The organism is Hyphomonas atlantica corrig. (assembly GCF_000682715.1).
In the GTDB taxonomy this organism is placed as follows: domain Bacteria; phylum Pseudomonadota; class Alphaproteobacteria; order Caulobacterales; family Hyphomonadaceae; genus Hyphomonas; species Hyphomonas atlantica.
In genome coordinates this window covers 1-56,538 of record NZ_AWFH01000005.1, presented here as the reverse complement: position 1 = coordinate 56,538, position 56,538 = coordinate 1, and the positions used below count along the sequence as shown (strand labels likewise).

The 56,538-nt window shown below is 58.5% G+C and carries 56 protein-coding genes and 1 tRNA gene (1 of these 57 only partly in view); 34 read left to right on the top strand and 23 right to left on the bottom strand.

Annotation, left to right across the window (positions count from 1 at the left end):
* Both metC and HY36_RS05210 read left to right on the top strand, forming a co-directional pair.
* Positions 1–678, top strand: partial view of a cystathionine beta-lyase gene (gene metC / locus HY36_RS05215; protein ID WP_035549519.1) — the 3' portion only. It extends 480 nt beyond the left edge of the window; 678 of the gene's 1,158 nt are visible here — the last part of the coding sequence; its start codon lies off the left edge, out of view; the stop codon is at positions 676–678.
* A gap of 28 nt (positions 679–706) precedes the next feature.
* The gene (locus HY36_RS05210) at positions 707–2,125 is read left to right on the top strand and encodes an SLC13 family permease (protein ID WP_155841720.1); all 1,419 of its coding nucleotides are present in this window, start codon (positions 707–709) and stop codon (positions 2,123–2,125) included.
* Between the two features lie 125 nt (positions 2,126–2,250).
* Here the strand turns inward: HY36_RS05210 and HY36_RS05205 are convergent, their stop codons facing one another.
* Positions 2,251–3,276, bottom strand: coding sequence for an NADP-dependent oxidoreductase (locus HY36_RS05205; RefSeq protein ID WP_035549513.1), 1,026 nt, complete (start codon positions 3,274–3,276; stop codon positions 2,251–2,253).
* A gap of 44 nt (positions 3,277–3,320) precedes the next feature.
* Positions 3,321–3,761 (bottom strand): hypothetical protein, encoded by a 441-nt coding sequence (locus HY36_RS05200; protein ID WP_035549511.1) that lies wholly within the window; start codon positions 3,759–3,761, stop codon positions 3,321–3,323.
* 149 nt (positions 3,762–3,910) lie between these two features.
* Here HY36_RS05200 and polA point away from each other — a divergent pair, with 149 nt between their 5' ends.
* Positions 3,911–6,700: a DNA polymerase I gene (gene polA / locus HY36_RS05195; RefSeq protein WP_035549509.1), complete on the top strand. Its 2,790-nt coding sequence runs from the start codon at positions 3,911–3,913 to the stop codon at positions 6,698–6,700.
* A gap of 72 nt (positions 6,701–6,772) precedes the next feature.
* Positions 6,773–7,675 (top strand): hypothetical protein, encoded by a 903-nt coding sequence (locus HY36_RS05190; protein WP_155841718.1) that lies wholly within the window; start codon positions 6,773–6,775, stop codon positions 7,673–7,675.
* A 49-nt stretch (positions 7,676–7,724) separates the two neighbouring features.
* Here HY36_RS05190 and HY36_RS05185 read toward each other — a convergent pair whose 3' ends face one another.
* The gene (locus HY36_RS05185) at positions 7,725–8,390 is read right to left on the bottom strand and encodes an oxygen-insensitive NAD(P)H-dependent nitroreductase NfsB (protein ID WP_035549505.1); all 666 of its coding nucleotides are present in this window, start codon (positions 8,388–8,390) and stop codon (positions 7,725–7,727) included.
* Positions 8,391–8,441: 51 nt separating this feature from the next.
* Complete coding sequence (locus HY36_RS05180; RefSeq protein ID WP_051602524.1) at positions 8,442–9,326, bottom strand: DUF4437 domain-containing protein; 885 nt, start codon at positions 9,324–9,326, stop codon at positions 8,442–8,444.
* Positions 9,327–9,475: 149 nt separating this feature from the next.
* Here HY36_RS05180 and HY36_RS05175 point away from each other — a divergent pair, with 149 nt between their 5' ends.
* The 3 genes from HY36_RS05175 (at position 9,476) to HY36_RS05165 (ending at position 11,279) form a co-directional block, all read left to right on the top strand.
* Positions 9,476–9,832, top strand: coding sequence for a winged helix-turn-helix transcriptional regulator (locus HY36_RS05175; RefSeq protein WP_035549502.1), 357 nt, complete (start codon positions 9,476–9,478; stop codon positions 9,830–9,832).
* Between the two features lie 159 nt (positions 9,833–9,991).
* Positions 9,992–10,684 (top strand): response regulator transcription factor, encoded by a 693-nt coding sequence (locus tag HY36_RS05170; RefSeq protein WP_035549500.1) that lies wholly within the window; start codon positions 9,992–9,994, stop codon positions 10,682–10,684.
* Positions 10,656–11,279 carry a hypothetical protein gene (locus HY36_RS05165; RefSeq protein WP_035549497.1) on the top strand — a complete coding sequence of 208 codons (624 nt, stop codon included), beginning with the start codon at positions 10,656–10,658 and terminating at the stop codon, positions 11,277–11,279. The genes HY36_RS05170 and HY36_RS05165 overlap by 29 nt, the downstream gene beginning before the upstream one ends.
* On the opposite strand, the gene HY36_RS05160 is transcribed toward HY36_RS05165, so the two are convergent.
* The gene (locus HY36_RS05160) at positions 11,239–11,718 is read right to left on the bottom strand and encodes a DUF3995 domain-containing protein (protein WP_035549494.1); all 480 of its coding nucleotides are present in this window, start codon (positions 11,716–11,718) and stop codon (positions 11,239–11,241) included. The two genes, HY36_RS05165 and HY36_RS05160, sit on opposite strands and share 41 nt — an antisense overlap.
* A gap of 110 nt (positions 11,719–11,828) precedes the next feature.
* Between HY36_RS05160 and HY36_RS05155 the strand changes: the two genes are divergently transcribed.
* Positions 11,829–12,293: a peptidylprolyl isomerase gene (locus HY36_RS05155; RefSeq protein ID WP_035549491.1), complete on the top strand. Its 465-nt coding sequence runs from the start codon at positions 11,829–11,831 to the stop codon at positions 12,291–12,293.
* Between the two features lie 28 nt (positions 12,294–12,321).
* Positions 12,322–13,926: a stimulus-sensing domain-containing protein gene (locus HY36_RS05150; protein WP_035549488.1), complete on the top strand. Its 1,605-nt coding sequence runs from the start codon at positions 12,322–12,324 to the stop codon at positions 13,924–13,926.
* A gap of 3 nt (positions 13,927–13,929) precedes the next feature.
* On the opposite strand, the gene acs is transcribed toward HY36_RS05150, so the two are convergent.
* The 3 genes from acs to HY36_RS05135 form a co-directional block, all read right to left on the bottom strand.
* Positions 13,930–15,876, bottom strand: coding sequence for an acetate--CoA ligase (acs, locus tag HY36_RS05145; RefSeq protein WP_035549584.1), 1,947 nt, complete (start codon positions 15,874–15,876; stop codon positions 13,930–13,932).
* A gap of 120 nt (positions 15,877–15,996) precedes the next feature.
* Complete coding sequence (locus HY36_RS05140; protein ID WP_035549485.1) at positions 15,997–17,763, bottom strand: sodium:solute symporter family protein; 1,767 nt, start codon at positions 17,761–17,763, stop codon at positions 15,997–15,999.
* Between the two features lie 3 nt (positions 17,764–17,766).
* Entirely contained in the window at positions 17,767–18,033 is a 267-nt protein-coding gene (locus tag HY36_RS05135; protein WP_035549482.1) for a DUF4212 domain-containing protein, read from the bottom strand.
* Positions 18,034–18,298: 265 nt separating this feature from the next.
* Between HY36_RS05135 and HY36_RS05130 the strand changes: the two genes are divergently transcribed.
* Together HY36_RS05130 and pth are read left to right on the top strand one after the other, a co-directional pair.
* Positions 18,299–18,946 carry a 50S ribosomal protein L25/general stress protein Ctc gene (locus HY36_RS05130; protein WP_035549480.1) on the top strand — a complete coding sequence of 216 codons (648 nt, stop codon included), beginning with the start codon at positions 18,299–18,301 and terminating at the stop codon, positions 18,944–18,946.
* 86 nt (positions 18,947–19,032) lie between these two features.
* Entirely contained in the window at positions 19,033–19,635 is a 603-nt protein-coding gene (gene pth, locus HY36_RS05125; RefSeq protein ID WP_035549583.1) for an aminoacyl-tRNA hydrolase, read from the top strand.
* A gap of 8 nt (positions 19,636–19,643) precedes the next feature.
* On the opposite strand, the gene HY36_RS05120 is transcribed toward pth, so the two are convergent.
* Positions 19,644–20,567: a Gfo/Idh/MocA family protein gene (locus tag HY36_RS05120; protein ID WP_035549476.1), complete on the bottom strand. Its 924-nt coding sequence runs from the start codon at positions 20,565–20,567 to the stop codon at positions 19,644–19,646.
* A 171-nt stretch (positions 20,568–20,738) separates the two neighbouring features.
* Between HY36_RS05120 and HY36_RS05115 the strand changes: the two genes are divergently transcribed.
* The 3 genes from HY36_RS05115 (at position 20,739) to HY36_RS05105 (ending at position 23,042) form a co-directional block, all read left to right on the top strand.
* Positions 20,739–21,761: an NADP-dependent oxidoreductase gene (locus tag HY36_RS05115; protein ID WP_035549474.1), complete on the top strand. Its 1,023-nt coding sequence runs from the start codon at positions 20,739–20,741 to the stop codon at positions 21,759–21,761.
* A gap of 2 nt (positions 21,762–21,763) precedes the next feature.
* Positions 21,764–22,675, top strand: a complete 912-nt coding sequence (locus HY36_RS05110; RefSeq protein WP_035549471.1) for a hypothetical protein — start codon at positions 21,764–21,766, stop codon at positions 22,673–22,675.
* Between the two features lie 100 nt (positions 22,676–22,775).
* On the top strand, positions 22,776–23,042 hold the full coding sequence (locus HY36_RS05105; protein WP_027836466.1) for an HU family DNA-binding protein: 267 nt from the start codon (positions 22,776–22,778) through the stop codon (positions 23,040–23,042).
* 37 nt (positions 23,043–23,079) lie between these two features.
* Here HY36_RS05105 and HY36_RS05100 read toward each other — a convergent pair whose 3' ends face one another.
* Both HY36_RS05100 and HY36_RS05095 read right to left on the bottom strand, forming a co-directional pair.
* Positions 23,080–24,498, bottom strand: coding sequence for an MATE family efflux transporter (locus tag HY36_RS05100; RefSeq protein WP_035549468.1), 1,419 nt, complete (start codon positions 24,496–24,498; stop codon positions 23,080–23,082).
* 12 nt (positions 24,499–24,510) lie between these two features.
* Positions 24,511–25,887, bottom strand: coding sequence for a class II 3-deoxy-7-phosphoheptulonate synthase (locus HY36_RS05095; RefSeq protein WP_035549582.1), 1,377 nt, complete (start codon positions 25,885–25,887; stop codon positions 24,511–24,513).
* A 152-nt stretch (positions 25,888–26,039) separates the two neighbouring features.
* Here HY36_RS05095 and HY36_RS05090 point away from each other — a divergent pair, with 152 nt between their 5' ends.
* Both HY36_RS05090 and HY36_RS05085 read left to right on the top strand, forming a co-directional pair.
* Positions 26,040–27,341, top strand: a complete 1,302-nt coding sequence (locus HY36_RS05090; protein ID WP_035549465.1) for an AAA family ATPase — start codon at positions 26,040–26,042, stop codon at positions 27,339–27,341.
* A 62-nt stretch (positions 27,342–27,403) separates the two neighbouring features.
* Positions 27,404–28,975 (top strand): caspase family protein, encoded by a 1,572-nt coding sequence (locus tag HY36_RS05085; RefSeq protein WP_035549462.1) that lies wholly within the window; start codon positions 27,404–27,406, stop codon positions 28,973–28,975.
* Positions 28,976–28,998: 23 nt separating this feature from the next.
* Here HY36_RS05085 and gor read toward each other — a convergent pair whose 3' ends face one another.
* Genes gor through glmU form a run of 3 tightly spaced genes read right to left on the bottom strand, consistent with a single transcriptional unit; the run spans position 28,999 to position 32,526 of the window.
* The gene (gene gor / locus HY36_RS05080; RefSeq protein WP_035549460.1) at positions 28,999–30,399 is read right to left on the bottom strand and encodes a glutathione-disulfide reductase; all 1,401 of its coding nucleotides are present in this window, start codon (positions 30,397–30,399) and stop codon (positions 28,999–29,001) included.
* Between the two features lie 49 nt (positions 30,400–30,448).
* A complete protein-coding gene (gene rpiA / locus HY36_RS05075) occupies positions 30,449–31,150 on the bottom strand; it encodes a ribose-5-phosphate isomerase RpiA (protein WP_035549457.1) in 702 nt (233 codons plus the stop codon).
* Positions 31,151–31,155: 5 nt separating this feature from the next.
* Entirely contained in the window at positions 31,156–32,526 is a 1,371-nt protein-coding gene (gene glmU, locus HY36_RS05070) for a bifunctional UDP-N-acetylglucosamine diphosphorylase/glucosamine-1-phosphate N-acetyltransferase GlmU (RefSeq protein WP_035549581.1), read from the bottom strand.
* 85 nt (positions 32,527–32,611) lie between these two features.
* Here glmU and HY36_RS05065 point away from each other — a divergent pair, with 85 nt between their 5' ends.
* Complete coding sequence (locus HY36_RS05065; protein WP_035549455.1) at positions 32,612–33,292, top strand: HAD-IA family hydrolase; 681 nt, start codon at positions 32,612–32,614, stop codon at positions 33,290–33,292.
* Here the strand turns inward: HY36_RS05065 and HY36_RS05060 are convergent.
* A complete protein-coding gene (locus tag HY36_RS05060; protein ID WP_027836475.1) occupies positions 33,289–33,537 on the bottom strand; it encodes a hypothetical protein in 249 nt (82 codons plus the stop codon). The two genes, HY36_RS05065 and HY36_RS05060, sit on opposite strands and share 4 nt — an antisense overlap.
* Positions 33,538–34,013: 476 nt before the next feature.
* Here HY36_RS05060 and HY36_RS05055 point away from each other — a divergent pair.
* From HY36_RS05055 to HY36_RS05035, 5 genes are all read left to right on the top strand, one after another.
* Positions 34,014–34,088: transfer RNA gene (locus tag HY36_RS05055), tRNA-Val, on the top strand.
* Between the two features lie 94 nt (positions 34,089–34,182).
* Entirely contained in the window at positions 34,183–34,920 is a 738-nt protein-coding gene (locus HY36_RS05050; protein WP_051602521.1) for a lysophospholipid acyltransferase family protein, read from the top strand.
* Complete coding sequence (locus tag HY36_RS05045; protein ID WP_035549450.1) at positions 34,917–36,179, top strand: 3-deoxy-D-manno-octulosonic acid transferase; 1,263 nt, start codon at positions 34,917–34,919, stop codon at positions 36,177–36,179. Before HY36_RS05050 ends, HY36_RS05045 begins: the two co-directional genes overlap by 4 nt.
* Positions 36,176–37,171 carry a tetraacyldisaccharide 4'-kinase gene (gene lpxK / locus HY36_RS05040; protein WP_035549448.1) on the top strand — a complete coding sequence of 332 codons (996 nt, stop codon included), beginning with the start codon at positions 36,176–36,178 and terminating at the stop codon, positions 37,169–37,171. The genes HY36_RS05045 and lpxK overlap by 4 nt, the downstream gene beginning before the upstream one ends.
* Entirely contained in the window at positions 37,168–38,127 is a 960-nt protein-coding gene (locus HY36_RS05035; RefSeq protein WP_051602520.1) for a lysophospholipid acyltransferase family protein, read from the top strand. The genes lpxK and HY36_RS05035 overlap by 4 nt, the downstream gene beginning before the upstream one ends.
* Before the next feature lie 6 nt (positions 38,128–38,133).
* On the opposite strand, the gene HY36_RS05030 is transcribed toward HY36_RS05035, so the two are convergent.
* Complete coding sequence (locus HY36_RS05030; RefSeq protein ID WP_035549445.1) at positions 38,134–39,396, bottom strand: SulP family inorganic anion transporter; 1,263 nt, start codon at positions 39,394–39,396, stop codon at positions 38,134–38,136.
* Positions 39,397–39,663: 267 nt separating this feature from the next.
* On the opposite strand from HY36_RS05030, the gene HY36_RS05025 reads away from it, so the two are divergent.
* The 6 genes from HY36_RS05025 to HY36_RS05000 all read left to right on the top strand — a co-directional run bounded on the left by HY36_RS05025 (position 39,664) and on the right by HY36_RS05000 (position 45,557).
* Positions 39,664–40,893, top strand: a complete 1,230-nt coding sequence (locus tag HY36_RS05025; protein ID WP_035549442.1) for a sensor domain-containing phosphodiesterase — start codon at positions 39,664–39,666, stop codon at positions 40,891–40,893.
* A gap of 69 nt (positions 40,894–40,962) precedes the next feature.
* Complete coding sequence (locus tag HY36_RS05020) at positions 40,963–41,382, top strand: DUF4345 family protein (RefSeq protein ID WP_035549440.1); 420 nt, start codon at positions 40,963–40,965, stop codon at positions 41,380–41,382.
* Between the two features lie 21 nt (positions 41,383–41,403).
* On the top strand, positions 41,404–42,354 hold the full coding sequence (locus tag HY36_RS05015; RefSeq protein WP_035549438.1) for a pseudouridine synthase: 951 nt from the start codon (positions 41,404–41,406) through the stop codon (positions 42,352–42,354).
* Positions 42,355–42,403: 49 nt separating this feature from the next.
* Entirely contained in the window at positions 42,404–43,735 is a 1,332-nt protein-coding gene (locus HY36_RS05010) for a cytochrome P450 (RefSeq protein WP_035549578.1), read from the top strand.
* Positions 43,732–44,490 carry an enoyl-CoA hydratase/isomerase family protein gene (locus HY36_RS05005; protein ID WP_035549436.1) on the top strand — a complete coding sequence of 253 codons (759 nt, stop codon included), beginning with the start codon at positions 43,732–43,734 and terminating at the stop codon, positions 44,488–44,490. Before HY36_RS05010 ends, HY36_RS05005 begins: the two co-directional genes overlap by 4 nt.
* Positions 44,487–45,557: a DUF2855 family protein gene (locus HY36_RS05000; protein WP_035549433.1), complete on the top strand. Its 1,071-nt coding sequence runs from the start codon at positions 44,487–44,489 to the stop codon at positions 45,555–45,557. The genes HY36_RS05005 and HY36_RS05000 overlap by 4 nt, the downstream gene beginning before the upstream one ends.
* Positions 45,558–45,621: 64 nt before the next feature.
* Here HY36_RS05000 and HY36_RS17665 read toward each other — a convergent pair whose 3' ends face one another.
* The 7 genes from HY36_RS17665 to HY36_RS04965 all read right to left on the bottom strand — a co-directional run bounded on the left by HY36_RS17665 (position 45,622) and on the right by HY36_RS04965 (position 53,051).
* Positions 45,622–46,503 (bottom strand): OmpA family protein, encoded by an 882-nt coding sequence (locus HY36_RS17665; protein ID WP_051602519.1) that lies wholly within the window; start codon positions 46,501–46,503, stop codon positions 45,622–45,624.
* Between the two features lie 116 nt (positions 46,504–46,619).
* The gene (locus HY36_RS04990) at positions 46,620–47,912 is read right to left on the bottom strand and encodes a metal-dependent hydrolase family protein (RefSeq protein WP_276325150.1); all 1,293 of its coding nucleotides are present in this window, start codon (positions 47,910–47,912) and stop codon (positions 46,620–46,622) included.
* 14 nt (positions 47,913–47,926) lie between these two features.
* Entirely contained in the window at positions 47,927–48,964 is a 1,038-nt protein-coding gene (locus HY36_RS04985) for an alcohol dehydrogenase catalytic domain-containing protein (protein WP_035549430.1), read from the bottom strand.
* A gap of 11 nt (positions 48,965–48,975) precedes the next feature.
* A complete protein-coding gene (locus HY36_RS04980) occupies positions 48,976–49,887 on the bottom strand; it encodes a hypothetical protein (RefSeq protein WP_051602518.1) in 912 nt (303 codons plus the stop codon).
* A gap of 23 nt (positions 49,888–49,910) precedes the next feature.
* The gene (locus HY36_RS04975) at positions 49,911–50,720 is read right to left on the bottom strand and encodes an acyl-CoA thioesterase (RefSeq protein WP_035549425.1); all 810 of its coding nucleotides are present in this window, start codon (positions 50,718–50,720) and stop codon (positions 49,911–49,913) included.
* A complete protein-coding gene (locus HY36_RS04970) occupies positions 50,713–51,966 on the bottom strand; it encodes an MFS transporter (protein WP_241764148.1) in 1,254 nt (417 codons plus the stop codon). The genes HY36_RS04975 and HY36_RS04970 overlap by 8 nt, the downstream gene beginning before the upstream one ends.
* Complete coding sequence (locus HY36_RS04965; RefSeq protein WP_035549422.1) at positions 51,963–53,051, bottom strand: phosphotransferase family protein; 1,089 nt, start codon at positions 53,049–53,051, stop codon at positions 51,963–51,965. The genes HY36_RS04970 and HY36_RS04965 overlap by 4 nt, the downstream gene beginning before the upstream one ends.
* Positions 53,052–53,162: 111 nt before the next feature.
* Between HY36_RS04965 and HY36_RS18505 the strand changes: the two genes are divergently transcribed.
* The 6 genes from HY36_RS18505 to HY36_RS04935 all read left to right on the top strand — a co-directional run bounded on the left by HY36_RS18505 (position 53,163) and on the right by HY36_RS04935 (position 56,499).
* Positions 53,163–53,423, top strand: coding sequence for a hypothetical protein (locus HY36_RS18505; protein WP_162175949.1), 261 nt, complete (start codon positions 53,163–53,165; stop codon positions 53,421–53,423).
* A complete protein-coding gene (locus tag HY36_RS04955) occupies positions 53,356–53,937 on the top strand; it encodes a murein L,D-transpeptidase catalytic domain family protein (protein WP_051602517.1) in 582 nt (193 codons plus the stop codon). Before HY36_RS18505 ends, HY36_RS04955 begins: the two co-directional genes overlap by 68 nt.
* Before the next feature lie 124 nt (positions 53,938–54,061).
* Positions 54,062–54,727 (top strand): hypothetical protein, encoded by a 666-nt coding sequence (locus HY36_RS04950; protein ID WP_155841716.1) that lies wholly within the window; start codon positions 54,062–54,064, stop codon positions 54,725–54,727.
* Complete coding sequence (locus tag HY36_RS04945; protein ID WP_035549414.1) at positions 54,724–55,215, top strand: hypothetical protein; 492 nt, start codon at positions 54,724–54,726, stop codon at positions 55,213–55,215. Before HY36_RS04950 ends, HY36_RS04945 begins: the two co-directional genes overlap by 4 nt.
* Positions 55,212–55,700, top strand: a complete 489-nt coding sequence (locus HY36_RS04940) for a hypothetical protein (RefSeq protein ID WP_035549412.1) — start codon at positions 55,212–55,214, stop codon at positions 55,698–55,700. Before HY36_RS04945 ends, HY36_RS04940 begins: the two co-directional genes overlap by 4 nt.
* Positions 55,701–55,707: 7 nt before the next feature.
* Entirely contained in the window at positions 55,708–56,499 is a 792-nt protein-coding gene (locus HY36_RS04935) for a hypothetical protein (protein ID WP_035549409.1), read from the top strand.
* Positions 56,500–56,538 lie beyond the last annotated feature (39 nt).

Here is a 56,538-nt window from a genome sequence, read left to right as displayed (position 1 = left end):
GTCGAGATTGCAAAAAAGCACAATATCCGGACCATTCTGGACAATACGTGGGGTGCCGGGCTGCTACACAGGCCGCTGGATCTTGGCGTCGACCTTTCCGTTCAGGCGCTGACAAAATATGTGGTCGGGCATGCAGATGTATTCGGCGGCGCCGTCATGAGCCGCGACAAGCGTATCGCGCAGGATGTTCTCGATTGCGCAGACGATTGGGGCATCAGCCTTGCCCCGGACGACGCCTATACCGCGCTTCGTGGCTTGCGCAGTTTGAAAACCCGTCTTGATGCCCACGAAGCGGCTGGGCTCAAACTGGCTCATTGGCTGTCTCAACGGAATGAAGTTTCGCAAGTGCTACATCCGGCCCTCGAAGACCATCCGGATCACGCTCTTTGGAAACGGGACTTTTCGGGTTCCAACGGCCTCTTCTCATTCGTTCTGAATGCCACAGGATCAAATGCGCTCAAGCGCTTCTTTGACAGTCTGGAACTCTTCTCCATGGGCTTTTCCTGGGGCGGCTTTGAAAGCCTGATCATCCCTTGCGATCCGCAGCTCAACCGGTCTGCGGATCACTGGATCCACGACAAGGCCGGCCCTTTGTTACGCATCCATGTCGGCCTGGAATCACCGGACGATCTGATTGCCGACCTCGACGCCGGGTTTACTGCGATGCAGGGAGACTAGGGTGCAATTGGGGGCACGGAAAATTGGGTTGCTACTCGGTCCAGCCCTCGCCGGTCTGATGTGGCTGGCCGGTGCACCGGAGGGCTTGAGCGATGCGGCGTGGGGCACAGGCGCCCTCATGGTGTGGATGGCCGTCTGGTGGGCAACCGAGGCTATTCCGATCCCCGCAACATCCCTGCTTCCACTCGTCGTATTGCCTTTGGTCGGTGCAGGGTCTCCAGCCCAGACAGGCAGCGACTACGCGAACCATATCGTTATCCTGCTACTCGGCGGCTTCATCGTCGCTCTGGGTATTGAGCGATGGGGGCTCCACAAGCGGATTGCCCTGAATGTGATCGCGCGGGTCGGCGCGTCTCCGGGGGCGATTGTGTTCGGCTTCATGTTGGCCACTGCCGTATTGTCGATGTGGATATCGAACACGGCATCAACGCTCATGATGGTGCCCATTGCCATTTCAGCCAGCGCGGTGCTGGGCAACATATCGCGACATTTCACGACAGCCCTGATGCTGGGGATTTGCTACGCTGCTTCCATTGGCGGTGTGGCGACACCAATTGGCACGCCGACAAACCTGATCGCGATCAGTTGGCTACAGACCGAGGCGGGCGCGCATATCGGGTTCGCGCAATGGATGGCCTTCGGACTACCCGCCATGGCGCTGTTGCTGCCAGTCGCCTGGTGGAACGTGACACGCGGCATGCCGGCACGTTCAGACAACGCAGATGCCGTCCAGGCGCACGTAAGGACACAGCTCAACGAACTCGGCGGCATGACGAAGCAGGAAATGCGCGTCGCGATTGTGTTCGGCATAACGGCGACACTCTGGTTGCTGAGGCTTCCGATACAGATCTTCCTCGAATCTGCGGGCATCGACCTGCTGGCGAATTTTGGCGGCGCGGAAGTCGACATGATGATCGCAATCTTTGGCGGTGTGCTCATGTTCCTGGTCCCGGCAGGCGGCGAGGAAGATCGCGGCCTGCTCGACTGGAAGGAAGCGGAGCAAATTCCCTGGGGCGTATTGCTGTTGTTTGGTGGCGGCATCGCAATGGGCAAGGCGATTTCACGAACTGGTCTCTCGGAGTGGATTGGCGAAAATTTGCGCATATTGGACGTGCTGCCGCCGCTCGTTTTCATCGTGATCGTCGTTGCCCTGGTAATCTTCCTGACAGAGGTGACGTCGAACGTGGCAACGATGACGACGCTCGCGCCCGTGCTCGGATCTCTTGCAGTCGCGCTTGGGACCGCGCCAGAAAGCTTGCTCGCGCCAGCCGCAGTCGCCGCCTCATGCGCCTTCATGCTGCCCGTTGCCACGGCTCCGAATGCGATCATCTATGGGTCTGGGCATGTCACGATACAGCAAATGATCCGCAAGGGATTTTACATCAATCTCGCGGGCATCGTGATCATCGCCGCTGTCGGGTACTGGATTGCACCGCTCGTATTGTAGCGAAGCCCGATGCCTGCCAGCACCGGGCTTCTTTTTGAGCCGACAAGTTCGCGTCCCGCGATCCCAGCTTGTCCGACACCAGACATAGCCAGCACAGCTGAACGCGACCTGAACTCCTTGGTCGGTTAGACTTCAGGTGGCTCGCTGACCTGCACTATCAGCTTGCCCAAATTCTTGCCTTCAAACAGGCGCGACAGACTGCCGGGAGCATTCTCCAGCCCGTGGACGATATCCGTTTCGAACTTGATCTTTCCCTCCATCAGCCATTGAGCCATCTGCTGAATGCCCTCGGGGAAGCGTGGGAAATAGTCGATCACGATGAAGCCCTTCAACAAGGTGCGCCGCATAAGCAAATTCGAAAAGCTGTACGGTCCGGGCACCGGTTCGGTCGCGTTGTACGTGCTGATCAGGCCGCACAGAGGCATACGCGAGAAATCGTTCAGGCGGGCAATCACCTGATCCATGATCTTGCCGCCTACATTCTCGAAATTGATATCGATGCCATCCGGGCAATGCTCGTCCAGCGCTGCGCCGACATTTTCGGATTTATAGTTGATCGCTGCATCAAAGCCGGCGGTCTCGGTCAGCCATCTACACTTCTCATCGCTGCCCGCAATCCCCACGACCCGGCAGCCCTGGATCTTGGCAATCTGACCGACCATCGAGCCGACGGCACCCGCAGCGGCGGACACCACAACCGTTTCACCTGCCTTCGGTTTGGCAATATCCATAAGGCCAAAATAGGCCGTCATGCCCGTTGCGCCGAGCGGCCCCATATAAGCCGTCAGCGGCACGCCCGGCAGGCGCGGCAGCGCATTCAGGGCCTCGCCCGGCAAGTTCGAATATAGCGACCAGGTGGCAAGTCCCGTGTTCACAATGTCTCCGGGCTTAAGCCCGTCAAACTTGCTTTCCACCACTTCCGCAAGGCCACCGCCTCGCATGGCATCGCCAATACCCACAGGTGGCAGATAGCCATCAACATCACTCATCCAGATGCGGTTGGTGGGGTCCAGCGACAGGTAAATCAACCGCGTGCGCACCTCCCCGTCTTTCAGGGGCTCGAGCGGTGCCTCGACCAATTCGAGATCACCTTCCTTGAGATCGCCCACCGGACGCTGTCGCAGAATCCAGCTTTTGTTCAATTCGGCCATTCATTCCTCCCATGCTTTGAAATGGAGGCTAGGCCAAAACCGCGCTAGCGCAAGACGCCCCGCCGCGTCATCCGCCACGCATAGAACAATAGCAAGGCGGCTATCAGGATGATTATGGCTGCAAATGCGGGGTTTGACGCGCCTTCGGGTACGTCTTTCAAAGACAGGCTGTAGATCATTGATATCGTGGCCCCGGCCAGCGAGACAGCAAATGCCCAAACCGCGTACCGGCTGCGCATCAGCAGAAGTATCGACCCAATCAGAGCGCCCCAGACTCCAAGCGCCCAGATGACGTATTGCCAAGCTGGGAAGGAATAGAAAAAAGCTTGCTGTTCTTCGGTATAGTTCGACATATAAGGCGCCCAGCGTGTCACCGTTGCGGTGAAATCAAACGCGCCAAAACCATTCCATATGGTGGCCAGCACTCCCACCAACCAAAGGTGCCAGGGCGTACCGACTGATTGCGTTTTCGGTGTCTCGTTCATGTTTCCCTCCCAGGATTATGGAGAGAGTTTACGCTGCGTAGCCCCATTGGGCAATTCCACGCCCATGCGCCTGCAATCCTGCGCGCTCAATGGGTGACGCCGTCCTGAAGGCGGGCTAAACAATTCGCCAGAACAAGGAATCCCGACTCATGGCCACTGCCCCCGTCGACAAGGACAGTCACCTCTATCTGGTAGACGCCAGCGCCTACATCTTTCGCGCCTTTCACGCTCTGCCACCGCTGACGCGGGCGAGTGACGATCTTCCCATCGGGGCGGTCAGCGGGTTCTGCAACATGCTGTTCAAACTGCTGGAAGACTTGAAAGGCGACGAGCGGCCAACGCATTTCGCCTGCATATTCGACAAGTCCTCGATCACCTTCCGCAATGATCTGTACGACCAGTACAAGGCAAACCGGTCAGAGCCACCGGAAGAATTGCGTCCACAATTCCCCCTGGTCCGCCGCGCTGCCGAAGCGTTTGCTGCCCACGCCATTGAGAAAGAAGGATTCGAGGCCGACGATCTGATCGCCACTTATGCCAGACAGGCCGAGGCCAAGGGCGCCCGCGTGACCATCGTCTCGTCCGACAAGGATCTGATGCAATTGGTATCTGACCAGGTCGTCATGCTGGACACGATGAAGAACAAGACGCTCGGCCGGGATGCCGTGTTTGAGAAGTTCGGCGTTGGCCCGGAAAAGGTTGTCGACATTCAGTCGCTGGCCGGCGACAGCGTCGACAATGTCCCCGGCGCGCCCGGAATTGGTGTGAAGACTGCGGCGCAATTGCTGGACACTTATGGCGATCTCGAAACCCTGCTGGAGCGGGCCGAGGAGATCAAGCAACCGAAGCGCCGCCAGACCCTGATCGACAATGCGGACCTGATCCGCATTTCGAAACAGCTTGTCACCCTGAAGGATGATGTCCCGCTGGACGTGCCGCTGGAAGACCTGGCTGTGCAGGACCCGGACCCGGACACCTTGATCAGCTTCCTGGAAGAGATGGAATTTCGCACCATAACCCGCCGCGTGCGCGAAATGATGGAACTGGAAGGCGCCATCGAAACCGCTCAGCCTACGGCAGATCCGATTGACCGGAGCAAATACATCTGCATCCGGGATTTTGCTGAACTGGAAGAATGGGTCGCGCGCGCCACAAAACAGGGCTTTGTCGCCGTCGATACGGAAACCGATAGTCTCGACTCCATTGCCGCAAACCTCGTTGGAGTATCGCTCGCGCTATCCCCGAACGAAGCGTGCTACATTCCGCTTGCCCATGTCGACCCTGACAGTGCAGGCGATGGTGACATGTTTGGCGCAGACCCACCGCGCCAGATCAGGATGGCGGACGCGCTTCGCGCTCTGAAGCCAATGCTGGAAAACCCAAGTGTTCTGAAGATCGGGCAGAACATCAAGTATGACCTGTCCATTTTCGCCACGCACAAGGTCAATGTCGCACCGATCGATGACACGATGTTGCTGTCGTACGTGCTGAATGCGGGCAAGCACAATCATGGAATGGATACTCTGTCTGAGCGCTATCTTGAGCACAAGACCATTCCGTTCAAGGAGATTGCCGGCACGGGCAAGTCCCAGAAAACGTTCGACCAGATCGCGCTGGACAAGGCGACCGAATACGCCGCCGAAGATGCCGACATCACATTGCGCCTATGGCAGGTCTTCAAGCCGCAGCTACGGACCGAGAAAGTGACGACAGTGTACGAGACTCTGGAACGACCGCTCGTACCGGTGCTGGCAAAAATGGAACAGGAAGGGATCAAGGTAGACCGCGATCACCTGTCTCGCCTGTCTTCCGACTTTTCTCAACGCATGGCCGCGCTCGAAGCAGATGCCTATGAGCAGGCCGGCCGCGAATTCAATATCGGCAGCCCGAAACAATTGGGCGAAATCCTGTTCGACGAGATGGCGCTTGAAGGCGGCAAGAAAACCAAGACTGGCGCGTGGCAAACCGACGCCGATGTGCTGGAAGGGCTCGCCGCAGAGGGTCACGCCCTGCCCCGCACCATCGTCGATTGGCGCGGATTATCGAAGTTGCGATCGACATACACAGAAGCATTGCAAGCGGCGATCAACCCAAAGACAGGTCGTGTCCACACCAGTTTTTCCATGGCCGTTGCACAGACGGGTCGCCTCTCATCTACGGATCCGAACCTGCAGAACATCCCCGTCCGCACCGAAGAGGGCCGCAAGATCCGCGAAGCTTTCATTGCCGATGAGGGAAATGTCCTGGTCAGCGCCGACTATAGCCAGATCGAACTACGTATCCTGGCGCACATAGCCGACATCGATGCTCTCAAGAATGCGTTCCGCGATGGTCTTGATATCCACGCCATGACGGCCAGTGAAATGTTTGGTGTGCCAATTGAAGGCATGGACCCGATGGTCCGCCGCCAGGCCAAGGCGATCAATTTCGGGATCATCTACGGCATTTCCGGATTTGGCCTGGCGCGCCAACTGGGCATTCCGCAGGGAGAAGCCAGCGAGTACATTAAGACGTACTTCAAACGCTTCCCCGGCATACGCGCCTATATGGACGAAACCAAGGCATTCGCGAAAGAGAATGGTTTTGTGACGACCGCCTACGGACGGAAAATCAATCTGTCCGGTATCAAGTCAAAAGGCCCTCAACGCTCGTTCGCTGAACGTCAGGCCATCAACGCACCGATTCAGGGCTCGGCCGCTGACATTATCAAACGCGCCATGATCCGCATGCCCGAAGCATTGGCCAAGGCAGGTTTGTCGGCGCGCATGCTGTTGCAGGTGCACGATGAGCTCGTCTTCGAATGCCCGGAAAAGGAGGCTGACGCGTTGATCGACACCGTCAAAGCCACGATGCAGGGCGCCGCCGGACCTGCGCTTGAATTGTCAGTGCCACTCGTCGTGGACGCGCGGGCCGCCAGCAACTGGGCCGAAGCGCACTAAAGCCTAACCAAGTTTTCACACACGCTGTGCCTGCTCTCATGTTAGCGTTCCCGGAACATGGGGGAGCTAATTATGAGACACGGCTTGTTGTCGGGATTGATCGCGGTAGGCTTGGGTAGCCCGGCGATCGCCGAGACAGATTTGTCTACGCTCAGGACCCAGATTGAGCAGGCAATGGTATCTGAGGATTTGCCGACGATCTCCGCAGCATTCGGCCAGGACGTCTGGATCATGCCGGAATATCAGAAAACCATGATCGGGTCCGAACATGCCGCATTGTACTACAAAACGCTGTTTGACGGCATCGACATCACGCATTTCGATAAGGCGCTGACCGAGACCATTCCGGTCGACGCGCTGAAAATCGACATCGGCGAATTCACTCTGCGCTATACGGCAGCGGACGCCACAGAAGCGAAGGAAATATCCGGGCACTACGTAGATGTCTGGCAGGAAAGTGCGTCGGGAGATTATACGCTACTGGCGCAAGCTTGGAATTTTGACAGCGTGTACCCGGAAGTACGCGAAACCAACATGTTTGATACGCTGCCAGGCGTCCATTTGGCCTTTACGCCATCGGTGCCCATCGATACGGGCGTAGCATTCGATCATCTTGCCGTCGACCTAGACAACGACGCTGCGATGATAAGACAACAACCCGACCTTCTCCACTACGTTTACGCCGAAGACGCCGTAATGTATCCACATGACAGCGAACCGGAAGTGGGCCGGGAAGCGATAAAGGACTTTTTGGAAGGCTATACGTCTGGCTGGCCCAGTTTTGACTTCATAAAAGCAGCCTCTCACAGGATTGAAGGTACCTCGCCTTATGTCTTGTCTCTGATTTCCTACAACCTTCGCTGGGATTCACTGGACACTTCCGGCGTATCCATCGGCAAGGGCATACGTATCATGAAGCGAAACAAGGATGGGTCGTTGCGGACCTACCGCATAATCTCAATGCATGACCAATAAGACTGTGACGCCGTCCCGGCGCGGGTGAGCGACCAGGACGGCTACCAGGCTAAACTTCCATCAGGATATCCGAATACGGAAGGCGAGATTTCGGAAGGGACGCGTTGTAGTCCTGCTCCGGGTCATGATAGCCGAGCGGCACGACGAACAGGGCGGAATAGCCTTTCTCGCGCAGGCCGAATTCGGCATCCAGAACCGGTATCTCGATCCCTTCCATCGGCGTTGCGTCCACACCGAGCGCTGCAGCGCCCAGCAGGAATTGTCCGAGGTTGAGGTAGACCTGCTTGTCCATCCAGTGCTGGACATCCTTGAAGTCCTGCTTGTGCAGATTTACGAACAGTGACCGCCCGCCATGCATGGCTGGCTTATGAATTTCCTTGTCCGTGTCGAAGCGGCCGTCCTTGTCTTCCTGCTCCAGCACGTGCTGCAGATAGCCTTCCTCTACGGCCAGACGGCTGGCAAACACCACAACATGCGAGGCGTTGAGGATGGACGGTCGATTGAACGAATACTTCTCTGTCGCCTTGGCAACACGCTCCTTGCCCGCCTGCGTGGAAGCGATGACAAAATGCCAAGGCTGAATGTTCGTGCTGGATGGGCTGAAGCGCAGAAGTTCTTTCAGCTTCTCGACCGTTTCGTCCGGAATGCGACGGTTCGGATCGTACGCCTTCGTTGTATGCCGTTTTTTGGCATAGTAGGTGATATCATGCTGCATGAGATAGTCCTTTCAAGGAGAAAATTTGGAGAAAGTTTCGGGAGGGAAGGGTCAGTTCCGAGCAGAGGTGATCTTGAAATGTCCTTCGCTGCGGACATAAAACAGACAGTCCGCCTCGGCGTTGCACACGAACACATTCGCAGCGTCCGGCGCGCCTGACACAAAACTGCCAGGCACAAGCCCATGCTTTGCATGCGCATCGCCAATCTGAACTTCGGATTCTCCAGAAATCGAGACGACCTTGAGGCCTGCCTGGTCAGTGGACAGACGAACAGACTGTCCAGCACGTATCTTCATTAAAGTGCCGCGGGCGCTGGTATCTGTTTCACCTCCCCAAAGGAAGGCAACATCAGCGCCGCCACCCTGCTCGACCCAGGAGAGATCAGATGCGTCCAGCCAGACCAGGTTTGACCGGTCCAGATTTACAGGGCGCTCGCCATTGTCGAATGCGTTTTCGGTTGGTTCGACCAGATAAGGGCCTTCATCGATTTCAATATAGGCCATGTTGAACGCGCCCTGGGCCGACGTGATGTGCGCCTCTCCTGCTGGCTGCGTCCAGAAAGACCCGGCGGGCAGCCACATATCCGCCGCTCCCGGATCATCATTGTGAATTCGTCCCTCAATCACGATACCGCGGTAAGTCACGTTGTGAATATGTGGTGGGGAGGAGAAGCCTTGCTTGAACTGAACAAGGAACCCGGAAGCCCCCTCTGCCGCGCGATCTCCCCAGAGCGTTCCGGCTCTCGGGCTCGCATCACCACGGGCGGGATTGAGAGGGCCCCAGTCCACGTCAGAGGTCAAAACGATTTCGGAGTGCGACGGTGTACCCTGAACCTGCTGGGCGGTGGCACATGCCCCCATCAGCGAGACGACCAACACAGCGCATCCCATTCCGGAGACTGCATTTGGTATTGAGGGAAGTGAATTCAGAGGCATGAGTGATCCTTCCACGCGGCGGGTTCTATGGTGGCGTATGGCACGCCAGATGGGTTCAATCAGTTGACGCCCTCCGATTTATTCATACAAACTGAATGCGCAAGTACGCACAATTTTGGCCTATACGCACAGAAAGTATACTGTAAGACATGACCCGCTTCGAAAAATATGACTGTTCCGCTGGCTGCCCGGTCGAGGCGGCCCTGGAAGTGATCGGCGGAAAATGGAAGGGTGTGACGCTGTTCCATCTGCTGGATGGTGTGAAGCGTTTCAACGAGCTGCAGCGCGATGTCGGCAACGTCACCCAGCGCATGCTTACCAAGCAACTGCGCGAGCTAGAAGATGCCGGTCTAGTCCACCGCGAAGTCTATCCGGTGGTGCCTCCGAAGGTCGAATACAGCCTGACGACAAAAGGCGAAACATTGCGACCTATCCTGAATGCTCTGAAAGAATGGGGCGAAGAGCACGTATTCGCCGCGCCAGAACCAGCGACCAATATCCCTTAAATTGCCGTAATGTGAGCTCGCGGATGCCTTGATCCCTTGATTTCATTGCAATTGCGATGAAGGAGGGCTTTTGCCGTGACGCGAACCATGTTTGAACACCGTAATGTGAGACGGCCAGATCCCGCGCGCGGATATGCTGTGGCTGAGAAGGATAGACCGATGACGACTTTGGCACTGGTGGATGACGACGAAAACATCGTTGCGTCTCTGAAGATCTTTTTCGAGGCCGAAGGCTACAATGTCCGCACCTATCATGATGGTGAAGCCGCCCTGCCCGCATTGACCGAAACACCGCCAGATATTGCCATTCTGGATGTGAAGATGCCACGTATGGACGGCATGGAACTGCTGCGCCGCCTGCGCCAGACGTCGGAATTGCCCGTCATCTTCCTGACCTCCAAGGATGAGGAAATCGACGAGGTCATCGGCTTCAACATCGGCGCCGACGATTTTGTGCGCAAGCCCTGCTCCAATCGTCTGCTGGCCGAACGCGTGAAAGCGGTGCTGCGCCGCGCGCGCGGTGGCGTTGCAGGCACGGAAGAAGGCGATCAGAAGCCGATCGTCCGCGGGAAACTGACACTCGACCCAAACCGTCATGCCTGCACATGGGATGGCCATCCTGTCCGCCTGACGGTCACCGAATTCTTGATCCTGCAAGCCTTGGCCCAGCGCCCTGGATACGTGAAAAGCCGCGACCAACTGATGGACGCCGCCTATGACGACCAGATCTACGTCGACGACCGTACCATCGACAGCCACATCAAGCGCCTTCGCAAGAAGTTCCGCGAAGTGACCGATGAATTCGATGCGATCGAGACCCTCTATGGCGTCGGCTACCGCTACACTGAATAGACTCGGCGTTACCGAAATTTATATTGGCGGGGCGGGCGATACCCGCACGCGCCTCGTCGCGACCTTTGCTGAAACCCGGCAACGTATGTTTGCGCATGATGCACATCGCAAGGCGCATTATTTCCCGCACTACGCCCCCCACCGATGCCTGAAGTGCGCACGTCAGGCGGTCGCCGCTGGACGCCGACTGGTATTGATCGGCCATAGCTGGGGCGGCGACACGGCGTTACGGGTGCTGAGGTCTCTCAACCCCGAATTTGTTGACCTGCTTGTCTGTGTGGACCCTGTTCCCAAATCGCGGCTCAATCCGCCACCGACACCGCGTAACGCCAGGCACATCATCCATGTCGATGCGCGGCCAACCCGCCCAAACCAGTCAGACAGCGTGAAAGATCTCGGCCAGTGGATCGGGGGCACACTGCACCGGCGCCTTGCAATTGCGCACACTCAAATCGTCGCCGACCTGAACCATTTTGCATTTGCGCAAATGATGGCCTCCCCGGATGACAACGGATTGTCTGCGATAGATTACATCAATCAACTTAGAGACCGTTTCAGCCGCCCCCGAACCGCCAACTCCAGTTCGGCAAGCTGATGACCAGCAATAGAAAGCCCAATCCGATCAGGAAACTCAGAGGCGAATATACGCGGCGGTTCAGGCTCAGGAATGGCAATTCTGGCGCTGACCGTTCAAAAGCTGGCAACACGCCAATAATTCCTCGCCCCAGAAACACGAGCGCAGCCGCCAGTCCCGCCAGCGCCAGCGCCGCCTTGTGCAAGAACAGCAATTCCGTAGCGAACACATGTCCGCCGAGCAGACCCGCCAGCACTGCCGCCGCAAACAAACAGAACGCAACGCCGGCACAAGACAGCGAAGACGGCATTTTCGTGATGCCTCTACGCCCAACAACAGCGCGCGCCAGCGCCTGTTCATTTGCGCAGGGAAAACTGCTGCCCAGCGCCCACAGAAGATGCAACACTCCCAGCGCGACCAGGATTGAAACAAGGATCAAAGATGTGATGGGCGCAAACATGTCTACACTCCCGAGGCTTGGCGACACTTCTAAAATGCGTCGACCACTTGCCGTTCCCTCCATCATTCAATAGCCAGACTTCAGATTAGCACAAGCAATAGGATAACTTCATGGCAGACCCGGAAAACACCCTGCTTCTCGAAACCTCAAAAGGATCGGTGAAGATTGAGCTTCGCCCAGACCTGGCCCCCGGTCACGTCGAGCGCATCAAGGAACTGGCGCGCGAAGGATTCTATGACGGCATCATCTTCCACCGCGTTATTGACGGCTTCATGGCACAGGTCGGTTGCCCACAAGGCACGGGCATGGGCGGATCGTCCAAACCGGACCTGAAAGCCGAATTCAACGCAGAGCCACACGTCCGGGGAACATGCTCCATGGCGCGCACATCTGCGCCCCATTCGGCCAACAGCCAGTTCTTTATCTGCTTTGACGACGCCCGCTTCCTCGACCGCCAATACACTGTCTGGGGTCAGGTAACCGAAGGCATGGATGTCGTTGATCAACTGGCCAAGGGCGAGCCACCGCGCAATCCCGACCAGATCGTCAGCATGAAAGTCGCTGCGGACGCCTGATCGAAGGCACGCAGTCAGGCAGGCCAGGATGGCGAACGGTAAAGTCAGTCGTAAAGCGATCGCGCGGCATGGATCGAAAGTATTCGGTTCGCGCATCGCCCGGCTGATCTTCGCGTCCAACCTGGCCGGCCTTGCCATCCTCATCATCGGCGCGATGGTTCTGAATGAAATGCGCGCCGGTTTTGTCGTCTCCAAGAAGCAGGATCTTGTCGCGCAGGCGCAAATCTTTACGAGTCTTCTGGGCGACGATGCCACGACACCTGCGCCCCTGCTGGACGTCGAAGCTGCCCGGCAGACAATTGTCCGGCTGAACCTGCCTGAACGAGTTCGCGCCCGCATCTATACGCCGGACGGCGAATTGGTTGGCGACAGCTTCTATCTTTCCGAACGCGTAGATATCGACGCCCTGCCTCCATTGCAGGAACCAAGCGATTTTGCCCGGCTCGGCGCGAGCCTCTCGGAATGGGCAAGTGACACGCTCGGCCCGATCATGCCACGGCGCAGCTCCGAAGCGTTGGTTGCCCAGAGCTTTGAAGAGGAATTCGAGATTGCCGTCCGCGGACAAGAAGCCGCCAGCCAGCGTTTTTCGGATCGTGGTCAGCGCATCATCTCGGTCTCAATGCCGATCCAGCGAGTGTCCGCCGTTGTCGGAGTACTGACGCTGGAATCAAATGATATCGACGAAATCATACGGTCTGAACGCGCCGCCCTGATCCCGTTCATTGGCGTAGCCGTACTTGTCGCGTTTATCACATCCGTTCTTTTGACGCTCGGAATCGCGCGCCCCTTGCGCCGGCTTTCAGTGGCGGCTGACCGTATCAAGGCCGGAACATCTGACAGTATCGATATCCCGGCGCTCAATAGTCGCAAAGACGAAATCGGCAATCTCGCCGAGTCCATGCAAAACATGACCGAAGCGCTTCTGGAACGCATTCAGGCCAACGAACAATTCGCAGCGGACGTGGCGCACGAACTGAAGAATCCTCTCACTTCAATTCGGTCCGCTGTTGAAACAGCCGAACGGGTTCAGGACGATCCTGTCGCTCTGGAACGGCTCCGCCAAGTGATTGCACAAGACGTGAAGCGCCTTGACCGTCTGATTACAGACATTTCAAACGCGTCCCGCCTCGAAGCTGAAATGACGCGCGTACCGACCGAGCAAATGGATATTGCCGGTTTCGTGCACCACGTCGTGCAGACCTATGAGGGGCTCGGCCGGGATGATCGGTCGGTCCATGTCGAATTCCGCGACGATACGATGGGTGCGCGGCTTCTCGTGCGCGGTCGTGATGGCCCACTGGGCCAGGTCGTCCGAAACCTGATCGACAATGCGCGCTCATTCTCTCCAGAAGGCGGCGAAGTGTTCGTCATCGTCGACCAGAGCAATGATGGCCCACAAACCATCGCCCGCATCATGGTTGAGGACAGCGGCCCGGGCATTCCGGAAGACAAGCTCGAAAAGATTTTCAGTCGCTTCTATACGGATCGCCCCGCCGGAACCGCGTTTGGCAACAATTCCGGACTGGGCCTCTCCATTGTGCAGCAGATCGTGACGACGCATCGCGGGAAAGTCTGGGCCGAAAACCGCGCCGAGGGCGGCGCGCGTTTCGTGGTCGACCTTCCCGCAATCTAGCCCCTAGCGATTCTGCCGGTTCTCGATCAGATCATCTACCACTTCGGGTTCAGCCAGCGTCGATGTATCCCCAAGGTTCGAATACTCATTCTCGGCAATCTTGCGCAGGATACGTCGCATGATCTTGCCGGAGCGCGTCTTCGGCAGACCCGGAGCAATCTGAATCAAATCCGGGCTCGCAATCGGGCCAATCTCCTGGCGCACATGCTGAATCAGGTTTTTTACCAGCGCGTCGTCGACATCAACTCCCTGGCGTAGGGTGACATAGGCATAAATGCCCTGCCCCTTCACATCATGGGGGTAGCCTACAACAGCAGCTTCCGCGACCGCATCATGACTGACGAGCGCGCTTTCGACTTCAGCAGTCCCCATCCGGTGACCTGACACATTGATCACATCATCCACGCGTCCGGTGATCCAGTAGAATCCATCCTCATCCCGTCGACAGCCATCGCCCGTGAAATAGGTTCCGGGATAAGCAGTAAAGTAAGTATCGATGAAGCGCTGATGATCCCCATAAACAGTGCGCATTTGCCCTGGCCAACTGTCCGTGATCAGCAGATTTCCATCAGCCGCCCCCTGCAGCTCGGTTCCGTCCGCATCGACCAAAACAGGCTTGATACCGAAGAATGGGTGGCTGCCGGCTCCCGGCTTCATATCCGTTGTGCCCGGCAAGGGGACAATCATCGTACCGCCGGTCTCGGTCTGCCACCACGTATCCACGATGGGGCATCGCTGCTCACCGACAACATGAAAGTACCATTCCCAGGCTTCGGGGTTGATCGGCTCGCCGACGGTCCCCAACAATCGGATGGATTTGCGTGACGTCTTGTTGACCGGCTCCTCGCCTTCTCGCATCAGCGCGCGGATAGCAGTCGGCGCGGTGTAAAAGATCGTAACGTTCTGTTCGTCACACACCTGCCAGAAACGTGACGCGTCGGGATAGGTCGGCACGCCTTCGAAGACGAGGCTGGTCGCGCCATTCGCAAGCGGTCCGTACACGATATAAGTGTGACCAGTCACCCAACCGACATCGGCCGAGCACCAGAACACGTCGTCCTCTTTCAGGTCAAAGACATATTCGTGCGTCATCGAAGCCCAGACCAGATACCCACCGGTCGTGTGCAACACGCCCTTGGGCTTTCCAGTGGACCCCGACGTGTAAAGAATGAATAGCGGGTCTTCGGCGTTCATCGGCTCTGGCGGGCAATCCGAAGAAATGCCTTCCGCGGCCTCGTGCAGCCAATGATCGCGGCCTGCTTTCATGCCGACCTTTGCGCCCGTGCGCTTGACCACCAACATCTTCTCGACCATGCCGCCTGCAATCTCTGCAGCCTTGTCCGCGTTGACCTTCAGCGGCACTTTCCGGCCGCCGCGCACGCCCTCATCTGCGGTGATCAGGAACTTTGATTCACAATCCGTGATCCGCCCGGCCAAGGCTTCCGGGCTAAAGCCACCAAAGACAACGGAGTGGACCGCCCCGATGCGCGCGCAAGCGAGCATGGCGTATGTCGCCTCCAGGATCATGGGCATGTAGATCGTGACCCGGTCGCCCTTCTGCACGCCCAGCTTCTTGAGCACATTGGCGAACTTGCACACCGCCGTGTGAAGCTGGCGGTAGGTCATCTTGTGCGTCATGCCGGGCTCATCCCCCTCCCAGATGAGCGCAACCTTATCCCCGCGAGTTTCAAGGTGCCGGTCCAGGCAATTGGCAGACACATTCAGAACGCCATCCGAATACCACTTCACGTACAAATCGCCCGTCTCCCACGAGACATCCTTCACGACCGTATAGGGTTTGATCCAGTCGAGCCGCTTGCCGTGCTCGCCCCAGAATGCTTCCGGGTCCGCGATCGATGCCTCATACATCTCGCGATACTTGTCCGGAGTCAGGTTTGCCTTGGCTGCAAACTCTGCAGGTACCGGATAGGTTTTCGCTGTTTCGGTCATGAACGCCTCTTGGTCTGTTGTTTCCTGCATACGCTTATCGCCGCGATGATGCGCCCCCTCGCATCAACGTCAACATCCAGATTTGGGAAAACCCGGGGACTTTCCAAAATTTCAGCTTGGTCAGCTCGGCATCTGGGCCGCATCTCCCGCGCCATGCGGCCTGCGAGTCCCCGGCACGCGGATGTCCTCGACCAGATCCTGAACCTCCTGTGGAGGCGCTGGTGTAAACAGAGCGACGACGACGCCCACGGTCAGCGAAACAAACATGAACAGGAAGCCGATCCCTTCAGGCGACACGCCGAACCACCAATTTACAGGATCCGTGTCCACGAACTTGAAATAATAGATATAGCTGAACGTGGAGACGAGCCCGGTGAGCATGGAGGCGATTGCCCCTTCCCGGTTCATGCGCTTCCAGAAGATTCCCAGCACGATAACGGGAAACAGCGATGCAGCCGCCAGCCCGAAGGCGAAAGCCACAACCTGCGCAACAAAGCCGAGCTTGGCAGTGTTCATCCCCATGATTCCGGCCAGGATGACTGCACCCGCCGCCGATGCCCTGGCGACCCGCAACTCATCCTTGTCGGACATGCTGGTGAAGAAGGTCCGCCGACACAGATCATGCGAGATGGATGACGAAATCACCATCAACAGACCTGCCGCAGTAGACAGCGCTGCCGCCAAACCACCCGCCACAACCAGGCCAATCACCCAGTCCGGAAGATTGGCGATGGACGGATTGGCCATCACGAAGATGTCGCGATCCAGTTTCGTCACTTCGTTCTCGTCACCCGCTCGATACTGGATGACGCCGTCGCCATTCTTGTCCTCAACACCGAGCAAACCGGTTCTTTCCCAATCCTTGAACCATTCGGGAATTGGTTTTCCGCCTTCCGCAACGATCTCCGCAGCTTCGGCGACATAATCTGCATCGTCCGCGACATAGGTCGACTCGTTGACGGTATCGATGAAGTTCAGTCGCGCGAAAGAAGCCACCGCTGGCGCCGTTGTATAAAGCAGGGCAATGAAGACCAGTGCCCACCCCGCAGACACGCGCGCAGCGCGAGGACTGGAAACGGTGAAGAAGCGTATGATGACATGCGGTAGCCCTGCCGTTCCGAACATCAGCGCGCCTGTGATGGCGAACATGTCGATCATCGTTTTGTTGGTTTGCGTGTATTCCTGAAACCCGAGATCCTGAACCACCGTGTTCAACTTCTCCAGCATGGCCACATCTTCCCCACGCACGTTCGAAATGAACCCCAATTGCGGCACGGGATTTCCGGTGATGATGAGAGAGATGAAGATCGCCGGAACGGTATAGGCGAAGATCATCACACAATATTGCGCCACCTGTGTGTAGGTGATGCCCTTCATGCCGCCGAGCACGGCATAGACGAACACGATCGCCATCCCCACCATGATGCCAGTGTTGAACTCGACGCCGAGGAAGCCGGAGAAGGCGACCCCCACCCCCTTCATCTGCCCGGCGATATAGGTAAACGAGACGAAAAGCGCGCAGATCACAGCGATCAGACGCGCCGCGGTCGAGTAATAGCGGTCACCTACGAAATCCGGCACGGTGAACTTGCCGAACTCCCTCAGGAATGGCGCAAGCAACAGGGCGAGCAGGACGAACCCGCCGGTCCACCCCATCAGGTAGACTGAGCCGCCATACCCCAGGAATGCGATCAGTCCCGCCATCGACAAGAAGGACGCGGCGGACATCCAGTCTGCCGCCGTTGCCATTCCATTCACGGTCGGATGCACATCATGGCCGGCGACATAGAAATCATTCGTTGATCCCGCCCGTGCCCACAAGGCGATGGCGATATAGGTGCCGAAAGTGCCGACCACCCAGAAGTACGTCCAGAAATCCAACCCCACCGTTTATACCCCCACGCCGTACTTCTTTTCGAGGCGGTTCATTGCGCGGCAATAATAAAAGATGAGCACGACGAAGACATAGATTGCCCCATTTTGCGCGAACCAAAAGCCGAGCGGCGCGCCGCCAATCGAGAAATTGTCGAGCAGATCGCGAAACAGGATGCCAGCCCCGTACGAGACGGCGAACCAAATCACGAGCAGGCTGAGGGTCAGGCGGACCACAGCACGCCAATACCCTTTCTTGTCGACCTCTGTCGGCAATTGAGACATGGATTTTCCTCCCTGGCCGTCTGCGCAGCCCTTGTTACAACCAAGCTGCACGAATGCTGTGAATTGATAAAGGGATTTTCGGAAACCGTGCTGAAGGCAACGTTCAAACCTGCCTCCTTGCCGCACATGCCGCTGAAGCCTTGCCATTACTGGCCTTATGGGCTATCCGCGCGCCTTCAGAAACGGCGGCGCAAGGCCGTGCGTGTCAGCTTCTTACCTCATCAACGGAAAATGAGAGGCGGAGTCGAGGGCGAAAGGAAAACCCATGTCCAAATCAAACATCTCCTTTAACGTCGAATTGCGCGAGCGCACCGGCACAGGCGGTTCCCGCGCAGCGCGCCGCGAAGGCCTCGTCCCAGGCGTTCTCTATGGCGGCGGCGAAGATCCGGTTGCGATCTCCCTGAAGCGCAACGAAGTGCTGAAAGCCATCGAGACGGGCCATTTCCTGTCCTCGACCGCAACGCTCGTCCACAAAGGCGAAAAGCAACTCGTTATCCCGCAAGCCATCCAGATGCACCCGGTTTCCGACCAGCCGATGCACGTTGACCTGTTCCGCGTCAGCCGCGACCAGAAGATCAAGGTGGAAGTCCAGGTTCACTTCGTGGGCGAGGAAGTCTCTCCAGGCCTCAAAAAAGGTGGCACACTCAACGTTGTGCGCCACACCGTCGAACTGCTCGTACCTGCCGGCAACATTCCGGAGTCGCTTGAAGCTGACGTATCCGCGCTCGAAATCGGCGACAACGTAAAGATCTCCGACATCAACCTGCCGGGCGATGCGGAACCGACCATCACCGACCGTGACTTCACCATCGCGACCATTGCTGGCCGCACAGCAGCCGCAGCAACCACCGACGAAGAAGGTGATGAGGCAGACGGTGAAGCTGCCGAAGCCAGCGAAGAGTCTGAAGACTGATCCAGGCGATTTGGTCCCGTGTGTCCGGCCTTCTGGGGCTGGGCACACAGCCAGACCCTGCTAATTCGGAAGAGGGAGGCCCCATCGTGCTCATTCTTTCCGGTCAGGGAAATCCAGGCGAAAAGTATGCGAAGAACCGGCACAATGCCGGTTTTCTCGTTTTGGACGAGATCCATGCCGCCTACGGGTTCCAGCCTTGGCGCTCCAAATTTGAAAGCGAGATCGCAGAAGGCTTTGTCGGTCCGGACCGCGTAAAAACGCTGCTCGTCAAACCCCAGACCTTCTACAACGAAACCGGGCGCGCGCTGTCAAAGGTCGCCCAGTTCTACAAGCTGTCTGCGGATGACATTGTGGTTCTGCATGACGAGATCGATCTTGCCCCCGGACGCCTGCGCCTGAAGCAAGGCGGTGGTCATTCAGGAAATAACGGCATCCGGTCAATGATCGCCCATTTCGGTGAAAATTTCCGACGCGTCCGCATTGGGGTCGGGCATCCCGGCGACAAATCGCGCGTCATGCCCTACGTTCTCTCCGATTTTTCAAAAGCAGATCACGACTGGTTTGATCCACTCGTCAAAGCGATTTCCGACGCCCTCCCCTTCCTGGCAGGCGGCAATGACGAACGCTTTCAGACGGAGGTGATGCGCTTGGCGCCTGCCCCCAAGAACGACCCGAAACAACAGCGCTGAAAATCTGGCTATTCGCCGAGTTTGGCGAGAACTGCCCGTTCGGCCGCTTCTGCCATCGCTACCGCGCCGACCGTACCATGCGCCGGAACCGGGCTGCGGCCGAGGCCCAAGCAGGCTGCGTAAAAGCCTTCGTCCGCAGCACCCAGCGGATCTGGCAGATCCGCTGCAATGTCGACGCGAACATCATATGGCGTCGTGTTCACCAATTGGCGCGTCAGGAAGTCGATCGAAATTTCGCCTGACGGGTAGACGACATGCATCGTACGCTCACGAGCCTCGGCGGCGCGACTCGCACGCAAACGCGCAACACCGCCGCTTGCATAGGTGAACTGCGCATTCGCTTCATCGATATGTTCTGAATGGACGCGCTTGCCGCTGGCCATTACGCCAGTGAACTCATTTCCCATCATCATCGCGGCCAGATCCAGATCATGGATCATGAGGTCCCATATTACCGAAACGTCGCCCGCACGATTGTCTGGCGCTGGCGGCCCCGCCCGCACCGACTCGATCAACAGGGGTGTTTCTTCAATTGCCAGCACGCCCATTGCGCGGGCGACGAAACGCTCCTGATGCCCAACCTGCAGGATGCGTCCACGTGCAGCTGCTTCATCAGCGAGATCACGCGCGGCTTTCCCGGTCAAAGCCAGCGGCTTTTCAACGAGTACATGGCAATGGGCCTCAATCGCCTGGCGCGCTAGTTTCTCATGCCAGACAGCTGGAACGGCGATCACGATCGCATCGCAATCCTCGAGGAACTTTTCGTAATTGTCATAGCCCTTGGCCCCAAACTGACCGGCAATACGCGAAGCTCGCTCCAGATCGATATCGAACACGCCGACAAGCTCCGTGCGAACTGAAGCAGCCGCTTTCTGCGCGTGATAGTTACCGAATACTCCAGCGCCAGCGACGCCTACTTTCAATGTGGTCATAACAGAAGGGCCCTCATACCCGTCCCTTAAGACACTGCATCCCGCCAAGTCGCAAGCCTTCGGTTCAGACGGAGCAGACACAGAGAATTACAGATTCTTTCGCCTCGCCCCCTTCACACGCAAGAGGGGCCGGTCCACTTACGCCTCTACAAAACACAGGAAGGAAACATCATGACAGCCCTCACATCGACGGAATGGTCCCTCGCCGCACGCCCGGTTGGCATGCCAAAAATGTCGGACTTTCAGAAAACCACTATTGATGTCGCCCCTCCCGGCGCCGGTGAAGTTCAAGTGAAGAATGAGTGGATGTCCGTCGACCCCTACATGCGCGGACGGATGTATGATCGCGAAAGCTATGTGCCTCCCTTCCAGATTGGCGAGACCATGCAGGGCGGCGCGGTTGGACGCGTCACCATCTCAAACCATCCGGACTACAAGGAAGGCGATCTGGTCTCCTCGATGGCAGGCTGGCGGACTGCATGGGTTGCGAAGCCGGAAATGGTGATGGCGCAAAAGCTGCCGGATGTCGGCCTTCCGGAAAGTACGTTCCTTGGCGTAGCCGGCATGCCGGGCCTTACGGCCTATGCAGGCATCCTTCGTATCGCGGAACTCAAAGAGGGCGACACGGTCTTCGTATCTGGTGCAGCCGGTGCTGTCGGATCAACTGTTGTCCAGATCGCCAAGATCAAGAATTGCACCGTCATCGGTTCAGCGGGCGGTGCGGAAAAAAGCGAGTTCGTGAAATCTCTCGGCGCTGATCACGTGATCGACTACAAAGCCGCCGGTGGCTATGAGGGCCTCGTGAAGGCGTTGAAAGACGCAGCCCCAAAAGGCATCGATGTCTACTTCGATAATGTGGGCGGAGATCATCTGACAGCCGCGATCGAGTGCGCACGGCCAATGGCGCGCTTCGCCGAATGCGGCATGATTGCCCAGTACAACGATACCGGCACGCCCGTGGGCCCGCACAACATCATCCAAGTGGTTGGCAAACAGCTTAAGATTCAAGGCTTCATCGTATCGAGCCACGCAGATATGCAGCCCGCTTTCTTTGAAGACATGGCGAAGTGGATCTCGTCCGGCCAGATGAAATTCGAAGAGACTGTAAAGGAAGGGATCGACAAGGCGCCTGAGGCGTTTCTCGGTCTGTTCGAAGGTGCCAATACCGGCAAGATGCTGGTCAAGCTGGGGTAGTTATGTCGCGTCTGTTTGATGCCTACATCATGGTGGACTGGAGCGCCGCGTCAAAACCTGTGACGGGGAAAAACTCCATATGGATCGGAATCCTGGCTAAGGATGCCCGGCTGAAGTTCCAGTATCAGTCTGCCAACATTGATACGCGCCTGAAAGCGCGGACCTTTCTGGAAGGCATCATTGCCAAGCTGACAGGGCGCGGAGATCGCGTCCTGATCGGCTTCGATTTCTCACTTGGTTACCCTGCAGGCACAGCGTCGGCGCTCGGTCTGGACGTGTCCGACCAAAAGCCCTGGCAAGCCATGCACGCCCACCTGGCGTCGAAAATGAAAGACAAGCCGGACAATTCAAATCCGCGCTATGCCATCGCTGCAGGCATGAACTACGCCATTTCCAAGGGCCCCTATCCGTTCTGGGGGGCGCCAGCGAGGGATGTCGTTTCCACGCTGTCCGGCACGAAGCCAGACTTCGACGGCCAGCCTTTGCCAGAGTACCGGTTCGTTGAGACGCATCTGCGCGACGCCAAACTCGGCCAACCCAAATCAGTCTGGCAACTCGCCTATACGGGCAGCGTCGGCAGCCAGTCGCTTACCGGTATTCCGCACGTACATGCACTTCGTCAGGCACTGCCGGAGTCTCGTATCTGGCCTTTCGAGTTCGAAGATGGCGAAATGACCGAGGAAACGCTGGAGGGCGTAAAAATCGTTTTCGCCGAAATTTACCCATCGCTAGTTCCCCTTAAGGCTGAAAAAGGTGAGGCACCCGACGCCGCACAGGTACGCCAGATTGCCCACCATTATTCGGACCTGGATGGAAAAGGTGTTCTGGGAAGGCGAATTTCCACAAATAACTCCCTTGATGAGGGAAAAATTTCGCAAATTCAGGCAGAAGAGGGCTGGATTCTTGGCGCATAGCCCGTCTTTATTGGGGTTTCGACATATTCACGCCTTACGAATCGTGGGTAAGTCGCTGCAACGGCGGGGGATCGCCGTTTAACATTAGAGGAGAACCCCTATGAACAAGGGCGAACTTACAAAGGCTGTCGCAGCTGAATCCGGTCTGTCGCAGAGCGACGCTGGCAAAGCCGTAGACGCTGTTTTCGACGCAATTGCTGGCGCCGTGAAAGACCGTCAGCAAGTGGCCATCGCAGGCTTCGGCACATTCTCGGCGAAAACCCGGAATGCTCGCACAGGCCGCAACCCAGCCACAGGCGAAGAAATCAAGATCCCGGAAAAGACATCGGCTGCTTTCAAGCCGGCTTCGGCTCTGAAAGACCTCTAGGGTTCCTCGGGGCCTTCCAGCCCTGAACAACAGGAATTCAAACGGCGCGTCGGCTCGGCTGGCGCGCCGTTTTCCATTCCAGCAACATGGTTTGAAGGATCCCTGCTGTAAACACGCCGATGAACACGCCTTCCATCATTCCCTGCGCTCCGCGGCCCTCCACGATGCCAAGCCAGTAACAGGCCGGCAGCATCACCAGGAAGAACGAGCCAATGTGGATCAGGCTCGGCGACCAGACGATCTCCTGCGCCCTCAAGGCAAAGGACGCCGTGGCCTGCAACCCGTCAAAGACCGTCACTACCGACGCCATGACAAGCAGGGCTGCGATCCCGGTTGCCAAATGCACGCCTCCGATCATCGCATCATCTTTCACCAGGAAGCCTGCCAGTGTGTCGTTGAACAAGATCAGGATAATTCCCAGTCCCACGCCCATCAAGATCGTCGCCGCCACGCCGAGGCGCCCGGCATCGCGCATCTCATCCAGATTTCGGCGTCCATAGGCCTCCGCCACGCGAACGCTCGTCGCTGTCGCAATACCCAGATAAAACATGAAGCAAAGCCCCATGATCTGGATAGCGTACCCATAGACCGAATTGGCAGCGAGACTGATCCAGGTCGCAATGACGAAGGTCAGATTGAAGCCGCCCCATTCGGCAACATTGCTAATTGCGGTGCCCGTGCCGACAGACAATTGGCGACGCGCTTCGTTCGCCGGAGCCTTGGGGGACTTTCGCAGAGCCGGCGTCAGGAGAACAACGGCGACAAGCAGCAACACTGTTATGAACAGGCGTGACCCTGTGGTTGCCCACGCAACGCCTTCTGCCCCCATCGGTTCAAAGCCCCAGAAACCGGCGACCAATGCCAGGTCGATGATCGCATTCACGAACACACCGAAATACATGACGCCGGACACGAGCAACGGTCGCCGCAACGCTTCAAGATAGTACCCGCAAACCGTCGAGATCATGAACCCGACCATGCCATAGGACAGGATGCGCGTGACAGATGCGACAGACCCGGCGACGGTATGCGGGTCGACGATCTCCTCGATATCGGTTGGGGGCGCGATATCGACGAACAGCCACGTGAACAACGCATCCGCCGAGAAATAGACCAGCCCCATCAGCAGGAAGCCAAGCCAGACGCTGGTCCAAAGGCCCCGCCTGAAAATGCGCCCGCTTTCTTTCTCGCGACCGATTCCAAGCAACTCTGATGTAAGAACCTGCACGCCGAGCAAAACACCAAGCCCAAGCCCCAGCGACACGCCCATCGGCAGCCAGGAGTTCAGAATATAAGGCAACTGCCCCGGCGCGTATTGGCCGAGCACGATGGCGTCCGTGACGGCCATCAACATCTGCGACATGCGCGTAAACGCAATCGGTATCGACAGCCGCAACAGGTCAGTAATGTCGGCAGGCCGCGCCCAGGCGGGCCAGCCCAGGCGATGCGTACGCATGGAACTGTCTCTTTATCCCGCTTTCAGCGCCGGGGTGCCACTTGCGCCCACGGACTGCAGCTTCTCTGCGATCATGAAGGCCAGTTCAAGAGCCTGCTCGCCATTCAGGCGAGGATCGCAGTGAGTGTGGTAACGAGATGACAGGTCCTCTTCCGAAATGGCCTGAGCGCCGCCGATACATTCGGTTACGTTCTGGCCGGTCATTTCGAAATGCACGCCGCCCGGATAGCAGCCTTCGGCCGACAGCACGTCCACGAACTGGCGCACTTCCGAAAGAATGCGGTCAACTGGACGGGTCTTGAAGCCGCTATCCGTCTTCAGCGTGTTGCCGTGCATCGGATCACAAGACCAGACGACTGTTCGGCCACTCTGCTTCACAGCGCGTACCAGCGGCGGCAGGCCCTGCGCCACACCATCCGATCCGAAACGGGAGATCAGCGTGATCCGGCCTGCCTCGTCATTCGGATTGAGCGTATCGATCAGGCGTAGCAATTCATCCGTCTCAAGCCCTGGTCCGCATTTGATGCCGATCGGATTGCGAACGCCTTTGCAGAAATTGACATGCGCATGGTCGACCTGACGGGTGCGGTGACCAATCCACAGCATGTGTGCCGACGTGTCATACCACTCGCCTGAGGTGGAATCGATGCGGGTGAGAGCCTCTTCATAGCCCAGCAGAAGCGCTTCATGGCTTGTATAGAACTCGACCTGCGCCATTTGCGGCACGCTGTCCGGCGTAACGCCACAGGCCTTCATGAAGTCAAGCGACTTGGAAATCTGATCAGCCAGTTGCTCATAGCGCGCGCCTTGTGGGCTACGGTCTACGAAGCCAAGCATCCAGCGGTGCACGTTCGCGAGGTTAGCATAGCCGCCTTGGCTGAATGCACGCAGCAGGTTCAGCGTCGCTGCGGACTGAGAATAAGCCTGCGTGAGGCGCTCCGGGTCCGGCAAACGGCTTTCCGGCGTGAAATCCATGCCGTTGATATTGTCACCGCGATAGGAAGGCAGCGTCACACCGTCAATCGTCTCAACGGGAGAAGAACGAGGCTTACCAAACTGGCCAGCAATACGGCCGACTTTCACCACCGGCTTTGACGCCGCGAAAGTCAGGACTACCGCCATTTGCAGGATCACGCGGAAAGTGTCGCGGATATTGTCCGGATGGAACTCCTTGAAGCTTTCGGCACAATCGCCGCCTTGCAGCAGGAAGGCCTCACCGGCAGCGACTTCACCAAGGCGTTGTTTCAGACGACGGGCCTCGCCTGCGAAGACCAGCGGCGGAAAGCTTTTCAGCTTTTCCTCTACTGCAGCGAGCGCAGCAGAATCCGGATAGTCTTCCGGAATATGCTTTGCTGGCAGTTGGCGCCAGTCTGAGGGGGTCCAGGTCATCTTAAATACTCCAATCGTGAGCCGCATTAATCACATGGCAGGCAGTCGCTCAAGTTTCACCATAATTTCACAGCAGATTGCTGGCGGAATCATGATTTGGCCCTTTAGTAATTCTGCAGGCTCGTCGTCACCATAGGATCACCCGCCCCATCATGTCGCACGTCTTCATCAGCCACTCCGCGAAAGACTTCGACGCGCTGCTCGAGCTGCACGAAGCACTGCGCGCTGCCTCCATCCCCGATTGGTACGTGCCGAATGATGGCGGGTCACGCGAAACCGCCAATCAATCCATTGACGACGCTTTCGCCATGATCGTTCTGGTGTCCGCGTCGTCGGTGCGGTCCAAGGCGGTAAAGCAGGATGTTGAGCGGGCAAAGGCGCGTGGCCTCAAGCTCATTCCGTACCAGATTGACAAGGCGCGTCTCAACGGATTTTTCAAACACGAAGTCCTCCCCCATCTGCGCCTGTCTTCAACGACGCCGGACGGGTTGAAACAACTCGTTGCCGAAACCAAGCAGGCCTACAAGAAGAAATGCCCTGTCGTTGCCGTGATGAATCTGAAGGGCGGCGTGGGCAAAACCACTGTCACCAGCCAGGTCTTTGGCGCATGGCAGGGCGCGCTAGGCGGCCGTATCCTGCTGATTGATCTCGACCCGCAATATAATCTCACCCAGACATTTTTCGAAATGGACGTTGCGGACTCCAGCGCCGCCGAAGATCGTTCGGTCATATCCTTGTTTGAAAAGTCCCGGCTCCACGCCCGGGACGCCTCCAGTCCCGCAGATTCCTGGCTTACTCTGTCGACCGATCCGTTTGCCCCTACCCGGCGAGAGAAAATCGTGCATGAACTCATGGGGGAAGGCAGTCCCGGCGGGCGGCTGGATCTCGTCTCAGGACAGTTTGAGATTTCGAAATACGCATTTGCTTCAGACCCAACCGCGCTGGAAATGATCAAGGAACATTTCCTTCAATCGATCGAACGCTATCGCAGCGACTATGATTTGATCGTCTTCGATACGAACCCGAACGCAACCTTCCTGACGCGGTGCGCGCTTGAGGCCGCTGACCGCGTTCTGGCGCCCATGCATGCCGACATCTATTCCCTGCGCGGCGTGCGCCTGCTCAATCAGGTCATCAAGGAGCAGATTCCGGCGGACAAGCGACCCGACTTATCTGTATTGTTCAACGCAGTAGGCCGCTCTGAGCAATCCTCCTTCGAGGCGGACGCGCGCAATGGCACATATAATGCGAAGGCAGGGTTCGATCTTGCGAGGGCCCTGATGCGGGCCGCCCTGCCCCGATCCGGACACCTCCAGGTCAAGGCGCCTCAGGAAGGCCAACCGGCCTGGAAACAGCTGACCATCCATTCCGGACGTGGCGGCGGACTAAAACCCATCCGCGAGAGCCTGAAGGCGGTCGCGCTTGAGCTGAAACTACTCCTCGAAGACGCTTGATGCGTGACACCTTGGCGGTGTCCCCCTAGTATCTCGGCAGGTGGATATAGGGGACACGCACAATGTCCATGTTCAGATACTGTTTCGCCCTGCTCTTCTGTGCGGTGCTCGCTTGTCAGGCGCTGGCGGATGAGAAACGCATCGCGCTCCTGATCGGAAATCAGGATTATCCCCCGGAAGTCGGCGCGCTGACCAACACGCACCAAGACGTTCGTACGATGGAAGCGGCACTCATCGATGTCGGCTTCGAGACCATGCCCGGCTTTGATCTGGATGAAGACGGAATGGAAGACGCCTTCGATGCGTTCGAAGCTCGCATCTCCGAAGAGGCTGACGCTGGGCACGAAGTGATCGCATTCTTCTACTATTCGGGCCACGGCGCGGCGGCCTATGAAGATCGTGAGGCTCGCAATTACCTGATCCCTGCCAGAGAGAGCATCACGGCGGCGAGCCATATTTTCCGCAAAGGCGTCGAATTGGAAGATGTTCTTTCCAGTCTCCAATCCACGCAGGCGAAGGCTGTCTTTGTTGTGTCGGATGCCTGCCGCAATGAATTGAAGTTCGCTTTCTCCAAATCCATTGCAGACAAGGGCATGACCCGCGTATCGCAGCGTCCGGGCATGCTTGTAGCCTTCGCCACAGCAGCGGGCGAAACCACACCCGATGACGGCCTCTTTGCAAATACGTTGGCGGAAGAAATTCGAAGACCGGGACAAGACGCCGTCGTGGCATTCTATCAGGCGCTCGCCGAAGTCTCCGACAAACGCAAGTCTTCGAGCCGCCCGTTCATGGCACCCGGCAAGCTGCCGCGAGGGCTTTGCTTTGCGGGTTGCACCTCGTCCCCTGCGCACAGCGGCGAACCCAACGAACCAACTCGAAAGGCCGATTACTGGTTTACGGAAGACACTGAGTATTCTTTGTTCCAGGAGAATGCAGTTCTCAAGGCAACTGTGAACGGACTCGAATACACCATCCACGAATTCGGTTATGGCGCGCCAAAAGTGGAGTTACTCAAAGACTTTAACGCTGACGGCACGTTGGATGCCGTGATTTCGGTGCATGATGGCGGCAATTGCTGCCCGGCAAAATACTACTTTGTGGCGGACATGGGCAGCGGGCACTTCCTCGTGAGCGAGATTGAAGACATCTACGCGTGGGATCCGCCAACGGCTGAGCTCCATGAAGGGCGCTGGGTGGCGCGCTTCGTCTCACTCAACGAAAGCCAGAATACGGAAGACTTCAAGCAGGACATCCACTTATACTCACTGAAAGGCGACAAACCTGAGCTCGTACTGAAAACGTTCAAACGCGAGGCCGCCGCCGTCTCCGAACTACGGTCCAGCATGTTCGAGGACAATGATGACGCATCCGAGATGCAATCGCTTCAGTTCGATTTTGACGATGACGGCACCGTAGATACGCTCACATGCGGCTTCTGGTCCCGCTGGGGACGGCTGACTGCATGCGAAGTAAAACTCGCCGGAGGCGATGAGCCGATCGCGATTGAAACATCCTGCAAGCGCCTTGGCGTACTGGATGCCCGCCGCAACGGGCTCTCCATGCTGGTCTGTGATTCAGATCAGGTGCACGCGTTCGATGCGAAGTCCGACGCCTATATCCTACTTGAAGATTAGGCGTCAGGCGCGATCATGGACGCCTAGACCTCCTGAACATCCGGTACCCATTTCTGGCGCATCGTGACAAGCTCCTCTGCCGAGGATGGGTGCAGCGCACAGGTCCGGTCGAAGTCAGGCTTGGTTGCCCCCATTTTCACCGCAATGCCCGCGATCTGGATCATCTCCGCCGCATCCTCGCCCACGATGTGAACGCCAAGCACCTTCTCATCGGATGCACGCACCACCAGCTTCATAAGGGTTCGCGTTTGGTCCCCATTCAGCGCATTCTTCATCGGCTTGAACTTGGTCTTGTAGATGTCGATCTCGCCAAACTCCTTGCGGGCATCGGCTTCAGTCATGCCGACTGTACCGACCTCTGGCTGAGTGAACACAGCCGTCGGAATGTCCGTGTGGTCGAAGTGCCAGGGCTTGTCATAGAACTCCGTCTCAGCGAAAGCGTGCCCTTCGCGAATGGCTACGGGCGTCAGGGCAACACGATCCGTAACGTCGCCAACTGCCCAGATATTGTCGACATTTGTCTTTGACCATTCATCAACCGGGATCGCGCCTTTTTCGTTCACGTCCACACCAGCATTCTCACAGCCAAGTCCTTCCGTGTTCGGACGGCGACCAACTCCCATCATGATCACGTCGCAGTCGATGCTATGCCCATTTTTCAGGGTCAGGTGCAGCGGCAGGTCCGCCCCCTCGCGCTTCTCAATCACCTCGAACACGGTACCAGTTATCACCTGGACGCCCGCCTCTTTGAGGCCCTCGTGAACTTCTGTACGTACATCGGCATCAAACCCGCGCAGCACTTCTTCGCCGCGATAGACCAGGCAGGTTGGCACACCAAGACCGGCAAAGACGTGGGCAAACTCGACTGCGATATAACCGCCACCTGCGATCACCAGATGCTTTGGCAGTTCATCCAGATGGAAAATCTCGTCAGATGTGATCGTATGCTCAACACCCGGCAACTCATCCTCGGAAGGACGCCACGGACGGCCACCAACAGCAACAAGGATCTTTTTTGCCGTTACGGTCTTGCCGCTGTTCTTCAGCCGCAGCGTGTGCTTGTCGACAAACTCCGCGCGATCCTCGAAGATCTCGACACCAGAATTCTTCAGATTGCGGAAATAGATGCCAGACAGGCGATCGACCTCAGCGTGCATGGCCGTGGCAAATTTTGTGTGATCATAGGAGACCTCACCGGTCGACCAGCCATAGCCTTCAGCCTTCTTGATGTCTTTGCCGTACTTGCTGGCATAGACCATGAACTTCTTTGGCACACAGCCGCGGATGACGCAGGTTCCGCCCATGCGATATTCTTCCGCGAGGCCCACCTTGGCGCCGCTCAACGCGGCCAGCCTGCCTGCGCGTACGCCGCCTGATCCTCCACCAATTACGAACAGGTCGAAGTCATAGGTCGCGTCAGTCATGAAGGTGTCCTTGAATCTTTACTGGTTTCGCACCCCATATGAGGCGCCATCAGGAGAATTCAAACACCGTCGCACCATTCTCATTGCCGATAATCACTGTGCGAGCCAGCCCGATGAACAAACCGTGCTCCACGACACCCGGCACATTGGACAAGCGCGCAGCGAGCGCTTCGGCGTCAGGAATGCGGCCGCAATGGCAATCGAGAATGTGATTGCCCCCATCCGTTACCACCAGCTCACCGTTGGAAAGTGAGCGCAACTCGACGCGTGGACGATCAATTCCCGACGCGGCAAGCACATCATAAACCAGCTTTGCCGTGATCGTATAACCGAACGGTGTGACCTCTACCGGCAAGGGAAACTTTCCGAGACGCTCGACCTGCTTTGATGGGTCCGCGATCACCACCATGTGATCGCTGGCATTTGCAATGATTTTCTCGCGCAGCAAGGCCGCGCCGCCCCCCTTGATCAACTGCCCCTGCTCGTCGACCTCATCTGCGCCGTCGACGGTCAGATGAATGCGCTCAACCTGTTCGAACGGGATCAGCGGCACACCCAGGCTGCTGGCCAGTCGCCGCGTCTGTTCGCTGGTTTCGATACACCGCACAACAAGGCCATCGGCCACTTCTTCGGCCAGCAGCTCAACAAAGAACTTTGCAGTGGAGCCCGTGCCCAGCCCGATGGTCATGCCGTCTTCAACGAACTCCATCGCTGCGAGCGCGGCGTTCTCCTTTTCCTTTTCGTTCGCCATCAGCCTCAGCCCTTCTTCTTCTCTGCTTTTTCCGCCGCTTTTCGCGCGCGAAACTCACCTGCCCAGTGTTCTTTTTGCGTCTGCCGTGCGCGGCCTAATGCAAGAGCATCTGGCATCACGTCGTCGGTGACTACACTGCCGGAACCAACAATGGCACCGCGACCAATGCTCACCGGCGCGACCAGCGCGCTGTTGGAACCAATGAAGGCGTTGTCGCCGATTGTCGTCTTGTATTTCAGATAGCCATCGTAATTGCAGAAGATCGTGCCCGCGCCGATGTTCACGTTCGCTCCGACTTCGCCATCGCCCAGATAAGACAAATGACTGGCCTTCGCCCCCTCGCCCATCGTCGTGTTTTTCACTTCGACGAAATTACCAACGAACGCATCTTTCGACAGGATCGCGCCGGGGCGAAGACGCGCATATGGCCCAACAGAACATCCTGGCCCGACCTCGGCGCCCTCCAGATGGCTGAATGCCCGGATGGTGGCGCCTGACTGTACCTTGACACCTGGCCCGAAGACGACGTTCGGCTCGACAATGACATCTGGCTCAAGAACCGTATCATGAGAGAACCAAACCGTGTCCGGCGCGATCAGTGAAACGCCGCTTGTCATTGCCTCAATGCGCCGTCTCGATTGGAAAATCGCCTCTGCTTGCGCAAGATCGGCCTTTGAATCGCAACCGATCAGGTCTTCCTCCTCGCAGCGCACAGCCTTGCAGGTTTTCCCGTCTGCGCGCGCCAGGGCTACAAGGTCCGTGAGATAGTATTCACCCTTGGCGTTGTCGTTCGTCACGCTTTGCAGAAGGCGCAACATGGTATCGGCGTCGCCTGCCATGACACCGGAGTTGCAAAGCGTCACATCAAGCTGCTCCGGTGTCGCCTCACGCGCTTCAACGATCGCCTCCAGATCACCATCGCCAGACGTAATCAGACGACCGTACAGACCCGGCTCCGCGGCATCGAAGCCCAGCACGCCGATTGCAGCGTTGTTGGCGAGACTGTCGAACAGGCTTTCGATGGCCGTTGCCGGCACAAGAGGGCTGTCTCCATATAGAACCACCAGGTCGCCATCAAAGCCGGCGAGCGCGTCCTCGGCACACCGCACGGCGTGACCGGTTCCCATTGGCGGATCCTGAAATGCGATGCTCTGCTCGCCAAGCTGTGGGCCAACGTGATCAATCAGCACCTGTTGAGAGGGATGGGCAATCACCACGATGCGTTCGCAGCCCACCTGCCGGGCAAGCGCGATCGACCAATCGACCATCGGGCGCCCGGCCACCTTGTGCATTACCTTCGGGAGATCGGACTTCATCCGCGTTCCCTTGCCAGCGGCTAGAATGACGGCAGCGCGTTGTCTGGACGGAGTTTCCACAGGATTTGACCTCTCGATTTCCCAAGTCCTTTCGCCTAGACCAAAGGCCGATTCAAGGCGAAACCAAAAAGGAAATACCACCGTCATGACAAAACCCTTCGACGGATGGACCATTGTCTTCGATCTTGACGGCACGCTCGTGAATACCGCGCCAGACCTGTTGGAAGCGCTTAATCACGTACTAACCAATGCCGATCTGGCCCCCGTACCGCTGGATTCGATTGAAACCATGATCGGTCAAGGCGCGCGCGCAATGATCACAAAGGGTCTTCAATCGCACGGCATCGCGCCCTCAGAAGAAGACCTCGACGCGTTCCTGACGCAATTCCTCGACTATTATGCAGGAAATATCGCGGATCACTCACATCCCTTCGAAGGGGTTGCTGAAGCGCTGAACACCTTGGCGGACCGTGGCGCAACGCTCGCGGTCTGCACCAACAAGAAGCAGGATCTGTCAGATCAACTATTGAACGAACTAGGCCTGACGGAGCATTTCGCCGCCATTGTGGGATCTGACAGCGTGCCAAGCCGCAAACCGGATGGAGACCATATCCTGCGCACCGTCACCGCGGCAGGCGGCGTATCAGGCAAGGCAGTCATGGTCGGCGATTCCCGGACAGACGAAAGGGCAGCCCGGGATGCCGGACTGCCCTTCATTTTCGTGCCATTCGGCTACGAACAGGAAACTCCAGAACAATTGAGGCCCGACATAGTGCTGGAGCACTATTCCGATCTCGTCTCTGTTTTGGAGAATTGGATCAGCTAGGCCGTAGCTTCGCGCTGCTCGCGCGGACGGTAGCTTGGACGGGCAGAGCCCGATTCATTTGCAATACGGCGACGCGGCATACCGTTCACCATGTTGCTGCGCACATCAGTGCGAGCGGAGCGCATGGCAGGCACAAAGCCAGCATCGATCAGATCGACATCAACCTCGTAGCCACGCTCTGCCCAATAGGCACTAATTTTCTCGCGCAGGCGCTTTGCGCCTTCTTCGTCACACCAGTCTTTCATTTTTCTCTCTCTCCAGGCTGTACTGTTATTGAGGCCTTTGGCCCCCGCCTGTCCTTCTTATGTTTTACCACGCAGCCCGTTACCCGGGCCGTCCTTGTGTGACCGGAACATGACGACCTTTTGTATTTTTCTCAAGGCTAATTTCGAATGAAACTAGTGTAAGGTTTTGCGATGAACATCTGTTCATACTGAATATTTGTTCATATTGATGTTAGCGTGAACAAAAATGTCCGTTTCGTCTCAAAAAATGCTAGAAACCGACAAATACTTGTCCCCGGATCTGGGGACATGTGCCCCCCGAAGAGGAAAAATTGCAGATTTTCCCCCTCAAGGATGCATGCGCAAACGATTGTATTGAATACTAGGAATGCGAATTTGCATGGCGATTTTTCCGCTTTTAACGAGAATCAGTGCCAGCAGACATCCGCTATTGACCTCAATCGACCCCCGGATTACGCCAGTCGCTTCGCAGAATCGGGTGATTAGCTCAGTGGTAGAGCACTGCCTTCACACGGCAGGGGTCAGTGGTTCGAACCCACTATCGCCCACCATTGCCGCGTCCCCACCTGCAGGTAATCTGCATTCAGCACATCCGCAGCATCTAATTCATGGTCCACGCGACGAAGCACAGTATAAGTCGGTGCGATGAAATCCCTGTTCCGCTCCAAGTTCATGACCAGCCTGCTCGGCGCACTAATCTGGGCGTGGATGATGCTGATCGCGCGTACCGTCAGATGGACGGTTGAAGGCGAACCCGTCGCGCAAAAGGTGTGGGCCAGGCAAAACGGGATAGTGGTTGCCGCATGGCATTCCCGCATCATGGTGCTCCCAAGCGGCTGGATACGTCGCATGAAGCATTGGCCCGGACAAATCGATGGTGCAGCAATGCTCGTTTCGCTGTCGCCGGATGGCGAAGCCGTGACCCGCGCCATCAGCCATCTGGGCATCCACCCGATCCGCGGATCGGCTGGAAACAAGAAGAAAGCCCGAAAAGACAAGGGCGGTGTGCGCGCCATTGCAGAGGCTGTGAAGTTGCTAAAATCTGGCAAGGCGGTCTGTATCACGCCAGATGGCCCGCGCGGCCCGGCAGAAAAGGTCAGCCCCGGCGCCATCATGATTGCACAGCGAGCCGGCGTCCCGATTCTCCCCTATGCGCTCTCCATTCGCCCCGCCAAACGCCTCTCCACCTGGGACCGGCTGATCCTTCCCCTCCCCTTCGCCCGAGGCGCCATTGTTTTCGGCGCACCAGTGGACACTGACCGCGCACGCGCGCCAGACGAGATTCAGGCTGAATTGCAAAAACGTCTTGATGAGGCGACCCGCAGGGCCGACATGCTGGCTGGTTACAAAAACTCAGATGAAGCGGGTTCCCAGACGCCATGACAGCCGGCATTCAATTATATCGAACGGCTACCCGCGCGGCGTCTCCATTTTTAGGGGGCGTGCTGAAGCGGCGCGCCCGTGCAGGCAAAGAAGACTATAGTCGCATCAATGAGCGTCTGGCCCGCAATCTGCCGAGACGCATGCCCGGCGGTTCGCTGGTCTGGCTGCACGGGGCCAGCGTCGGCGAAAGCCAGCTTCTGCTCGAACTCGGTCAACGCCTGCTGGAATTGCGCCCGGATCTGATGCTCCTCTTCACCAGCCAGACGCAGACATCTGCCCGCCTGCTTGGCCCCGTCTTGCCAGAGCGTGCCATTCACCTGATGGCGCCACTGGACACGCCCGGCATCGCCCGGCGGTTCATCCGCCATTGGCAGCCGGACCTCTGCATCTTTGGCGAAGGCGAGATCTGGCCGAACCTGATCCTTGAAGCCGAGCGTGCTGGCGCAAAGCGTGCGCTTGTGAATGGCCGCATGACAGATTCCTCGGCAGATGGCTGGAACAAGCTGAGCGGCGCGTTCAAACGTCTCGTCGGACGCTTCGATGTGGTGCTCGCGGCCGATACTGATACGGCGCGGCGCCTAGAAACCCTTCTTGGCGAACCCGTACAATCTACCGGCAACATGAAATCGGCTCTGCCACCGCCTTCAGCCAGCGAAATCGAGATCCGCCGCTTGCGCGAAAACTTCCTGGCTGACCGTCGCTGCATACTTGCGGCCTCTACGCATGATGGAGAGGAAGCGATCTTCCTTGATGCGCTGAAAGGTGACGACACATCCGCCCTCATCATCGCCCCGCGCCATCCGGACCGGGGCAACGCGGTTGAATTGCTTCTCAAAGAGCGGGGCCTGACGTTTGCGCGCCGCTCCCGTGGCGAGGTCCCGACACCGCGCACCCGCATCCTGTTGGCTGACACAATGGGTGAGATGGGGCTTTGGTACCGGCTTGCCAATTCTGTTTTTCTCGGGGGTGGACATACGCCGGGGGTTGGCGGGCACAATCCACTGGAGCCTGTCCGCCTCGGCCTACCCGTAGTCACCGGACCCGACGTGTTCAACTTCGCCACCATGATGGACGACCTTGAGGCCAGAAAACTCATCCGCAAACTGAAGACGCCCAAGGCTATCGGCAAGGCCTTGCAGTCCATGGCCCCTCCCTCGCAAGAAGCCCTTCAGGAATTGAACGATGCAGCTGACGCGCCAATGGCGCTAACGCTGGCAGCTCTTGTCCCCCTCCTGCCAGAGCCGGGACTGTTGCAATGAAGGCTCCGCACTTCTGGTCTGCGGGGCTTGACCCGAAATCCCGCGAAGCGGCCCCTGTCACACGCGCCTTGCTGACGCCCCTCGCCGCACTTTACACTTATGGAATCCGGCGCAAGCTTGCCCGCGCTATTCCGGCCAAGGCGTCCATCCCCGTCATATGCGTTGGAAACCTCACAACCGGCGGCGTCGGAAAGACCCCGATCGTCCAGGCCATTCGCAAGCATATCGAGTCAAAGGGCATTCACGCTTCCAGCCTGTCGCGCGGCTATGGCGGGTCAGAAATCAGCCCACAGAAAATATACCCAACCTGGCACACCGCAGACATGTGTGGTGACGAACCGCTTCTGCTATCGCAGACGGGCGAAAGCTGGATTGGAAAGGACCGCTTTGCCGGCGTGCAGATGATGGCCTTTTATGGCACCAAAGTCGCCATAATGGATGATGGGCACCAGAACCCCAGCCTCGCCAAGGATCTGTCCATCATCGTCATCGATGCGGCCGCCCCATTCGGAAATGGTCATGTCCTGCCGAAAGGGCCATTGCGCGAACCTGTGGAAGATGGCCTGGCGCGTGCAGATGCCGTTATTCTTATGGGCGAAGGCGACGTCCCACAGCAAGTGATCGATAGTGGCCTCCCTGTCCTGCGCGCCCGCATCGTCCCATCAGGACCGGCACCGGCTGGCCCACTCGTTGCCTTCGCTGGCATCGGCCGTCCACAGAAATTCTTTGACAGCCTGAAAGCCGAAGGCGGCGACATTCGGGAAGCTATCGGCTATCCGGATCACCACGATTATTCAAAGAAGGAACTCGCCTTCCTTCACAAACTGGCCAAAACACATGGCGCACAGCTGATTACGACCAGCAAGGACCATGTGCGTATCTATCCGAATGAGCGCGGCGGCATTCTGCAATTCCCGGTTCATGCAGAATTCGAAGACCTCAGTCAGCTGGACGCCTTGCTCGCCCCCATCCTGAACGTGGAAGAGTCATGACCCAGGACGCTCCCAAATACATCCGTCCAAAGGACATCGACAATCGCGCAACCTTTTGGCAGCGGGTGCAGTGGCGCCTCGAAACTATTGCGTGGGACTTCATCTATTGGGGGCCGATGAAGCTGCTCGGACCTGAGCGCGCATCGAACTTCGGCGGTTGGTTGATGAAGAAAATCGGACCACGCCTGTCTCAGCACAAAACGGTAAAGCGCAATTTGCAACTCGCCTTCCCGGACTGGACCGGCGAGAAGGTTGACGAAATTGCCCTCGCCGCTTGGGAAAGCGCTGGCCGCGTTGCAGGTGAGTTACCACACTTGCCTTCGATAGATCCGTACACGTCTGGGCGTGTCGAGATCGAAGGTCTGGAAATCCTTGACCAGATCAAGGCGAGCGACAAGGGCGCAGTCTTTATCTCCGGCCACTTCGCCAATTGGGAAATCATGCCCGCCACGATTACTCAGCGCCTGCCTGAAGCGGTGATGACGTACCGGGCCTTGAACAACCCGCACATCGACAAGCGCATCTCCGATCTGCGCGCGGCCTATGGCACGCAGGTAAATGCCCCCAAAGGGGTTGGCACGCGTGAATTGATGCGGGCCCTGTCCAAAGGCAATCCGATCGCCTTGATGAACGACCAGAAGTTCAATGAAGGCATCGCCATCCCCTTCTTCGGGCACGACGCAATGACCGCGCCGGGGCCAACGCGCCTTGCGATGAAATATGGCGCCCCCATCGTGCCGGTTTCCACGGTGCGCACAGGGCCCGCACGTTTCCGCATCACCTTCCATGAACCGTTCACCCCGGAGAACACGGGCGATGAGGCCGAAGACATTCGCCGGAGCGTGCAGCGCATTACAGATTTCATTGAAGCCCAGGTTCGCGCCAATCCGGGCCAGTGGTTCTGGCAACATCGCCGCTGGCCGAAAGAAGCCTGGAAGGCCGCGGGCATCATCTGATTCAGTTTAGCGCTCTGGTTCAGTCCACTCTGCCGGAGGCACTTGGCGACGACGTAATCTGAGGGCAAGCCCCAGAGACACGCCAACCCCAATGGCGATGGTCAGGTCCGCCACGACCGTCAGTATCAGCGTGATCAGCAACAAGATCAGGTCTGACTTTTGGCCAGACAGATACTGGGGCCATTTATTCGGCTCGCTCATATTCCAGGCCGTCAGCATTAGGAGCCCGGCCAGTGCAGGCATGGCGAGATATCCCGCGAGAGGTGCTGCAAACAGGACCGCCAGAAGTATGGCAAGCGCGTGGACCAAACCTGCCACGGGGGTCTTGCCACCCGCACGTACATTTGTCGCCGTTCGCGCAATCGCTCCGGTTGCAGGTAGCCCGCCAAATATGGCGGAGCCAATATTGGCCGCCCCCTGCGCCATCACTTCCGCATTTCGCCGATACTGCCCGCCCGTCATCCTGTCCGCAACCATGGCAGACAACAAGGATTCGACGCCCGCAAGAAACGCGATCACGAAAGCTGAAGGCAACAGTTCGATGACCCGGTTGAGTGTCAAATCCGGCAGTCGGGGCTGAGGTAGTTGGCTGGGCATCGTACCGAAACGACTGCCAATCGTGTCTACCGGGAGATCAAACAGAAACACCGCGGCTGATGTGAATCCAACCGCCACGATCAGTCCCGGAAATTTTGGCGCAATCCGGCGCAGCAATACAATCAGGACCATGGTCACCGCGCCAATGCCCAGCGACGTCCAGTCCACGGTCGCCCTGGCCGCCCACAGGGCATCGACCTTACCTATGAATTCAGCTGGCAAATGCTCGGGTTGAAGCCCGAATAAATCCTTGATCTGGCTCGCTGCGATGATGATGGCGATGCCGACGGTAAAGCCGTTCACAACGGATTCCGGAACGAAACTGATCAGATTGCCGGCGCGGAGCAAGCCAGCCAGCACCAGGATGATCCCGGCCATGAAAGTGGCGAGTACCAATCCATCATAACCATGTGCGGCGATCACTCCGAACACGACCACAATAAAAGCACCTGTTGGACCGCCGATCTGGACGCGACTGCCCCCGAGCGCGGAAATCAGAAACCCTGCCACGATGGCGGTGACAAGGCCTGCTGCGGGGTCAGCGCCAGACGCAATTGCAATCGCGAGACTGAGGGGTATCGCCACAAGCGCGACTGTGATGCCTGCGAACAGGTCGGACACGAACAGCGAAGAAGAGTACGTGGTGAGAGTGGTCAGTATCTTGGGCTTCATCTGCGTCCCAAACGTTCATGCGTTCAATTAGCAATTGAGAAATGTTCCTACACCCGCAGCAGGCCGAACGAACATTCGTAAAATTGTCGCTGGCGCGAACTCGTCAGACAGTTCTCACGCGTTAACGCAATTCCTTTCAAAATTGCGAACAAAGCCTGTTCGGCTTCATCGAACTTGGGAACGGACCTGCAGGATCATCGGCGTATCATCAGAATTTGGGGCCGGAAAATCCCTCCGGCGGGTGCAATCGTATGCAGGACGATAACAATGAGCGGACTATCACTGCCCTCAATGGCACTGGGCGAACCGACTGACACTTCCCGTGAGGCAATCAATGCTGCCTTGAGCGCGATCCGCCAGCATCTCGGAATGCCGATCGCGTATGTGTCCGAGTTCGTTGGCGACGAATCCGTGTTCCGCTATGTCGATGCGCCGGGTCTGGAACACCTGATCAAACCGGGTGACAGCCGCGACCTCTCAGAAGTCTACTGCCTTCACATCCTGGAGGGACGCTTGCCGGAGCTGATCCCGGACACCGCCGCCAATCCGCTCGCTCAGGCCATGCCCATTACGCGCCAGATTCCGATCGGCGCGCATATGAGTATTCCGATCCACCTTGAAGACGGCACACCCTTCGGGATGTTCTGCTGTCTCGGGCCCAACGCGAATCCCAGCCTGAATGAACGCGACCTGGAGACCATGCGCCTGTTCTCCAACCTGGCAGCGCAGCAGATCGACAAGGAATACGCCCACAAGCGCCACTTGCAGGAAATGCGAGAGCGCATCATGGACACGCTCGAAACCAACGCATTCGCCATTGCCTATCAGCCCATTGTGGATCTCGGTCAGATGCACCCCAGCGGATATGAAGCGCTTTGCCGCTTCTCTGCGGAACCCTATCGCACGCCGGATGTCTGGTTTGACGAAGCCGCCAAGGTTGGACTCTCGGTCGAACTGGAACTCGCCTCGATCCGGCAAGCTGTCGAGAAGATCGGCGAGATCGCACCGGACCAGTACATTTCCGTCAACGTGTCCCCATCGACCGTGATCAGCGGCCAGTTTGCCGAAACTTTCCTCAAGCTCCCGCTCGACCGCATCGTGCTGGAGATCACGGAACACGCCGTGATCGAGGATTATGACCGCTTCACGCGCGTTCTGCGTCCGCTGCGCCACGCTGGGCTGCGTCTCGCCGTCGACGATGCTGGCGCGGGCCACTCATCGCTTCGGCACATCGTTCAACTCAATCCGGACTATGTGAAAGTGGATATGAGCCTGACGCGCAATGTGGATCAGGATCTTGCCCGCCGCGCACTTATCGGCGCCCTGCTATTCTACACACGCGAAACTTCCGCACACATCATCGCCGAGGGAATTGAGACCGAAGCGGAGCTGAACACGTTGAAGCTGCTCGGCGTTCGCCGGGGCCAAGGTTACCTGCTGGGACGCCCGTCTCAACAGATCGCCCATTCGCTTAACGAGTTCAGTCAGGCTTCCTGACCATCATTCGGCCTGTTTTTTCGTGCAAATCATCCTAGGTTGTAAGATCACACTTGGAGAATTTGCGACATGAGTATCGGTGAAATCATATCCCTGATAACCCTGCTGATTGGCGCCGTTCTGGGCCTGTCTGCAATGTTTTCACCCGCATGGGCCAGCCGGGTTGTCCGCCTAGTCGAAGACCCGGACCCGCTGCGGCCCGGCGGCTATTCCGAGTTCCGCGCCACCTATGGCGGCCTTTTCCTGTTCTCCCACCTGATGACCGCAATTCTTCTGGTGAATCTGGGTGGATCTGAACCGGAAATTCTCACCAGCATTGTCGTCCTTCCCCTTGCCGCAGGCTGGGTCGGTGCAGGCGTCGGTCGACTGATGTCCCGCATACTTGACCGGATCAAGAACCGGGAGCCCGGCATGATCCCGGTCTGGATCGTGTTCGAGATCATATTCGGTCTTGCGATCGCTGCACCTTTCATTCAAAGCCTGCTTTAGAAGTCACAGAAAGAAAATCCCATGACGGAGCGTCGAGAGACGGGCCGCTCGCGCCGGAAGCCTTCCGGATCGCGCAAGCCACGCCCAGCCGCCAAATCCCGCAAGCCAGACCTCGAAAAGGACTGGAGCGAAGGCGAACGGATCGCCAAATACCTTGCCCGCGCAGGTGTTGCTTCGCGCCGTGAAGTCGAGCGCATGATTGAAGAGGGCAAGGTGACCGTCGACGGCGTCAAGCTGACATCCCCCGCCTTCAAGGTGACCGGTCGCGAGCTGATCCGCGTTGGCCGCAAAACCATTCACGCACCCGACGCAACCCGTCTCTGGCGCTATCACAAGCCATCCGGCCTCATCACGACGACGCAGGATCCTGAAGGTCGCCGTACCGTCTTTGACGAACTGCCGAAATCCCTGCCTCGTGTTGTCACCATTGGCCGGCTCGACCTGACGACCGAGGGCCTGCTGCTGCTGACCAATGATGGGGCGCTGGCCCGGGCACTGGAACTGCCCAAGAACGAGCTGGAGCGCACCTATCGCGTGCGCGCCCACGGCACGGTGACACAGGAGAAGATCGACGAACTCGCCAAAGGCATCACGGTCGACGGCGTGAACTACAAGCCGATCAAGGCCGTGCTGGACCGCGAAACTGGCGCAAACAACTGGCTGACCGTGACACTCGCGGAGGGCAAGAAACGGGAAGTTCGGCGCGCGCTGGAATCGCTGGATCTGAAGGTCAACCGACTGATCCGCGTTCAATATGGCCCGTTCATTCTGGATGATTTGCGCCCCGGCGCGGTTGAAGAAGTGCCGCGGGAACTGATGCAACAGGCCATTGGGCATTTGATGAACACCGAACACGCCATCAAGACGCCGGAACCATCTCGGTCGCCCCAAAAACCTGCCCCTAAGTCACGCCTTGGCAGCAGGTCGCCATCAGGTAAGCTGCCCTCCAGGAAACGCAGTAAGCCCCGCTGAGACGGCCAGAAAAGGGCCGCCGGTGGACAAACGCCAGACGGAGGCCCTCATGACCCTACAGAACGTAACCGACACGTATCAGGTGGATACGCCGCCGCGCCCGCCGAGCTTTCCGCCGGCGTATGATCTCGCGCCGCCGGTAGACCTTACCGACCCATCCGTTTTCTCATCTCGCGGTGACTACACCCATGATGCATTCGCCGAGATGCGCGAGAAGGCCCCGGTCATGTGGCACCCTGAGCAGGTCGGCGCGGGTTTCTGGGCCGTCACATCATATGACCTGGTCAAGCAGGTTGAGTTGGACCCGATTACATATTCGTCTCAGCGCGGCGGCATCCTGATGACCTATGGCCAGGAAGATACTCCGCGCCATCCGCTGCTTCACTCATCCAGCCTGAACAGCCTGATCAATCTGGACCGGCCTTATCACACAACGCTCCGTATGGAGCATATGCAGTTCTTCCGTCCGGGCTTCGTGGCCGAACTGAAGAAACGCGTGGATGTCCAGGTCAACGAATTGCTGGACAAGATGGAACAGCAAGGCCCCATCGTGGACATGGTGGAGACGTTCTCCGCCGAACTGCCCCTGTTCACGCTGTGTGAGATCCTGGGCGTCCCGGCGGAAGACCGCCCGAAGCTGGTCCACTGGATGCACTTCCTCGAAAATTCTCAATATCAGGCCCAGCAGGAAGGCCTCGGCAATGTCACGCCGGAACAAATGATGGAATTCATGGGCGAAATTCAGGCCATGTTCGACTATGGCCGCTACATGCTGGCAAAGCGCCGCGAAAATCCGCAGAATGATCTGCTCTCGGCCATCGCCAATGTCGAGATTGACGGCAAGCCACTCAGCCCGGAATTCCTCGACGGGTCGTGGCTCCTGATCGTGTTCGCCGGCAACGACACGACACGAAACTCCCTCTCCGGCACCATGCGCTTGCTGACACAATTTCCGGACCAGAAAGCCAAACTGATGGCGAATGAGGAATTGTTCCCCAATTTCGTCCATGAATCGATCCGCATGGTCAGTCCGGTCACCTATATGCGCCGGACGACCACGACCGAGACGGAGCTTGGCGGTCAAAAGATGGCAGAAGGCGACAAGGTCGTAATGTACTACGCCGCCGCAAACCGGGATCCCGCCAAATTCCCGAACCCGAACCAGTACGACATTACGCGGGACAATGCGAAGGAGCATCTCGCATTCGGTCACGGCCCGCATGTCTGCCTCGGCCAGCGCGTGGCGAACATGCAATTGGACTCTGCCTATCGCAACATCCTGCGCCGCTTCCCGGATATCAAATGGACGGGCGAACAGAGCTTGGCACCGAGCAACTTTGTTCATGCAATCTCCAGCCTCATGGTGGACCTCGGCACATGAGCGAAGCCCTCGTTCTTCGTCAGGACAATGACGGCCTCGCCACGCTGACCCTCAACCGGCCGGACAAGCTGAATTCCCTCACCGTGGGCATGTTTCAGGAATTGCGCCGGCATGTTCTGGATTTGCAGAAGGATGACTCAATCGGCTGCGTTGTCCTGCGCGGGGCGGGAAAGTGCTTTTCGGCCGGGCATGATCTTGGGGACATTGCCGAAGGTGAGAAGGTTCCCTCTCCCGGCTGGCATTCGGAAACGCTGCGCTTGATGGAGCGGTTGCCCAAGCCGGTCATCGCGGCCGTTCACGGGCATTGCTACACTGGCGCTCTGGAAGTGGCCCTGGCGGCGGACTTCATCATCGCCTCGGACACTGCCCGCTTCGGCGACACGCACGCCAAATGGGCGCTCACCCCGATCTGGGGAATGAGCCAGCGCCTGCCTCGCCGCGTGGGCGTCGCTACGGCAAAACGACTGATGTTCACCGCCGACATGATCGACGCGCAGGAAGCGTTCCGCATTGGCCTCGCCGAGCAGGTCGTCGCGGCGGATCGGTTTGACGAGGCCTGCGACGCGCTGGCCCGGCGAATTCTGGAGAACTCGCCCTTCTCCCATGCGGCGAACAAGCGACTTCTCGAAGCGACTGACGCGCGAGACATGGACAGCGGCCTGCAATGGGAGGTACTCAATTGTGAAGGGACCGGCCCAGACATGCAGGACCGGATCGCCGCCTTTACGCGCAAGACGAAGAAAGCGAAAACATGAGTGATTTCCTGATCCGCCGGGACGATTTGCGCGAGACGCGCTGGGTGCCGGCCGACCTGCCCGCACTGCCAGATGGGGCCGCGCGCCTGAAAGTCGACAAATTCGCCCTGACGGCCAACAATGTCACCTATGCCACGTTTGGCGAGCAGATGAAGTATTGGGACTTTTTCCCCGCCGCAGACCCCGCCGATGGCCGCGTCCCGGTCTGGGGCTTTGCCACCGTGGTCGAGTCCAAGGTCGAGCACCTGAAGGAGGGCGAGCGCTTCTACGGCTATCTGCCCATTTCCGAACATTTCGACGTTCAGCCCGTGAATGTCGGCAAGCATGGCTTCCTGGATGGCGCCGCCCATCGCCAGGGCCTCGCGCCAATCTACAACACCTACATCAACACCGCCGGTGACCCGTCCTATGACGCCGCGCTGGAAGACCAGCAGATGCTGTTCCGGCCCCTTTTCACCACCGGCTGGATGATCGATGATTGCCTGATGGAAACCGGCGACCCGGTGCCGGAAACAGTGGTCATCTCGTCCGCATCCTCAAAAACCGCGATGGCACTTGCCCATTGCCTGAAAGTTCGTGGCGGCGTGGATACGATCGCACTGACATCGCCGGGCAATGTCGCCTTCCTGAAAAAGACCGGCCTGTATGCCCGCGTTCAAACCTATGACGACGCTGACGATCTGCACACACGCGGCCTGACCGCCTTTGTGGATTTCCTGGGGCGACCAACGCTGACAGCAGACATTCACAACGCTCTGAAGGACCGTCTGGTGCGCAGCCTCATCATCGGCGCAACGGACTGGGAAGGAGACCGCTCCCCCATCGCCCTGCCGGATCCGCAACCGGAATTCTTCTTCGTTCCCACCTATGCAGCAGAACGTGCGGCCACGCTCGGCGGGGCCGAAATCAATCGCCGCCTGGGCGCTGCCCTGAAAAGCTTCTATGCCGCGTCAAAATCTTTCGTGACACCGAAACACGCCAAGGGCGCCAAGGCGATCGCGAAGGCGTGGGACCAGACCGTCGATGCCAAGGTCAGCCCGTCAGAAGGCCTGATCCTCTCAATCTGACCCCCGAATGACAAAAGCCCTCGCTGCGGCCAAACAGCGAGGGCAGGTCGCACACCTGAGCGCTCTAGCGGCGCTCCGATACCTTGAACTCCATGCGCCGGTTCTTCGCCCACGCTTCATAGGTCTCCGCCCGGTCGAGCGGACGGGTTTCTCCATAGCCTACCGCCGTGAGCGCACTTGCATCCACGCCCCGCTCCACCAGATAGTCGCGAACCGCTTCCGCCCGCTGCGTGGAGATGACCTCATTGTAGTCATTCGATCCGCGCGAATCCGTGTGCCCGCCGATTTCAATGGCATAATCATTACACAAGAGCGCCACGCCGCTCACCGCATCCAGCAAGTCTTCGCTGGTTGGCGAGATGATGGCAAGATTACTCTGGAACATGATCGTCCGGCCACGCATCGTATTGTTGAAGGCGGCCTGACAGCGCATGGCATCGACATCACCATTGGAAAGAGAAACCAGAGCGTCCCCGACACCACGCCCTCCCTCTTCAATTGATATTCCGTTCACGATAAGTGTTACGTCCGGTGCGGCTTCGGCATTCTCTTCGATTGCCGCCCGCCCCGACGCAAACCCTAGCGCCTTCGCCTCGGCGTCAGGGGCGAGCCCCGTCAACACTGCAATGGGACCACTGGCGTGCAGGCCCATCCAGGGATACCCCGCATCCGGAAATGTCCGCTCCAGCGCCGTTACCCAGTCCGCTCCGTCTGCGGTGCGGCGAATGACTGGCTCAGGCTCCGCAGCGGGGGCCGCCGGCGGGGTCGGTGACACGACGAAGGCTGACCCATCCCAGTAATATTGCCCCTCCGCCAACGGCACGCACTGATTGGACTCGCTCGCTGTCGACACAGGCTCTGCGTCCACCTCCTCGCCGCCACAGGCAACCAGCCCAAGGCAAGCCATCGCGGAGACACTCCCGGCGAACAATCGGTCGAACGTCATTCAGCACTTCCTCATCTGCACCGCATTTCTTGCGGCAACTTGATCCCAGCAGGCAAGTCTCAGGCCAATATCGCGCCTTGTCAAAATACTTCGCGGCAGAGGCGAAGCCCCTGCCTCTATTGCACCTGTTTGTAGACAGTTCCGTCCTTCATGACGAAATCAACATCATGCAGTTCGCCAATATCTTTCAACGGGTCCCCCATGACGGCAATGATGTCGGCATGCTTGCCCGCCGAGATCGTGCCGATCTGATCCGCCATTTCGACATGCTCTGACGCCACGACGGTCGCCGTGCGGATAGCTTCTTCCGGCGTGTAGCCCGCTTCGATCATCAGGTCGAATTCACCCGCATTGTCGCCATGCTTGGAGACGCCCGTGTCGGTTCCGAACGCGACCGTTACGCCGCCGGCCCGCGCGCGGCGCAAAGTCTCGACCATCATCGGCCCGATGATCGCAGCTTTCTCACGGCTCGGCGCAGGCAGCCACGGCTCGTTCACCCAACCCGTCACCGTCGCGCCTGCCAGCACAGTCGGCACCAGCACCGCGTCATGCTCCTTGAACAGGGCCACGGTTTCATCGTCGGTATAGGTGCCGTGTTCGATGGAATCGATGCCCGCATTCAGCGCGGCGATAATGCCGCCCTTGCCATGCGCATGTGCGGTCACCTTGCGACCCATCGAATGCGCCGTCTCGACAATCGCCACCAACTCATCGTCCGTGAACTGCTGTTCCAGACCCGCGCGTGTGTTGGACAGCACCCCGCCCGTCGCGGTGATCTTGATAACGTCGGCGCCTTCCTTGATCTGCCGGCGCACGGCGCGGCGGCAATCATCAGCGCCATTGCAGACGTTCTTGCCCGTGAACAAGGCCATGACCTCTGGCGAATAGCCGTTCACATCCCCATGCCCGCCGGTCACGCTGATTGCCTGCCCGGATGCGCGGATACGCGGCCCCGGCACATTCCCCTTCGCAATGGCATCCCGCAGTCCGAAAATCGCATTGTTCGACGCGCCGACATCCTGAACCGTCGTGAAGCCCGAGAGCAGCGTGACATAGGCGAAGCCTGCGCCATCAAAGGCGGCATCGACATCCGTATCCTCGAACGCCTTGATCCGCTCGTTCGGCCCATTCTCACCGGTGATGTGCACATGGCTGTCGATCAGGCCGGGCAGCACATAGGCATCTTTCAGGTCGATCAGCTCCGCGCCGCGCGGGGCACGCTGATAGCCCGCCTCCACGGAAACGATCTTGCCGTCTTCCACAGTGATGGTCTGGCGCGTCAAATATCCTTCGCCCGGTTCCGCCAGCACATGCCCGGCATGGATCACGGTCGTATCCGCCATCGCGGCCCCGGTCATCACCGTCGCGAGTGCTGCACCAGTTGCGAGTTTTCTCATTATCTTTGTCATGGGCTTTGCCTCCGTCAGGGTGTCAGGATCATTTTCATCGCGCCATTCTCGCGCGCATCAAACATGCGATATGCCTCGGCCCCGTCCGATAGCGGCATGTGATGGGTAATCGTGCGTTCCGGCGTCAGCTTGCCAGCCTGCACCAAAGGAATCAATTCCGGCCAATGTTCCGGCACCGAACATGTGCCCGTGCGGAAGGTCAGATTCTTGATGAAGGCCAGTGCCATTGGGAATTTGAAATCCATCGTCTGGTTCACGCCAATACAGGACACTGTGCCCGCAGCCTTCGCAAGTTTCAGAGACAAATGGATCGCCGGATCTGCGCCGACGCATTCCACCACGCTGTCGCACATGCGACCCCTGGTCTGTTCCTGCACGATCTGCGCGGCCTCGCCTGCGTCCAGCGCGGTTGCGCCCAGCGCCTCGGCCATGCCGCGTCGCTCCGGCACAAGGTCAACGGCATAGACTTTCGCCGCGCCCATAAGGAACGCACCTTCCACGGCCATCAGACCGATCGGTCCGCAGCCGACCACGGCCACCGTCGCGCCGGGTTGAATGTCTGCGCCTTTCAGGCCATGCCAGGCCGTTGGTAAATTGTCCGTCAACAGAACGGCCTGATCGTCGCTGATCCCGTCCGGGATGAGCGCCAGTCCGAAATCAGCCACCGGCACCATCGCATACTCGGCCTGAACACCTTGCAGCCCCGGCCCCAGACCATAGCAGCGGCCCGCATGGTTTGCGCATTCATTCATATTGCCGCTCATGCATGGCACACAGCTGCCACACCCGACCGCTGCCGAGATCATGACCCGGTCGCCCGCCTTGAAGCGCGACACGTTACTACCGGTCTCGACCACTTCGCCGACGGCTTCATGACCAACGCAATAGCCAGTCTCTTCACTGAACCCGTGGCCCTGATAGATATGCAGGTCAGACCCGCAGATACCACAGGCGGTCATTTTCACGATGGCGCTGCGCGTGTCTTCCGGTTTCAGCTCCGGCGCGTCACCATAGGCGATGTCCCGTGCCCCTTGGTACAACAAACCCTTCATGGTGTGTCTCCTCAGGCTGGCAGACGGTCAGCGGGATAATGCGGATAGCTCGCCTTCATCACACCGTGGTTCAACAGCATCTCGGCGACTTGCGTCTCACCCGCCGCATCGAAGAAGCGCGTGCGGATCCAGTAATTCTCCACCCGGCGGCTTTCCGACAGCGCCACCACTTCACGACGCAACACATAGGTTTCGCCCACCAGAAGCGGCCCCTCGATCATGCGGATTTCCAGATCCGCGAACAGGCCGATGGCAGGCTGCTTCACCGGGAACTTCGAATTCCGATTGGAGTAATTGCCCAGCACACTGACCATTTCCAAGGGCACAACAGGCTTACCCCATTTTGACGCCGACGCATCATGGTAGATGTCCATCGGCTCTGTAATTACCTTCAGCTTGTCGGCCAGCGAAAACGGGTACAGGTTCCCCATATGCTGTTCCGCCCCCATTGTGACCACTTCATCCGCTGCGCCGGTCATGCCGACATGCAGGTCTGACAGGATCACCAGGTCATCTGCCGGGCGCAGCTTCGCCATACGGCCTTCCAGCAGGGTCTCGCCATGATCCGGTCCGATGGACGCGCTGGCCTCCAAGACCGGCGTACCGTCTTCCTTGAAAGCCCGGCACATTGTCCGTGTCGCGCCGGCCTCCGGGCGGTCCACTTCGACACGCACCTTCTCGCCTTCGAACACCATGTTCAGGAAGTGGCTGGAGAAGCAGCCGCGCTCCAGCCACGCATCTCCCCAGATTTCGACCAGATACGGCACGAACTGAGAGAAATGCGTTGGCCCTTCAATCGGTCCGGCCTTGATGCCGAGACGCTCGGCTTCGCTGTCATCGTGCAGGCTTTTGTGTCCATCATAGGACTGGTCCTGCAGCATCTGTGCGGGCGCGCGCAGCGGCCCCTTGATCGTCTCTGTCATGTTTCCTCCGTCCTTATCGTCTCTTATCTTTCTTGTTCGGGCAAGTTCTGGGGCCGCGCCATGAATCCGGTCTGGCTGGCGGTGGTCAGAAGCATCCCGGATTCATCGAACTGGTGAAGCGTGCCGTGAGCTACGCCGGCCGCAAAGCCGGACATGCGCGTCACATTCAGCACCCAGTCGGATTTCGCAGTCGCATGCATGCGAACCGTATTGTCCAGGCTGCGCCCGCCGCGTGTCTTCGAATGTGCGCCCAGGAAAAAGTCAGACATCAGCGCCAGCAAGGGCGCATCGGGAATGCCGGTATCGCGTACCCGCACCCAGACATATTCCTCGCCGGCCTCGTCATTTTGATACGCCTCTCGCCGTTCGATATGTCCCGCCAAATTGTCCGGCCGGGCAAAGGGAATGTCCCGGCTCGGCACGCAATCCATGGGCGCCGGGACCTCCGGCATCTGAACAAATTGATGCTGCGGTCCATTGGTCACGCCGCCCAGCGCCGCCGCCATATGCACGACCATCCGCCCATTGTCCGTCAAATCCGCCACAGCCTGCGTGGCAGATCGGCCCTCAGCAAAGCGCGTGATATGAATGTCGAGATCCGCGCCCAATCCCGTCGCACCGGCGAACTGGACCGTTGCCCACAGCAAGGGAAGATCGGTCGCGACCTGCAACGCATGGATACACGCCGCCATCGATACACCGCCCATCAGGAATTGGCTCTCATAAGGGCCAACACAAGCCGCCTGCGGAACCGTATAGGTGAACCGGTCAGGGTCCACCGCCGATTGCGACGGCACCCAGAATGCGTCGCGTGCGTGTTCGCCGTCAGCCATCCAATTCCTTCCCGCTTGATGCGCCGCGCTTCGGGTCCAGCCGCGTGGCCACAACCGCCAATGCCAGCAGTGCCGCCGACATGACCAGCGCCATCGTCGCCGTGCCGGACCAGCCCCAGATTTCGTAGACGCTTGTCCCCAGCCAGCTGCCGAGCCCACCGCCGATGAACATCAGGATAATGTAAGCCGTCATCAGCCGCGTCCGCACATCAGGCGGCTGGCTCAGGAACGTCATCCGCCCCGTCACATCAATCAACGGGCCGACCACATTCATCAGCATCAGCGGCACAAGCAGCGTCCACACATTGTGGCCCAGCACGCCCAGCAGGCAGACGCCCGTAAACTGGACGAGAGCCACAACAGCCCGCAGCCGGCGCGGACCGATCCGGTCGGCCCATTGGCCAAGGATCGGCGTGGTGAACATGTTGATCAGGCCGAGCGCTGCCAGATACCCGACCACATCTGCGCCATACCCCATCTCCGGACTGGTCAGGTACAGGCCAAGTCCCAGCCATACGGCCAGGAAAATGCCGAACGCCAGCCCCTGCATCGTGCCGGACAATACCACTTCGGGGTGGCGTCGCACGACGGGAAACAGGGACAGGATCAAGGAAACATAGCCCTGCCGTTCACCTTCAGCACTTCGTTTCTGGCGCGCATCCATGATCCGGGGCAAAAGCAGCGTCACCGCAGCCATGAGCGCGGTGGCAACATAATACACGCTTCGCCAGCCATAATGCTCGCCCAGCAAGCCGCCGCCCACCCGCGCGACCAGGATGCCGCTGATCACGCCAGTCGTCAGCGTCGCGGTGGTCTGCCCCAGCCGAGCCAGCGACACACGCTTCGACGCATAGGCTGGCAAAAGGTAGGGGGTGATCGTCGAGAAGCCGAGAAAGGTCGAGCCCGCCACGAAGACGCGGAAATCCGTCGCGAACGCCATCGCCGCCATGCCCACGAACTGCCCCGCCGCGAATATGGTGGCGAGCGTCCGATTGCTGAACCGGTCGCCCAAGGGCAGCAACAGGAAGATGCCGAATGCCAGCGCGATCTGGTTGAGCGCGGGAACAAGTCCGATCTCGGATGCGGACACGCCGAAATCATCTGCCACAAGCGCAATGATCGGGTGGATATAGTAGGCGTTCGCCGTCACCACCGCGCAGGCAAGCGTCAGCAGCCACAAATCGCGGCGGCTCAGCTGTCGGTAGTCAGCCTCGCTGCCCGGCTGGCCGGGCGGCACAGAACTCACCCGGGCATCCCGGCACGACGCGCATATTCAGCCGCAAACTTTGCCAGCGGCACAACCCGCGCCGCATTCGACTCGGCATTCGCGCTGTTGGCGGTGCCATCGCGTACTCGGCCAATGATGCCCTGCAGAATGCCGGCAAGGCGGAAGCCATTGTACGCAAAGTAATAGTCGAGCTCCGGCAGGCCATCGCGGCCGGTATGCTTGCAGTAGAGATCGACATATTCGTCCATCGTCGGAATGCCCCAGGCCTTGAGGTCATCAATCGCCATGATGGATCCGCGCGAGGAATCGCCCGGCGGCATCACCCAGTTCATCAAATGATAGGAGAAGTCCGCCAGCGGGTCGCCCAGCGTGCAAAGCTCCCAGTCCAGCACGGCAATTACCCGCGGCTCGGTCGGGTGCAGCACCATATTGTCGAGCCGATAATCCCCGTGCACGATCGTGGTCTTGTCGCCCGGCGGGATGTTGTTCGGCAACCATTCGATCAGCTGTTCCATCTCGGGGATGTGCTGGGTCTCGGACGCCTTGTACTGCTTGGTCCAGCGATGGATCTGGCGGGCCACATAGTCGCCCTCCTTGCCGAAGCCTTCGAGGCCCGCAGCGCGCCAGTCGACATTGTGCAGGTCTGCAAAGGTCTTCACCTTCGCCTCATAAATCGCACGGCGTTCGGCCGGTTCGTAATCCGGCAAGGTGCCATCCCACAGGATGCGGCCTTCCACCATGTCCATGACATAGAACATCGTGCCGACCACACTCTCATCGGTGCACAGGCCATAGGGGCGCGCCACCGGATAACCGAGAGGATAGAGGGCGGAAATCACACGATATTCCCGGTCAACAGCATGGGCGCTCGGCAACAGTTTGCCCGGCGGTTTGCGGCGCATCACGTATTTCTTGTTCGGCGTAACAAGCTGGTAGGTCGGATTGGACTGGCCGCCCTTGAACTGGCGCACTTCGAGCGGGCCTTCATAGCCCTCGACATTCGCCTCCATCCACGCAGCGAGCTTAGCCTCATCGAATTTGTGAGTGTCCGCGACAGGCTTGGTGCCTGTGAACAATTCCTCAGCGGTTTCTCCCTCGGCCATTTTTCGCCCTCTTTTCTACAATTTTGCCTGCCACAACATACTCACGGCTTACGCGACGCCAAGGCCTTCCGCGACGTCCGCACCGGCCAATCCGATTGAAAGGCTCGCATCATGCGAAATATGGAGACCCTCGCCCGAACCCTCGCCTATCTTGTGATCGGCCTGCTGACCCTGATGGCCATCATCTTCGTCGTCCTTGCCCGTGAACTGATTCTGGCAGCCCGCCAGCTGAAACGATGGCTCTCCCCCGCGGACCTTTCGCCGCGCCGCCCCCGTGTCCACTCGCTCGAAAGCCCGCCTGCCGATGCGCCACTTTCTGATTCTGTTATCCCTCTTCTGCCTGCCGCACTTCTCCCAGGCCGAGGCGATTGACCCAGACCGCCTGATCCGCCCGGACCTTCTGGAACAGGCAATCGGCGCGCTCCACACCCATGCCGCACATGCGAATTCGGAGCGTCTGGTCGTCGTCGATTACAGCCTGCATTCCAGCAAGAAGCGCCTGTTCATCGTCAATCTCGACACCGGTCACGTGTCCGCTTTTCGCACGACGCATGGCCGGGGCTCGGACGCGGACCATGATGGCTATCTGGACACTTTCTCCGACACACCCGGCTCTGGCGCGAGTCCGCAGGGCGCTTTCCTGACAGCTGAGGAATATCATGGCCGACACGGCCGGTCGCTGCGCCTTGACGGGTTGGACGAGACAAACGCCAATGCGCGCCGCCGCGCCATCGTCATCCATGCCGCCGACTATGCAGAACCGGGCATGATCGACACGTATGGCAGGCTCGGCCGCTCTCTTGGTTGCATCGCCTTCTCGCGCGCCGACCTCGACACCTTCATGACCCTCGTCCCGCAAGGCACGCTGATCTACGTGGGGCGCTAAGCCTCCCGGAAAACGCTTGTCACCCCCCATTCCCGGCTTAAAGTGCATGATTGGGGGACGAAAACATGCTGGCAGACGACGCGTCTGATCATCTTGGGACAAATTGTGCGAGGCCGAACGCCTCGTGAAATTTCCGTTTGCCCTGCCCCGTCTACGACGTAAGCCAGCGCGTGTTGATCCACCATCCTCGCCGCCCATTGAAACGCCCCCGACCGTACCATCCGCCGCGCCCGGGCCCACCCCGCTGGAGCGGCTCAATCGCTGGCTGACCCTCGGCGCGAATATTGGCGTGCTGCTGGGCCTTGTCGTCCTGATTGTGGAAGTGCGCCAGAACGCGGCTCTGACACGCGCGGCGATGGACCAGCAGAAGAATGACTTGCTGGCTCAAATCGAGTTCAACATCGCCAAGCCGGAGATGTCGGCCATCTGGATCAAGGCGATCCGTACGCCGGAAGCCTTGAGCGACACCGAAAACCAGGCGGCTGGCAGCGTCCTCGTCGCGATCATGCTGCAATGGGACCAGATGTTCATGATGCGCGATGCCGGGCTGATCTCGGACGAGCGCGTACGCCAGCACATCGCGAACACGGCCCCCTTCTATTTCGGATCGCGGTTCGCCAAACACTGGTGGGCGCTGCAGGCCCCCGGCTGGGAAGGCACGGCCATGCAAAGGGACGCCGGCCCGATCATCGCCGCCCTCGATGAGGATTTCCTCGTAGGGTACATGGACTCACTGAAGTTACCGGCAGACGCGACGGCCAGCGAGACAGATGAGGACGCGCCGGAATGACGTTGGAGCAGCTCTATTTCATTGCCGGGATTGTCTCGTCGGTTGCGGTGATTGCGTCACTGATATTCGTCGGTTTCCAGTTGAGACACTCTGCCGACCAGCAGCGCATCGCGACCGCGGTTGGCTATTACGACATCTTCCGCGACCATATGAAGATCCTCAGCGAAGCCGGAATGGTCGATCTGTTCCTGCGGGGGCTGGACACGGATCCACAGGAGTTTGAAGCCGCGGACAGGACGCGCCTCAACGTATTCTACACAATGGTCACACGCGGCTATCAGGTGATGCATTATCAGGCCCGCAAGAAGGTCTTCGAGGAAGACTTCTGGCGACATTCGCAAAACCATTTTCGCGACCATCTGGCTTCCAAATATTATCAGGGCTTCTGGAAGGCGCGGCGCCACCACTTCCCGCCAAGCTTCCGCAAGCTTGTCGACGAACTGATCAAAGCCGGGCCGACCGCGCCGCTTCTGGAGATGGAGCCATGACCCTCGAACAAGCCGCCCTCATTGCACAGATTATCGGCGTCGTCGTTGTGGCAGCGACGCTCATCTATCTTGCCCTGCAGGTGCACCAGGGCGCGCAGCAGATGCGCTCCGAAAGCCGTCAGGCGCAGCTCACCTATGACCAGACCGGCGTCTACAAATTCGTCGACTTCCCGGAACTGGGCCGCATCTTCTCGCAGACCGAAACGCCGAGCTTCGAGGAGAAGACCAAGCTGTTTTTCTGGATGATCGGCCAGATGCGGGCCCGCGAGTATGAGTGGCTGCAATACCAGAACGGCGCGATCACAAAGGAGTCTTGGGAGACGTATCAGGGCGTGATCTATTTCGTCCTCGGCACGCCGCGCGGCCGTGCCCTGTGGCAGCTCTGCCGGGGCTATTTCAATGCGGGGTTCGCGGACATGGTCGACGGAATGGTGCGAGACGTGCCCCCGATTGATCTGTGGGACCAGCTGCAGGCTGTGGAGTAGACTGAGCATGATCCTCCAGCGTCTCGCCACCGCCATCCGCAAGCAGGACTGGTTCACCGTCGCGATAGAAACGCTGATCGTAGTGTTTGGCGTATTCATCGGTCTGCAGGTCAACAATTGGAATGAGGCGCGGGTGGAGCGTCAGCTTGCAAAAGACTATGTCAAACGTCTCGAAACAGACCTTCGCACAGACCTCGCCAATTCACGTCTGCTGACAGAATATCATGAGCAGGTATTGGCCGCTGTTGTGAGAACAGGTGAGCTGCTGTCCGCCGATGCCCCCGATGCAAAAGAACTGATCCAGATGGCTTATCGGGCGACGGAGATCAACCAGCTGCCCCCGGAACGCGCAACATGGGATCAGATGGTTTCCTCCGGACATCTGGGATTGTTGCCCGAAGGGGCTGTCGAAGGCGGACTTTCCACATATTATGCATTCGATGCGATGAAGGTGAGTTATGACGCACTCGAACAAACGCCGTATCGCAAGGCCTTGCGGTCGAAAATCCCGATACCGGTTCAGCAAGCCATTCGGGTGGGATGTAGCGACCTGCTGGATGAACAGAGTATTTTGCTGGGTTTCAAGGAGGAATGCGAGATTGAGGCGGACCCTGAAACCCTGCAGGCCGTCGCTGATGCCATCCGGGCCGACCCAGCTATTCGTGAGCATCTGAGGTTGCAATTTTCCGAAACAACGACTGCGGTCATCAATCTGCAGGGGAACTCCTCGCTTGTCAGCTCGGCCCTGGAATTACTTGGTGCTGCCCCGGAGGGTCGCAATGCTGAGGTCACCCCATGATCCTCCAACGCCTCGCCACCTCCATCCGCAAGCAGGACT

What these genes read in the sequence shown, in the direction of transcription:
- HY36_RS05205 (WP_035549513.1), bottom strand. Translation starts at nt 3,276, where the DNA reads ATGGCCGAATTGAACAAAAGCTGGATTCTGCGACAGCGTCCGGTGGGC.
- HY36_RS05200 (WP_035549511.1), bottom strand. Translation starts at nt 3,761, where the DNA reads ATGAACGAGACACCGAAAACGCAATCAGTCGGTACGCCCTGGCACCTT.
- polA (WP_035549509.1), top strand. Translation starts at nt 3,911, where the DNA reads ATGGCCACTGCCCCCGTCGACAAGGACAGTCACCTCTATCTGGTAGAC.
- HY36_RS05190 (WP_155841718.1), top strand. Translation starts at nt 6,773, where the DNA reads ATGAGACACGGCTTGTTGTCGGGATTGATCGCGGTAGGCTTGGGTAGC.
- HY36_RS05185 (WP_035549505.1), bottom strand. Translation starts at nt 8,390, where the DNA reads ATGCAGCATGATATCACCTACTATGCCAAAAAACGGCATACAACGAAG.
- HY36_RS05180 (WP_051602524.1), bottom strand. Translation starts at nt 9,326, where the DNA reads ATGCCTCTGAATTCACTTCCCTCAATACCAAATGCAGTCTCCGGAATG.
- HY36_RS05175 (WP_035549502.1), top strand. Translation starts at nt 9,476, where the DNA reads ATGACCCGCTTCGAAAAATATGACTGTTCCGCTGGCTGCCCGGTCGAG.
- HY36_RS05170 (WP_035549500.1), top strand. Translation starts at nt 9,992, where the DNA reads ATGACGACTTTGGCACTGGTGGATGACGACGAAAACATCGTTGCGTCT.
- HY36_RS05165 (WP_035549497.1), top strand. Translation starts at nt 10,656, where the DNA reads ATGGCGTCGGCTACCGCTACACTGAATAGACTCGGCGTTACCGAAATT.
- HY36_RS05160 (WP_035549494.1), bottom strand. Translation starts at nt 11,718, where the DNA reads ATGTTTGCGCCCATCACATCTTTGATCCTTGTTTCAATCCTGGTCGCG.
- HY36_RS05155 (WP_035549491.1), top strand. Translation starts at nt 11,829, where the DNA reads ATGGCAGACCCGGAAAACACCCTGCTTCTCGAAACCTCAAAAGGATCG.
- HY36_RS05150 (WP_035549488.1), top strand. Translation starts at nt 12,322, where the DNA reads ATGGCGAACGGTAAAGTCAGTCGTAAAGCGATCGCGCGGCATGGATCG.
- acs (WP_035549584.1), bottom strand. Translation starts at nt 15,876, where the DNA reads ATGACCGAAACAGCGAAAACCTATCCGGTACCTGCAGAGTTTGCAGCC.
- HY36_RS05135 (WP_035549482.1), bottom strand. Translation starts at nt 18,033, where the DNA reads ATGTCTCAATTGCCGACAGAGGTCGACAAGAAAGGGTATTGGCGTGCT.
- HY36_RS05130 (WP_035549480.1), top strand. Translation starts at nt 18,299, where the DNA reads ATGTCCAAATCAAACATCTCCTTTAACGTCGAATTGCGCGAGCGCACC.
- HY36_RS05120 (WP_035549476.1), bottom strand. Translation starts at nt 20,567, where the DNA reads ATGACCACATTGAAAGTAGGCGTCGCTGGCGCTGGAGTATTCGGTAAC.
- HY36_RS05115 (WP_035549474.1), top strand. Translation starts at nt 20,739, where the DNA reads ATGACAGCCCTCACATCGACGGAATGGTCCCTCGCCGCACGCCCGGTT.
- HY36_RS05110 (WP_035549471.1), top strand. Translation starts at nt 21,764, where the DNA reads ATGTCGCGTCTGTTTGATGCCTACATCATGGTGGACTGGAGCGCCGCG.
- HY36_RS05105 (WP_027836466.1), top strand. Translation starts at nt 22,776, where the DNA reads ATGAACAAGGGCGAACTTACAAAGGCTGTCGCAGCTGAATCCGGTCTG.
- HY36_RS05100 (WP_035549468.1), bottom strand. Translation starts at nt 24,498, where the DNA reads ATGCGTACGCATCGCCTGGGCTGGCCCGCCTGGGCGCGGCCTGCCGAC.
- HY36_RS05095 (WP_035549582.1), bottom strand. Translation starts at nt 25,887, where the DNA reads ATGACCTGGACCCCCTCAGACTGGCGCCAACTGCCAGCAAAGCATATT.
- HY36_RS05090 (WP_035549465.1), top strand. Translation starts at nt 26,040, where the DNA reads ATGTCGCACGTCTTCATCAGCCACTCCGCGAAAGACTTCGACGCGCTG.
- HY36_RS05085 (WP_035549462.1), top strand. Translation starts at nt 27,404, where the DNA reads ATGTCCATGTTCAGATACTGTTTCGCCCTGCTCTTCTGTGCGGTGCTC.
- gor (WP_035549460.1), bottom strand. Translation starts at nt 30,399, where the DNA reads ATGACTGACGCGACCTATGACTTCGACCTGTTCGTAATTGGTGGAGGA.
- rpiA (WP_035549457.1), bottom strand. Translation starts at nt 31,150, where the DNA reads ATGGCGAACGAAAAGGAAAAGGAGAACGCCGCGCTCGCAGCGATGGAG.
- HY36_RS05065 (WP_035549455.1), top strand. Translation starts at nt 32,612, where the DNA reads ATGACAAAACCCTTCGACGGATGGACCATTGTCTTCGATCTTGACGGC.
- HY36_RS05060 (WP_027836475.1), bottom strand. Translation starts at nt 33,537, where the DNA reads ATGAAAGACTGGTGTGACGAAGAAGGCGCAAAGCGCCTGCGCGAGAAA.
- HY36_RS05050 (WP_051602521.1), top strand. Translation starts at nt 34,183, where the DNA reads ATGAAATCCCTGTTCCGCTCCAAGTTCATGACCAGCCTGCTCGGCGCA.
- HY36_RS05045 (WP_035549450.1), top strand. Translation starts at nt 34,917, where the DNA reads ATGACAGCCGGCATTCAATTATATCGAACGGCTACCCGCGCGGCGTCT.
- lpxK (WP_035549448.1), top strand. Translation starts at nt 36,176, where the DNA reads ATGAAGGCTCCGCACTTCTGGTCTGCGGGGCTTGACCCGAAATCCCGC.
- HY36_RS05035 (WP_051602520.1), top strand. Translation starts at nt 37,168, where the DNA reads ATGACCCAGGACGCTCCCAAATACATCCGTCCAAAGGACATCGACAAT.
- HY36_RS05030 (WP_035549445.1), bottom strand. Translation starts at nt 39,396, where the DNA reads ATGAAGCCCAAGATACTGACCACTCTCACCACGTACTCTTCTTCGCTG.
- HY36_RS05025 (WP_035549442.1), top strand. Translation starts at nt 39,664, where the DNA reads ATGAGCGGACTATCACTGCCCTCAATGGCACTGGGCGAACCGACTGAC.
- HY36_RS05020 (WP_035549440.1), top strand. Translation starts at nt 40,963, where the DNA reads ATGAGTATCGGTGAAATCATATCCCTGATAACCCTGCTGATTGGCGCC.
- HY36_RS05015 (WP_035549438.1), top strand. Translation starts at nt 41,404, where the DNA reads ATGACGGAGCGTCGAGAGACGGGCCGCTCGCGCCGGAAGCCTTCCGGA.
- HY36_RS05010 (WP_035549578.1), top strand. Translation starts at nt 42,404, where the DNA reads ATGACCCTACAGAACGTAACCGACACGTATCAGGTGGATACGCCGCCG.
- HY36_RS05005 (WP_035549436.1), top strand. Translation starts at nt 43,732, where the DNA reads ATGAGCGAAGCCCTCGTTCTTCGTCAGGACAATGACGGCCTCGCCACG.
- HY36_RS05000 (WP_035549433.1), top strand. Translation starts at nt 44,487, where the DNA reads ATGAGTGATTTCCTGATCCGCCGGGACGATTTGCGCGAGACGCGCTGG.
- HY36_RS17665 (WP_051602519.1), bottom strand. Translation starts at nt 46,503, where the DNA reads ATGACGTTCGACCGATTGTTCGCCGGGAGTGTCTCCGCGATGGCTTGC.
- HY36_RS04990 (WP_276325150.1), bottom strand. Translation starts at nt 47,912, where the DNA reads ATGACAAAGATAATGAGAAAACTCGCAACTGGTGCAGCACTCGCGACG.
- HY36_RS04985 (WP_035549430.1), bottom strand. Translation starts at nt 48,964, where the DNA reads ATGAAGGGTTTGTTGTACCAAGGGGCACGGGACATCGCCTATGGTGAC.
- HY36_RS04980 (WP_051602518.1), bottom strand. Translation starts at nt 49,887, where the DNA reads ATGACAGAGACGATCAAGGGGCCGCTGCGCGCGCCCGCACAGATGCTG.
- HY36_RS04975 (WP_035549425.1), bottom strand. Translation starts at nt 50,720, where the DNA reads ATGGCTGACGGCGAACACGCACGCGACGCATTCTGGGTGCCGTCGCAA.
- HY36_RS04965 (WP_035549422.1), bottom strand. Translation starts at nt 53,051, where the DNA reads ATGGCCGAGGGAGAAACCGCTGAGGAATTGTTCACAGGCACCAAGCCT.
- HY36_RS18505 (WP_162175949.1), top strand. Translation starts at nt 53,163, where the DNA reads ATGCGAAATATGGAGACCCTCGCCCGAACCCTCGCCTATCTTGTGATC.
- HY36_RS04955 (WP_051602517.1), top strand. Translation starts at nt 53,356, where the DNA reads ATGCGCCACTTTCTGATTCTGTTATCCCTCTTCTGCCTGCCGCACTTC.
- HY36_RS04945 (WP_035549414.1), top strand. Translation starts at nt 54,724, where the DNA reads ATGACGTTGGAGCAGCTCTATTTCATTGCCGGGATTGTCTCGTCGGTT.
- HY36_RS04940 (WP_035549412.1), top strand. Translation starts at nt 55,212, where the DNA reads ATGACCCTCGAACAAGCCGCCCTCATTGCACAGATTATCGGCGTCGTC.
- HY36_RS04935 (WP_035549409.1), top strand. Translation starts at nt 55,708, where the DNA reads ATGATCCTCCAGCGTCTCGCCACCGCCATCCGCAAGCAGGACTGGTTC.